Genomic DNA, 47,480 nt, shown 5'->3' with positions numbered 1-47,480 from the left:
CGCGAGCTGCGCTCGCTCCTACGTTTGTTTCCGGCCAGTAACGCCTGTGGCAGATGCGCGCGACCGTCTTGTTTGTACGACGCTATATCGCGCTATGCGCCAAAGCGTTCGCGCGCCAATCCCCCAGTACTCACTGGCCCGAAACAAACGTAGGAGCGAGCGCAGCTCGCGAAGCGCCGCGCGGGCGGCGCTCGATCTTTCAGGCGCTGAACATCTCAAGGCATGCTTGAAAACAGAAAACTCCTACAACGTTTTCAGATTATCTGGTAATGCGAAATTTATTTGGATGATGTAGACGTAATCCTTTCGTGAGGAAGGACTAACAATGGAGAAGTTGGCTCGCTGGACAAATATCAGAAAGGAAGAATTGTGCAAGGTTGAAAATCCATTTTTTTCGGTTTCGATAGTCAGGAATAATTTGAAAAGTAGGCGCTATGTGCAAGAGTTATGTGGCGTCACCGACCTCTTGAGGGAGTGTGGTCTGTATAGCTCGGTTGCTCTGACTGGCGATCAGATAGAAAGGGCGCTCAGGCCAGTTGCATCGGGTGAATGGATGCTGATTAAAGATCAGCCATTCAAACCGATTGATCTCGATAAGTGGTGGTATGCGAAAATTTGCAATAGCAGGGGCGACGGTGAGTATTTGATAAACACGCTCTCAACGGTGCTTGGACCTGGCAAGTGGAAAATAGATGACGTGCGTGTTAATAAAGTTGCATCGAGTGCTGCTTTTTTTGCAAATTTTCTGACATCTAGAGGTGATGAGGGTCGGGTGTTCCTGTCCTCAGGAAAGGATTTTGCGAATACAACGAGAACGGTAACTCAGAAATGGGTGCCACTTGACAGTGAAGAGCTTGATTTTGCGCCGTCCTCGGCAATTCATCGGTATGGTATGGAGCGTGAGGTTACTCAAATTTATGTCGAAGCTGATGATGATTGGGATGTATCAGGCACCTCGTGGCATTGGCGTCCAGTCATAGCAAACGAAGAATATGAGTTCAACGACAAATGATAGGAAGATCGGGCTTAATCACGTCAAAGCGTTTGGTCGGTTTTTTCTGGGGGGTAATGGACGCTTTCTATATTTGCTTCGTGGTGTTCAGTGCTCTCGGAAGAGGCGTTACACCCTTTTTAAGTGACTTCAAATCTGCCCTCGCAAACATGGAGCAGTGGGGGGGAGGTCTTGAATTTATGGTGTGGATGGGCCTCGTTACCCAGGCCTCTCTTGTGGCCAGTAGCCTAATGCTTTGTCTGGGTAGGGTTTCGGGGATCTACTTGGCGTTCATTCAAATTCCTTTTCGTGTCTTTTTTGTGATCCCATCTTTTATGTTGATTTTGCTCTTGCCTGATACCAGCACGTGGATTTGGTTGAGCCTTGTTGCTGCTTCTGAAGGGGCTAAAGCTTGGAGTCTCTGGTGGCTCTGGAGGCGCCGTAACTGAAAACAGCAAGGGTAGGAGATAGAGGTGTCTGTTTAATCGAGCGCCGCGCGGGCGGCGCTCGATCTTTCAGGCGCTGAACCTCTCAAGGCATGTCATCAGCCAATGGTCATCAAGCTGGCATTACCGCCCGCCGCCGCAGTGTTCACGCTCACCGCCCGCTCGATCACCAGCCGCTCCAGCGCAATCTGGTGATCGCCGCTGGACAACCCGTGCACGCCAACAATCGCCCCGGCGCGCTTGGCCACCTGCTGGCACACGCCGCGCAACTGGTCCGAGTCGCCATGGTGGATCACCGCGTCGAACGCCACCTCATCCTTGTTCCAGTCTGCCACCAGCTTGACCTTGGCCTGCAGCTCCTTCGGCAGGCGGCCACGCAGGGCCTTGCCGGGCTCGCTGTCGGCCCACACCGCCGAACTACCCACCGCCAGTACGGCAGCGAACTGCGCCAGCAGGTCGGCCTCGTTGTCGGCCAGGCACAGCACGTGCTCGCGCGGCAGGATGGTGTAGGTGTTGCGCTCGCCGGTCGGGCCGGGCAACAGGCGGGCGATGCCGCTTTGCGACTGGCCGGCGAACTGGTTGCACAGGGCAGCCAGGTCTGCGTGCTGGTTGCTCTCGGCCCAGGCCTTGAGGGCGTGCAGCGGCTTCACCAACTGCTCGTGCAGGGCACGGTCTGGTTGGGTTGCGCCATCCTGCTGGTGGAAGTGCCGGCCAATCGCATCGGCCGGGCGGGTCGACAGCAGGCGGTACAGGTACAGCGGGCCACCGGCTTTCGGGCCGGTGCCGGACAGGCCTTCACCGCCGAACGGCTGCACACCCACCACGGCGCCCACGATGTTGCGGTTGACGTACATGTTGCCGGCATTGGCGGATTCCACCACCTTGGCAATGGTTTCATCGATGCGGGTGTGCACGCCCAGGGTCAGGCCGTAGCCGGAAGCGTTGATCTGTGCGATCAGCTGGTCCAGGTTACGGCGGTTGTAGCGCACCACGTGCAGTACCGGGCCGAAGATCTCGCGCTTGAGCTCATCGAAGCTTTCCAGCTCGATCAAGGTCGGCATCACGAAGGTGCCACGCTTGACCTCGGCGGCATCGGCGATGGCCACTTGATAGACCGGGCGGCCTTTCTCGCGCATGCCCTGGATATGTTTCTCGATGCCGGCCTTGGCTTCGGCGTCGATCACCGGGCCGATGTCCACGGCCAGGCGGTCTGGGCAGCCCAGGCGGCTTTCGGCCATGGCGCCCTTGAGCATTTCGATCACGCGGTCGGCCGAATCTTCCTGCAGGCACAGCACGCGCAGGGCCGAGCAGCGCTGGCCGGCACTGTCGAACGCCGAGGACACCACATCGATCACCACCTGCTCGGTCAGTGCCGAGGAGTCGACGATCATCGCGTTCTGGCCACCGGTTTCGGCAATCAGCGGAATCGGCCGGCCCTGGTTGTCCAGGCGCCCAGCCACATTGCGCTGCAGCAGGCGGGCGACTTCGGTGGAGCCGGTGAACATCACGCCCTTGACCCGCTCGTCACCGACCAGCCCGGCACCGACGGTTTCGCCGCGCCCTGGCAGCAGCTGCAGCACGCCCTCAGGGATGCCGGCTTCCAGCAGCAGGCGCACGGCCTGGGCCGCAATCAGCGGGGTTTGCTCGGCCGGCTTGGCCAGCACCGGGTTGCCGGCGGCGAGGGCCGCGGCCACCTGGCCGGTGAAGATCGCCAGTGGGAAGTTCCATGGGCTGATGCACACCACCGGGCCCAGCGGGCGATGGGCGTCGTTGCTGAAGTCGTTGCGTGCCTGCACCGCGTAGTAGCGCAGGAAGTCCACGGCCTCGCGCACTTCGGCGATGGCGTTGGCGAAGGTCTTGCCGGCTTCGCGGATCAGCAGGCCCATCAGCGGCTGGATCTCGGCCTCCATCAGGTCGGCGGTGCGCTCAAGGATCGCCGCACGCTCGGCCGGCGGCGTGGCCTGCCAGATGGGCGCTGCGTTCAGCGCGCACTGGATGGCGTTGTCGACGTCGGCAACGGTGGCTTCTTGCACGTGGCCCACCACGTCGCGGTGGTCGGCCGGGTTCAGCACCGGCGCTGCGGCAGCTTCGCTGGCGGCGCAGGCCAGCAGCGGGGCGGCTTGCCAGGCATGGTTGGCCGTGGCCAGCATGGCGCAGGACAGCGACGCCAGGCGGTGTTCGTTGGCCATGTCGATGCCGGCCGAGTTGGCCCGCTCGCTGCCATACAGTTCACGCGGCAGGGCGATGCGCGGGTGGGGCAGGCCAATGCTGCCTTCCTGGGCACCCATGCGCTCGATGCTGGCGACCGGGTCGGCCACCAGTTCCTGAATGGAGATGGAGTGGTCGGCAATGCGGTTGACGAACGAGGTATTGGCGCCGTTTTCCAGCAGCCGGCGCACCAGGTAGGCCAACAGGGTTTCGTGGGTGCCGACCGGGGCGTATACCCGGCACGGGCGGTTCAGCTTGCCATCGGCAACCTTGCCCACGACCTGTTCGTACAGGGGTTCGCCCATGCCGTGCAGGCACTGGAATTCGTACTGGCCCGGGTAATAGTTCTGGCCCGCGATATGGTAGATGGCCGACAGGGTGTGGGCGTTGTGGGTGGCGAACTGCGGGTAGATGGACTCCGGCACCGCCAGCAGCTTGCGTGCGCAAGCCACGTAGGACACGTCGGTATACACCTTGCGGGTATACACCGGGTAGCCTTCCAGGCCCTCGACCTGGGCGCGCTTGATCTCGCTGTCCCAGTAGGCGCCTTTCACCAGGCGGATCATCAGGCGATGGCGGCTGCGCTTGGCCAGGTCGATGACGTAGTCGATTACGTACGGGCAGCGTTTCTGGTAGGCCTGGATAACGAAGCCGATGCCGTTCCAGCCGGCCAGCGTCGGTTCGAAGCACAGGCGCTCAAGCAGGTCGAGGGACAGCTCCAGGCGGTCGGCTTCCTCGGCGTCGATGTTCAGGCCGATGTCATATTGCTTGGCCAGCTGGGTCAGCGACAGCAGGCGCGGGTACAGCTCTTCCATCACGCGCTCGTACTGGGCGCGGCTGTAGCGCGGGTGCAGCGCCGACAGCTTGATCGAGATGCCTGGCCCTTCATAGATGCCGCGGCCGTGGGAGGCCTTGCCGATCGAGTGGATGGCCTGCTCATAGGACGCCAGGTACTTCTGCGCGTCGTGCTCGGTCAGGGCCGCTTCGCCGAGCATGTCGTAGGAATAGCGGAAGCCCTTGGCTTCGAAGCGGCTGGCGTTGGCCAGGGCTTCGGCGATGGTTTCGCCAGTGACGAACTGCTCGCCCATCAGGCGCATGGCCATGTCGACGCCCTTGCGGATCATCGGTTCGCCGCTCTTGCCGATGATGCGGGTGAGCGAGGAGGTGAGGCCGGCTTCGTTGTGGGTGGACACCAGCTTGCCGGTCAGCAGCAGGCCCCAGGTGGCGGCGTTGACGAACAGCGACGGGCTGTTGCCCAGGTGTGGCTGCCAGTTGCCGTTGCTGATCTTGTCGCGAATCAAGGCGTCGCGGGTGCCTTTGTCGGGAATGCGCAGCAGGGCCTCGGCCAGGCACATCAAGGCCACGCCTTCCTGGGACGACAGGGAGAATTCCTGCAGCAGGCCCTGAACGATGCCAGCACGGCCACCGGCGCTTTTCTGGTTGCGCAGTTTTTCGGCGATACCGGCGGCCAGTTTGTTGGTGGCCTCGGCCAGCGGCGCGCTCAGGCGCGCCTGTTCCAGCAGCATCGGCACCACTTCCGGCTCGGGGCGGCGGTAGGCAGCCGTAATGGCCGAGCGCAGCACCGATTGCGGCAGGATGCTTTCAGCGAATTCGAGGAAGCATTGGTGACTGTGGTCGGCCTGGACCTCACCGGCGTCATCGGCAAGGCCACTGGCGTGGCCATTGAGTTCGGTCAGGGTAGCGCCACCCTCGAGCTTCTCCAGGTAATTGAAGATCGCTTGCTTGATCAACCAGTGCGGCGTGCGGTCGATGGACTGCGCAGCGGCCTTGAGTCGCTCACGGGTAGGGTCGTCAAGTTTGACCCCAAGGGTGGTCGTCGCCATTTCTTATCCTCATTATTGCCACGGTCGTGGCTTTAGCTGGGGCCAAGATTAGCTGTAGGATTTTTCAGGTGCAACCAGGTGCAACCCGTTTTTTTCATGAAAAAGGTGCAACTCGTCTGGCGCGCAGGCTGGCGCGGCGAAAAGGGGCATTTGTGGTGCGTTTTATTCTGAAAAACGGCGGTTATGCTCCCAAAAGGAGCAAAAAAGCCGGTTTAACGGGAAATGCACGGCCAGGTGCAACTTGCAAATGAAAAATGGTTGCACCCACTTTGCGTTGTTGCATAGGATTCGCCGCCTGGGTGCAACCGTCCTCTCGCCGGTTGCGCATGAAATAAAAACAAACGCCAGGGCACACGCATGGGCAATCCACTAACGATCACCTTCGTGATCTACATCGCGGCAATGGTGCTGATCGGCTTCGCCGCCTATCGCTCCACCAAGAACCTTTCCGATTACATCCTCGGCGGTCGTAGCCTGGGTAGCGTGGTGACCGCGCTGTCTGCCGGCGCTTCCGACATGAGCGGCTGGCTGCTGATGGGCCTGCCGGGCGCCATCTACTTCTCGGGCCTTTCCGAGGCCTGGATCGCCATCGGCCTGACCGTGGGCGCGTATCTCAACTGGCTGTTCGTCGCCGGCCGCCTGCGCGTGCAGACCGAGCACAACGGCGATGCGCTGACCCTGCCGGACTACTTCTCCAGCCGCTTCGAAGACAACAGCGGCCTGCTGCGGATCATTTCGGCCATCGTCATCCTGGTGTTCTTCACCATCTATTGCGCCTCCGGCATCGTCGCCGGTGCCCGCCTGTTCGAAAGCACCTTCGACATGCCGTATGAAACGGCCCTGTGGGCCGGCGCTGCGGCCACCATCGCCTACACCTTCGTCGGCGGTTTCCTGGCGGTGAGCTGGACCGATACCGTACAAGCCTCGCTGATGATCTTCGCGCTGATCCTGACGCCGGTGATCGTGCTGATCTCCACCGGCGGCTTCGACACCACCTTCCTGGCCATCGAAGCGCAGAACCCTGCCAACTTCGACATGCTCAAGGGCGCGACCTTCGTCGGCATCATTTCCCTGATGGGCTGGGGCCTGGGCTATTTCGGCCAGCCGCATATCCTGGCACGCTTCATGGCCGCCGACTCGGTGAAATCGATCGCCAACGCCCGTCGCATCTCCATGACCTGGATGATCCTGTGCCTGGCCGGCACTTGCGCGGTGGGCTTCTTCGGTATCGCCTACTTCTCGGCGCACCCTGAGCAGGCAGGCCCGGTCACCGAGAACCACGAGCGGGTGTTCATCGAACTGGCGAAGATCCTGTTCAACCCGTGGATCGCCGGTGTACTGCTGTCGGCCATCCTGGCGGCGGTGATGAGTACCCTGAGCTGCCAGCTGCTGGTGTGCTCCAGTGCCTTGACCGAAGACTTCTACAAGGCCTTCCTGCGCAAGAACGCTTCGCAGGTCGAGCTGGTGTGGGTCGGCCGCCTGATGGTGCTGGCCGTGGCCCTGATCGCCATTGCCATGGCGGCCAACCCGGAAAACCGCGTGCTGGGCCTGGTGGCCTACGCCTGGGCCGGTTTCGGTGCGGCCTTCGGCCCGGTGGTGCTGATTTCGGTGCTGTGGAAGGGCATGACCCGTAACGGCGCCTTGGCAGGTATCGTGGTCGGTGCGCTGACCGTGATCCTGTGGAAGCAGATCGATACCTGGGGCCTGTATGAAATTATCCCGGGCTTCCTGCTGGCGAGCATCGCCATCGTTCTGGTGAGCAAGCTGGGCAGCCCGTCGCAGGCGATGGTGCAGCGCTTTGAAACGGCTGATGCGGCGTATCACGCTGACAAGTAACAACTGTTGAATCGGTGGTGGCTTCTTCGCGGGGCAAGCCCGCTCCTACAGGGATTGCATAGGTTTCGATGACCTTGTAGGCGCGGGCTTGGCCCGCGAAGAAGGTGCCGCCGATCGACAGCCAGGCCTGACGCCGCCTGCAAGGCAAGGTAAACTTGCCGCCTTCGCAGGAGTTGCCATGAACTATCGTCACGCCTTCCACGCCGGCAACCACGCCGACGTCCTCAAACACATCGTGCTGACCCGCCTCATCGCCCTGATGTCGCGTAAGGAGCAGCCGTTCGCCTACATCGACACCCACGCAGGCCTTGGCCTTTATGACCTGCAGGGCGACCAGGCAACCCGCACCGGCGAGTACCTGGAGGGCGTTGCGCGCCTGTGGAACCGCGACGACCTGCCGGCCATGGCCGCCGACTACCTGCGCATCATCAAGCGCCTGAACGCCGACGGCGAGCTGCGCTACTACCCAGGCTCCCCCGAGCTGGCCCGGCGCCTGATGCGCGAGCAGGACCGTGCGCTGCTCAACGAGAAGCACCCGGAAGACGGCCCGCTGCTCAAGGAAAACATGAAGAAGGACCCGCGCGTGGTCGTGCATCTGGGTGAGGGCTGGCATGTGCCACGTGCCTTGCTGCCGGTGCAGGAAAAGCGCGCGATCATGTTGATCGACCCACCCTTCGAGAAGGCCGACGAGCTCAAGCGCTGCACCACCTCCATGAAGGAGGCGATTGGCCGCATGCGCCAGACCGTCGCGGCCATCTGGTACCCGATCAAGGACCAGCGCTCGCTGACCCGCTTCTACCAGGACCTGACCAGCACCGGCGCGCCGAAACTGCTGCGCGTGGAGCTGTACGTGCACCACCAGGACAGCCCCCAGGGCCTCAACGGCTCGGGCCTGGCCATCGCCAACCCGCCATGGGGCCTGGAAGAAGAACTGCGCGAGCTGCTGCCCTGGCTGGCCAAGGAACTGGCACAAACCGCCGGCAGCTTCCGCATGGACTGGCTGATCGCCGAGTAACTGGCATCGCGGTCCCCTGTAGGAGCGAGCGCAGCTCGCGATGGGCTGCAAGGCAGCCCCGGCACTGCCTGCTACGAAGCTGAGCACCCGGGGTCGCTGCGCGCGCCCTCGCGAGCTGCGCTCGCTCCTACCAGGCCGATGCAGTGGCTGCCGTTTGCGTTATAATCCCGCCCTTTAGCCGCCACCCGCCCACGAGGCCGCTGGCGCATCTCTACCGAATGAAGAGGCTAATCCCTTGGCATTGACGATTCTTGGCCTGTCCGGCGCCCTTAGCCATGACCCTTCCGCGGCCCTGTACATCGACGGCAAACTGATTGCCGCCGCCGAAGAAGAGCGCTTCGTGCGTGACAAGCATGCGAAGAACCGCATGCCCTACGAGTCGGCGAAGTTCTGCCTGGAGCAAGCTGGCATCAAGCCATCTGATGTCGACGTGGTGGCCATTCCGTTCGCCCCGATCAGCCTGTTCGGCAAGGCCCGCTGGCACTATGCCAAACGCTACTGGTACGCCCCGGACCGCGCCCTCGACGCGATCCTGATGGGCAACCGCCGCTACAAGCGCTACCGCAAGAAGATCGTCTGGTGCCTGGAGCAACTGGGCTTCGACCCGAAAAAGGTCAAGATCGAGCCGGTCGAGCACCACCTGGCCCACGCCTCCAGTGCCTACCACTGCTCGGGCTTCAAGGAAAAAACCGCGATCCTCGGCATCGACGGCAAGGGTGAGTACGCCACCACCTTCTTCGGCTACGGCGAAAACGGCAAGATCCACAAGCTCAAGGAATTCTACGACCCGGATTCCCTGGGTGGCCTGTACGGCGCGATCACCGAGTTCCTTGGCTTCGAAATGCTCGACGGCGAGTTCAAGGTCATGGGCATGGCGCCGTATGGCGACGCCAGCAAATACGACTTCTCGCGCCTGGCCAGTTTCGAAAATGGCGAGCTGGTGATCAACACCGAGTACGCCAACGTCATCGGCCTGCGCCGCCATAAAGAGAAGGGCAAGGGTTTCTACTTCTCGCCCAAGCTGATCGAATGGCTGGGCCCCAAGCGCGAAGGCGATATCGCCGACGAGCCGTACATTCACTATGCCGCCAGCATGCAGGCGCTGTTCGAAAAGCTCGCCCTGCAGATGATCGACCACTACCTGGGCGACACCCTGCGTGAAACCGGCAAGCTGGCCTTCGCTGGCGGCTGCGCGCTGAACGTCAAGCTCAACCAGAAGATCATCGCCCGCCCAGACGTGAAGGAGCTGTTCGTCCAGCCGGCGTCCGGCGATGCCGGTACCGCGGTGGGTGCCGCCGCCTACGTGTCCCACGCCCGTGGCGTGCCGGTGGAGAAGATGGAGCACGTCTACCTCGGCCCGTCGTACTCCAACGAGGACGTGATTGCCGCCTGTGCCCGTCACCCCAATGCACCGAAATGGCGCAAGCTCGACGACATGCCACAGCGCATCGCCAAGATCATGGTCGAAGGCAATCCGGTGGCCTGGTTCCAGGGCCGCATGGAATTCGGCCCACGTGCCCTTGGTGGCCGTTCGATCATCGGCTGCCCGAGCGTGCCGGGCGTGGCCAACCGCATCAACGAACAGATCAAGTTCCGCGAGCGCTGGAGACCCTTCTGCCCGTCGATGCTCGACACCGTTGCCCCGCAGATGATCAAGGTCGATCACCCGGCGCCGTTCATGACCTTCACCTTCGAAGTGGCTGAAGAGTGGAAGACCCGCGTGCCGGAAGTGGTGCACGAGGACGGCACCTCGCGTGCCCAGGTGCTCAAGCGCGAATACAACCCGCGCTACTACGACATGATGAAGGCGCTGGAAGACCTGACCGGCAACGGCGTGTCGCTGAACACCTCGCTGAACCGCCGTGGTGAGCCGATGATCTGCTCGCCGACCGACGCCCTGAACATGTTCTTCGGCTCGGACCTGCAGTACCTGATCATGGAAGACATCCTGGTCGTTAAGGACGGCGCCGCCGCCTATGACCAGCCGCTCTGAACCGCGCATCCTGCAGTTCTGCCATGGCTATGACGGGCCGTTCCTCGACTGCGCCCGTCAATACGCCAGCCTGTTCCAGGGCAGCGGCTACAAGGTCACCACCGTGTTCCTCACTGGCGCCGCCGACCCGCAGGTGGCGGCTGGCTGCGCGTCGGACGAGGTGCTGTTTCTCGAATTCAGCTCCAAGGCCGTTCGCGGCCTGAAGCTCGGCGCGATCCGCGCCTTGCGGCGGATCGCTGCCGAACGCCATTTCAGCTTCTGCATCGCCCACCGCTTCAAGCCCATCTACGTGGCGTTGCTGGGCACTGGCCTGCCAGTGATCGGCGTGCACCATGCCTTTGGCGACTACCAGCGCAAAGGGCGGCGGCTGTTCGCCAACTTGTTCGCCAAGCGCCTGAGCCTGCTCGGCGTGTCGGATGCGGTGCGCGACGACATGCGCCGTTGCCTGCCAACGTGGCCGGCCGAGCGCATCCAGACCCTGTACAACCGTATCGACATCGGCGCCCTGCAGGCGGCCCTGGCGCCGCGTGCCGAGGCCCGTGAAGTGCTGGGCCTGGATGCGCAGGCGTGGGTGGTCGGCAATGTTGGCCGGTTGCACCCGGACAAGGACCAGGCCACCTTGCTGCGCGGGTTTGCCCAGGCGCTGCCGGGCCTGCCGGCTGGCGCGCGCCTGGCGATCCTTGGCGAGGGGCGCCTTGAGGCCAAGCTCAAGGCGCTGGCCGCCGAGCTGGGTATCGCCGGGCAGGTGGACTTCCTTGGCCAGGTGCCGGATGCCCGCCGCTATTTCCAGGCGTTCGACGTGTTTGCCCTGAGCTCCGACCACGAGCCGTTCGGCATGGTGCTGCTCGAAGCCATGGTCGCCGGCGTGCCGGTACTGGCCACGGCCTGTGGCGGTGCCCGTGAAGTGGTGGAGGGTGTGGGCGTGCTGTTCCCGCTCGCCGACGCCGGCCAGTTGGCCCAGGGGCTCAAGCACATGGCCCTGCTGGATGCACAGCAACGTGAGGCGTGCGCCGAGCACATGCTGCAGCGCCTGCATGAGCGTTTTTCCGATTCGGCGGTGCGCGAGGCCTTCTGGCAGCTGCCGCAGGTGCGCGCACTGGTGGGGCAGGCCTGATGTTCAATCGTATTCGGGCCTTGCGCGAGCGCGGTTGGCAAACCATCGACGCCACGGCATACGCCCAGGCATGGGCACGCTTTGGCGGCAGTGTGGCCACGCACCCGCTGGTGGTCGAGCAACTGGCGGACCTGGCGCAGATTCCCGTGCGCTACCTGGGTTGGTACCAGGGCGGTGAACTTAAAGCAGCGATCCCGACCTGGGGCCGCCACCTGGCGCTGGCCAAGGACGTGCTCAAGCAGGCCGGCAAGAAAGCCCTGTTCGACCTGGGCAATGCCGAAATCATCCTGCCCGCGGCCGCCGATGCCGGCGCGCCGCTGCGTCACGCGGCGCGCTACCTGTCCGAACTGAACCAGGGGCGCTTCAGCGGCCTCAAGGTACAGAAAGAGCAGCTGGCCATGGCCCGTGCCCATGAAGACCTGTCAAAGAAATTCCGCTACAACCAGCGCCGCGAACTGCGCCTGCTGGAAGAGGCCGGTGGCCAGGTGCGCCCCATCAGCGACTTCAGCGCTGCTGAAATTGCCACCATGTACTGCGACCTGTTCCAGCGCCGCTGGGGCTTCCCGGCCACTGGCGCCGAGCGCATGGGCGAGGTGCTGGAGCGCTTGCGCGAGCTGCTGATCGGCTCGGTGCTGCTGCTCGACGGCAAGCCGATCGCCATCCAGCTGGTTTACCGGGTTGAAGCGCCGGAGTGGATCAGCGTCGAGTACATCAACGGTGGCGTCGACCCGCAACTCAAGGCCTTCAGCCCAGGCAGCGTGCTGAGCTTCCTCAATACCCAGGCCGCCTGGGACGATGCCCGCGCGCGCGGCAAACCCCTGCGCTTCTCGTTCGGCCGCGCCGACCGCGAGTACAAGGACCGTTGGTGCAACCCCGTGCCGGTGTTCCAGGCGTGAGTCGCAAGCAGCAGTTACTCAAGCGCCACCGGCGCAACAAGCGCCTGGGCGTGCTGGCCAGCCTGGTGCTGCTGGTGGCCCTGGGCCTGTTCGCCTGGTGGTGGCTGCCGCTGGTGCTGCTGCCGGTGCTGTGGGCGGCGCATGAAGCCTGGTTTGCCGACCACTTGTTCTACACCCCGGGCGAGGACTACGCCTACCGTTTTGGCGAGCACACCCATGAAGCGCCGGTGACCCTGCGCGAAGGTGTGCTCAAGGCCGACGTGCCCTTGCAGGGTGATGAAACCCTGGTGCTCGAAGTACGGGTGAAAAGCAACTGGCTGGGGCGCTTGCTCGACCCACGGGTAGAGCTACAAGGCGCAGGCCTTGCCGACCGGCAAACCTTCGAGCGCGGTGTTGCCGGTGTGCGCTATCTGAATCTCACCGGGCTGGCCGCGCCGTTGCAGGCCGGTTCCCTGCGCGTGCGCGGGCGCCATTGCCGGCTGCAGGGCGAGCCGCGCCTGTGGGTAACCCCAAGCGTCGAGCTGCAGCGCCGCCGCGTCATGGTCATTGCACCGCACGCTGACGATGCCGAGCTTGCCGCCTATGGCCTGTACAGCCAGGCCGAGGAAACCTGGGTGGTGACCCTGACCGCCGGTGAAATCGAAGCCGAGCATTATCAGCAGATGGGCCTGGGCAAAGCCGAGGCCGCCCGGCTCAAAGGCCGCCTGCGCGCCTGGGACAGCATCGCCGTACCGCGCTGGGCCGGGGTGCCGGAAGCGCGCTGCGTGCAACTGGGCTATTTCTGCCTGCAGCTGCCTGCCATGCAGGCGGCGCCTGGCCAACCAGCGGCCTCGCGTGAAGCCGACATGGCCGATATCCGCCCGTTCCGCCAGTTCAACCCGTTCCCGCTGCCGGGCGACCAGGATGGCGCCCCCACCTGGCAGAACCTGCTGGCCGACCTGCGTGCCTTGCTGGAACTGGCCAGGCCCGAAGTGCTGGTGATGCCGCACCCGCAGCTCGACCCGCACCCCGATCACATCTGCGCCCAGGCTGCTGTGCTGGAAGCCTTGCAAGGCCTGGCCTGGCAGCCGCAAACGTTGCTGTGTTACGCCAACCACCTGCACGACAACGACCGCTGGCCCATGGGCGACAGTGGCGATGGCGTGGCCTTGCCGCCGCAGCTGCAAGCCGACCAGGCATGGGCCCCGTGCAGCCTGGTGCTGAGCCTGGCCACCCAGCGTGACAAGGCCATGGCCCTGGGGATGATGCACGACCTGCAGCCGTCGGCGCCGTTCAAGCGTCGCCTGCGCCGCTTGCTGCAGCGCTGGCTGGCGGGCCGGCGCCCCTCGCCTTACGGGGAGAATGAATTCTTCCGCAAGGCCGTGCGCCGGCATGAGCTGTTCTGGCGGCGTGAGCTGTAACCCCGACCGCGATGGCGCAAAGCGCCCAAGGAAAGCAATGAAAGTCCTATTTCTGGTACAGAAGGAACAGCGCGCGATCCTCGATCGCCTGTACGACGGCGTCGCGGCCAACTGTGAATGCGACCTGCGCTGGCTGAGCAGCGACGACCAGCGCAACCTGCGCCGTTACTTCAAGCGCGAAGTGCAGGTGGAGCGCTACGACCGCATCGTGTTCTTCCTGCGCTTCAAGCAGGAGATCCGCCAGGTGGCGTTCATTCGCACGGTGCCCAACCTGGTTATCCTCGAACACGATGCCTACCAGAACTACATCCCCTGCAAGTACACCGGCAAGTTCAGCGCGCATTACCGCCAGCTGCCCTGGGTGCGCGTCATCAGTTCGGGCTACAGGGTCAGCGAGCGCCTGCGCGAGGAAGGCTTCGACGCCGTGTTCGTGCCCAAGGGCTACGATGAGCAGCTGCTTGCCGACCAGGGCCGCGAGCGCGACATCGAGCTGGCGTTCGTCGGCAGTACCAACAGTGTCGCCTACAGCGGGCGCAAGGCGCTGCTCGACGAGCTGGGGCGGGTGGAGAACCTGGTGGTGACCCGTACCAATTCGGGTGAAGACTACTGCAACACGCTCAACCGCATCCGCTTTTTCGTCAGTGCCGACGTGGGCATGGGCGAATACATGATCAAGAACTTCGAGGCCATGGCCTGCGGCTGCGTGCTGCTGGCCTTCGACCAGGGCGAGGCGGAAAACCGCGCCCTGGGCTTGCAAGACATGCACAACGTGGTGCTGTATGACACCATTCCGACCTTGCAGGCCAAGCTGCGTACCTTGCGCGCCGACCCGGAACTGGCGCGGAAAATTGGCGAAAACGGGCGCCAGCTGGCAGTTTCCCGCTTTAGTTTCGCTGAGGTAGGCCGTAGCATCGTCGAACACATGCGCCCGGCACTCAGGCCGCAACCGCCCTTGTCTGCATGGCAGCGGCTGCGGTTGAAGCTGGGCATCTAACGAAAAGAACTTTTGGCGCCTGGGGCTGGCGAACAAACGTCGAGCGATGTAACACGGAGGGGGTGCGGTGCGCTTTTCCCATGAGAGTGATGTCACGCTGGTCGTGACCAGTTGTGGCCGCTTTGACCTGCTCAAGGCTACCCTTGAGAGTTTCGACCGCTATAACACGGCCGCCATCCGCGAAGTCTTCATCACCGAAGACTCGGGGGACGATGCCGTGCACGACGCAGTGCCGGCGCATTGGAGGCCGCATTGCCGGGTGTTCGTCAACCGGCCAAAGCTTGGCCAGTTGGCGTCCATCGACCTGGCCTACAGCCAGGTGAAGACGGCGTACGTTTTCCACTGCGAGGACGACTGGCAGTTCTACCGCGAACATTTCGTCGAAGACTCCCAGGCCATTCTCGAACAGCGCCCGGACCTGCTGCAGGTGTGGCTGCGCAGCCATGCCCATGACCTAGCCATCCACAGCCCGTACATCCACCTGGGCGAGCGCCAGGTGATTGCAGGCGTGCCGTGTTACCCGCTGTTGTCCGACAAGCCCGAGTGGCAGGCCTTTTCGCTGAACCCTGGCCTTCGCCGGCTGAGCGATTACCAGCGCTGTGCGCCATTTGCCGGCTATTCCGGGGAGAAGGCGCTGTCCCGGCGCTATGCCGAGCTGGGCCTGAACGCCGTGACCCTAGAAGGCGATGCGGTGTTGCACACAGGCTTCGGCAACCACGTGACCTTGCCCGAGGAAGTGCGGCGCAAGGCCAAGCGGCGCAGCCGCGACCGGGTGAAGCTGGCCGCGACGCTGGTGATGGGGGCCTTCATCGGCCTGGGTATTTCCTTTCTGGTGCACTGATTCGAGCACGTGTGCCGTGCTCGGGAAGTGCGGCTTGCGTTCAGTGGGCCAGCAGGGCGGCCTTGAAGTCGGCGAGGGGGAAGCGTTCGCCCAGGTTTTCCCGCTCGATGTAGCTCACCATGTGCTGCACGTTGCGGCGAATCATGCGGGCTGACAGGGGCGGGCGCAGGAAGCGCATGTCGGCTACGTCGATCAGGCCCAGGCGCTGATCGGGCGTTACCACCACATTGCCCAGGTGCAGCGAGCGGAAGTAGATGCCGCTACGGTGCAGTTGGCGAATCAGCTCGATCAACCGCGGCAGGTAGGTGCCCCAGCTGAAATCCTCGTCACGCGACATCTGCAGCAGTGTGCGCCCCGGCAGCGGGCGGTACAGCACGGCAGTGCGCCCTGGCAGGTCCAGCTTGTGCTGGCTGATCACTTCCAGCGTGGGGATGCCCAGCTGCGCAAGGCGCGTGGCATTGTCGACGAAGCGCTGCGAGTAGGGGCGCAGCAGCGCCGATGAGATCAGGCGCTTGCGGCGAAACACCTTGAGGAAGTTGCCATCCTTGAGCAGGTAGACCTTGGCCCCATGGCTGTCCGCCTCCAGTATCTGGGCGCCAAGAGTCAGCTGGTCGAAGTCGACTTGGGTGAGCCGGGAGCATTGCATGGGTAGGGCCTTGTCGTCTGGCAAGCAAAATGACCGGTAATAATGCCGAAAATAATGCGCCAACACCATGACAGCGTCTTGCAATGGCGCTGTGGCGACCCGCCATGCCGCTGTCGTCGCCTGGGGGCGTGCCGAAAACGACGCCTGTGGTAAAATTCGCGGTTCAACCTGAACAGCGAGCTCGATGATGGCCGAAACACCGCGACCGGCGGAGCACACCTCCAGCCTGAAGATCTACTTCCGGCTGCTGAGCTATGTGAAACCCTATGTCGGCATTTTCCTGCTGAGCATTGTCGGTTTTGTGATCTTTGCCTCCACCCAGCCCATGCTGGCCGGGATCCTCAAGTATTTCGTCGATGGGCTGAGCAACCCCGAAGCGGTGTTGTTCCCCAACGTTCCCTACCTGCGCGACCTGCAGCTGCTGCAGGCCGTGCCATTGCTGATCATCCTGATCGCCGCCTGGCAGGGCCTGGGCTCGTTCCTGGGCAACTACTTCCTGGCCAAGGTGTCCCTGTGCCTGGTGCATGACCTGCGCGTGGAACTGTTCAACAAGCTGCTGGTGCTGCCTAACCGCTACTTCGACAACCACAACTCCGGGCACCTGATCTCGCGTATCACCTTCAACGTGACCATGGTCACCGGCGCCGCCACCGACGCCATCAAGGTCGTGATCCGCGAAGGCCTGACGGTGGTGTTCCTGTTTGCCTACCTGCTGTGGATGAACTGGCACCTGACCTTGGTGATGGTCGCCATCCTGCCGGTGATCGCCGTGATGGTCAGCGTGGCCAGCAAGAAATTCCGCAAACAGAGCAAGAAAATCCAGGTGGCCATGGGCGATGTCACCCATGTTGCCTCCGAGACCATCCAGGGTTACCGCGTGGTGCGCAGCTTCGGCGGCGAGGCCTACGAGCAGCAGCGCTTCGGCAAGGCCAGCCAGAGCAACACCGACAAGCAGCTGCGCATGACCAAGACCGGCTCGCTGTACACGCCGATGCTGCAGCTGGTGATCTACAGCGCCATGGCCGCATTGATGTTCCTGGTGCTGTTCCTGCGCGGCGAATCCACTGCAGGCGACCTGGTGGCCTATATCACCGCCGCGGGCCTGCTGCCCAAGCCGATTCGCCAGTTGTCGGAAGTCAGCTCCACCATCCAGAAGGGCCTGGCGGGCGCCGAGAGCATCTTCGAGCAGTTGGACGAGGAGCCTGAGGTGGATGCCGGCACCGTCGAGAAGGACCGTGTGGAAGGCCGCCTCGAAGTGCGCAACCTGAGCTTCACCTACCCAGGCACCGAGCGTGAGGTGCTGAGCGACATCAGCTTCGTCGCCGAGCCTGGGCAGATGATCGCCCTGGTCGGCCGCTCGGGCAGCGGCAAGTCGACCCTGGCGGCGCTGATTCCGCGCTTCTACCACCACGACCAGGGGCAGATCCTGCTCGACGGCGTGGAAATCGAGCAGTACCGCCTGCGCAACCTGCGCCGGCACGTGTCGCAGGTGACCCAGCACGTCACCCTGTTCAACGACACCGTGGCCAACAACATTGCCTACGGCGACCTGGCCGGCGCCCCGCGCGCAGACATCGAAGCCGCCGCTGCCGATGCCTATGCCAAGGAGTTCGTCGACCGCCTGCCCAAGGGCTTCGACACTGAAGTGGGCGAGAACGGCGTGCTGCTGTCCGGTGGCCAGCGCCAGCGCCTGGCGATTGCCCGTGCGCTGCTGAAGAATGCGCCATTGCTGATTCTCGACGAGGCCACCTCGGCGCTGGACACCGAGTCGGAGCGGCACATCCAGGCCGCCCTCGACCACGTGATGCAGGGCCGTACCACGCTGGTGATCGCGCACCGCCTGTCGACCATCGAGAAGGCCGACCAGATCCTGGTGATGGACCAGGGCCGCCTGGTGGAGCGTGGCACCCACGCCGAGCTGCTTGCGGCTAATGGCCATTATGCCCGCTTGCATGCCATGGGCCTGGATGAGCCGGCCAAGGCCGATATCACCTGAACCCTCGCTGATCGGGGCCGCCATGGCCCCGATTGTCACGGGAATTTTCCAGGGCTGATCTGGCCGTAAAGCCGTCGCCTACCCTGTGCTAATATCCTGCCCCTGTTCACTATTGTCATATGGGTTACCCATGAAGTTGTCCATGCCGCGTTTCGATCAAGCCCCGGTATTGGTGGTCGGCGATGTCATGCTCGACCGCTACTGGCATGGCGGTACTTCGCGTATTTCGCCGGAAGCGCCGGTGCCGGTGGTCAAGGTCGACCAGATCGAGGATCGCCCCGGCGGCGCGGCCAACGTTGCCTTGAACATCGCCGCCCTCGGCGCGCCGGCGTCGCTGATTGGCGTCACCGGCCAGGACGAGGCCGCCGACAGCCTGGCCAACAGCCTGCAGGCTGCTGGCGTGCGCTCGGTGTTCCAGCGCATCGCGCACCAGCCGACCATCGTCAAGCTGCGGGTCATGAGCCGTCACCAGCAGCTGCTGCGTATCGATTTCGAAGAACCCTTCGCCACCGACCCGCTGTCGCTGGGCGCTGAAGTCGACAACCTGCTCGAAGGCGTCAAGGTGCTGGTGTTGTCCGACTACGGCAAGGGCGCGCTGAAGAACCACCAGAGCCTGATCCAGGCTGCCCGGGCCAAGGGCATTCCGGTTCTGGCCGACCCCAAGGGCAAGGATTTTTCCATCTACCGTGGCGCCAGCCTGATCACCCCGAACCTCAGCGAGTTCGAAACCATCGTTGGCCGCTGTGCCGACGAGGCCGAGCTGGTCGCCAAGGGCTTGCAGCTGCTGCAGGACCTGGACCTGGGGGCCTTGCTGGTCACCCGTGGCGAGCATGGCATGACCCTGCTGCGCAGCGGCCAGCCGGCGCTGCACCTGCCAGCGCGTGCCCGTGAAGTGTTCGATGTGACCGGTGCTGGCGACACGGTGATTTCCACCCTGGCAGCGGCCATTGCTGCCGGCGAGGACTTGCCCCACGCGGTGGCCCTGGCCAACCTGGCTGCCGGTATCGTGGTTGGCAAGCTGGGTACTGCCGCCATCAGTGCACCGGAACTGCGTCGGGCGATCCAGCGCGAGGAAGGTTCCGAGCGCGGTGTGCTGGGCCTGGAGCAACTGCTGCTGGCCATCGATGATGCGCGGGCGCACAACGAGAAGATCGTGTTCACCAACGGCTGCTTCGACATCCTGCATGCTGGCCACGTGACCTACCTTGAGCAGGCTCGGGCCCAGGGTGACCGCCTGATCGTCGCGGTCAACGACGATGCCTCAGTCAGCCGCCTGAAAGGGCCGGGCCGGCCGATCAACAGCGTTGACCGGCGCATGGCCGTGCTGGCGGGCCTGGGGGCTGTGGACTGGGTCATCAGCTTCCCTGAGGGCACCCCGGAAAACCTGCTGAGCCAGGTTCGCCCGGATGTGCTGGTCAAGGGCGGTGACTACGGTATCGACCAGGTGGTGGGTGCCGACATCGTCAAGGGTTACGGCGGTACGGTGAAAGTGCTGGGCCTGGTGGAGAACAGCTCGACCACGGCGATCGTCGAGAAAATCCGCAAGAACTGAGGTGGGGTTTGGGGCCGCCTTGCGGCCCATCGCGAGCTTTGCTCGCTCCTACCGGGCCGTGCGCGATGCCCGGAATACGCGATCCCTGGTAGGAGCGAGCAGAGCTCGCGATGGGCTGCAAAGCAGCCCCAGTACCCGCTATTTCTGCAATGACGTCCGGGCCCGCTCCAACAACGCCCGCGCCTTGTCGCCAAAGCGTTGCAGGTGCGTCGCCGGCGTTGCCTTGCGCTCCACCAACCCCTGCTGCTTCACCCAGTCCTTCCAGCGAATCCGCTCATCGGCTACCACCCAGCCTTCCTGAAGGGCAAAACTCTCGGCCAAATGCACCCCTCGGGTACTCGCCGGCACCAACTCATCCTTCTTCAAGGTGTACAGCTCGGCCTGGGGCTGGCCATCCTGCACCGGCATCAGATACAGGTCGGGCCGCTTGCGGTTCAGCCTTGCTACCAGCTGGTCACCCTCCAGGCGCTCATCGACATGGAACAGGCTGAGCTTCTTGGCTTCCTTGGGCACCTGCAGGCGCATGTCGTAGATCAATTGCAGCGATGCGGTGGGCAAGTGCACGTAGGCCCGTGGCCGCTCCAGCAGCATCAGGTTGGCGCAGTGTACCGGGCGGGCGGCGCCAGACTGTGGCGCGAGCACGAAGGCCAGGTCTTCGCGGTAATGCAGCGCGGACGCATACGGCGCGGGCAGCCAGGTTTCATGGAAGCGGCCGCTCAACCAACCTTCCGGTGTTTCCAGCAGGCACTCCTCGGCCACCTCCTGCACGGCAGTGTGCAGCGGCAGGTTGAGCTCCTGGGCGGGCACGTAGCCGGAAATCAGCTTCAGCACCACATCGCCCCGGTCCTGGCGGCGCTGGCGCACCAACACCCAGTAGTCACGGTGCTGCCAATGCAGGGTCAGGCGAACCGAAACCCCCAGGTTGGCCAGTTCGACCACGAAGCGCTGCTTGTCGGGCAGCTGGATGGCGCGGCGGCGCTGCTGGGTTTGGGCGAAATTCAGCGGCATGCCGATGCTCTGGTAGACCAGGCCTTCGGCCGTCGCTTCCACATGCAGGGGCAGTGTCTTGAAGTTGCTCGGGTTCTTGCGGATCAGCGTACGCGGCACGAGGCTCCTCCTTGCGTCGGGGCAGTCACCAGGCCCTCGGCGGAGGGCGGCGGCTCAATGCTGGCCCAGTATGCGGGCGACGGTGGCCACGTTATGGGCCAGGTGCAACGGGTTGATGGTGCCGACGATAGCACTGCTGACGCCTGGGTGGGCGAACAGCAGCTCGAAGCTGGCCTGCACCGGGTCGACACCGGGGGCAAGGCAGATATGCCCGCTGGCCAGCGCCTTCTTCACCAGGATGGCCTTGCCGTGTTCGGCAGCGTAGTCCAGTACCGGGCGTTCCGCCTGCTCGTTGAGGTTGTAGGTGACCATGGCGCAGTCGCCCTGCTCCAGGGCCTTGAGGCCGCCGGCCGCCGTCTTGCCGGACAGGCCATAGCCAAGAATCTTGCCTTCCTGCTTGAGCTCGGCCAGGGTCTGGTAGACCTCCTGTTGCTCCAGGATGGCCAGGTCGTTGCCATCGGAATGCACCAGCACCAGCTCGATGCGGTCGGTTTCCAGGCGGCGCAGGCTGCGCTCCACCGAGCGCCGGGTGTGGGCGGCGCTGAAGTCGAAGCTCGACTGGCCGTTGGCGAATTCTTCACCCACCTTGCTGACGATCACCCACTGGTCGCGCTGGCCACGCAGCAACGGGCCCAGGCGCTCTTCGCTGCGGCCATAGGCCGGCGCGGTGTCGATCAGGTTGATGCCCAGCTCGCGGGCCTGGGCCAGCAGCAGGCGGGCTTCGTCGTCATTGGGAATGGTGAAGCCGTTGGGGTACTTCACGCCCTGGTCGCGGCCGAGCTTGACCGTGCCCAGGCCCAGGGGCGATACGCGCAGGCCGGTGCTGCCCAGGGGGCGGTGAAAATCGTGCAGGGTCGGCAGGCTCATGGCAGCAGTTGCTCCCAGGCCGGCACGCCCACGGCTGGGCGTGGCAGGCCGGTGAGGTCTGCCTGGGCGGCCGGGCGAATGCCGTCGCGCTCAAGGTTGGCCAGTACCCGGTCGCTGAAGTCTGGCGCCAGCGCCAGCTTGGTCGGCCAGCCCACCAGCAAGCGTTGCTGCTCGGCGAGGAAGGCGTTGTCTGGGCGCACCAGGCCCGATTGGGCAGGTTCGGCGCGGTCGACACGCAGGGTGGCCCAGCGTACCTGGGCCTGGTCGACCCAGGGCAGCAGGCTGGCGATTTCCTTCTGCGCCACGGCAATCTGCGCCGCAGGCTCACGGGCCACGCCATCGGCTTCGGCGATATCGCCGCCCAGGTACCAGACCCACTGGCCGTCGGCGGCCGGGTGGGTGGTGACGGTAACCCGTGGCTTCGGCCCGCCACCCAGGCAATGGGCGTACAGCGGCTTGAGGTTCGGGCCCTTGGCCATGACCATGTGCAGCGGGCGGGTTTGCATCGCCGGCTGCTGCAGGCCCAGGGCGTGCAGCAGGCCTTCGGTGCCGGCACCGGCGCTGAGGACGATGCGCTGGGCGCGAATGTCGCGATCGTCCACGCGCAGGCCGACCAGTTCGTCGCCTTCGCGCAGGGGTTCGATGCGTTCACCGGCCAGCAGGCTGTCGCCGGCCAGTTCGGCCAGGTTGTTCAACAGGCTGGGCACGTCGATGACCAGTTCGGCCAGGCGGTACACCTTGCCCTTGAAGGCGCGGTCCTGCAGGGCAGGCGGCAGTTGCTCGCCCTTGACCTGGTCGACCCGGCCACGCACGGCCTTGCTGGCGAAGAAGCTGGTGAGGTTGCCGGCCAGGGTGCCGGGCGACCACAGGTAATGGGCGTCGGACAGCAGGCGGGTGTGGGTCAGGTCCAGTTCGCCGCTGCCGGCCAGGGCCTCGCGCCAGCGGCGGGGCATGTCGGCGATGGCTTCCGAGGCGCCGGTCAGGGCACCGTGCAGGGCGTACTTGGTACCGCCGTGGATGATGCCTTGGGACTTGATGGTCTGTTCGCCACCGAGGCTGGCGCGTTCCACCAGCACCGTCGAGTAGCCCTGGCGGCGCAGCCGGGCATTGAGCCAAAGGCCAGCGACCCCGGCGCCGACGATCAGCACGTCAGTGGAAATGGCGGATGGCATGGCGGTACCTCGAAGACTGGGACAGCTGCCGAGTATACAGGGTCAGGGTTGCTGTTGGCCCGGAGCGCCAGCACCCGCACCGTAATACCCTGTAGGAGCGGCGGTGCGGCGACCCGACTTGCCCTGCGAACACCGGCGCAGCCGGTGCCATGCACTGCGTCGCTTGCTTCGCGGGGCAAGCCCGCTCCTACAGGATTCTCAGTTAAATAAATCGCTCAATGCCCGGCCGTTTTGGAAAACAGCTGGATCACCACCACGCCACCGACAATCATCGCCATGCCCAGCATCGCCGGCACATCCAGCTTCTGCCCGTACACCACCAAGGCTGCCACGCTGATCAGGACGATCCCCAGCCCCGACCAGATCGCATAGGCGATCCCTACCGGAATACTGCGCACCACCAAGGTCAGCATCCAGAAGGCAATGCCGTAGCCGACCACCATCAACAGCAACGGCAACGGCGTGCTCAAGCCCTTTACGGCCTTCATGGAAGCCGTGGCGATGACTTCGGCGCAGATGGCGATGGCGAGGTAGGTGTAGGCATTCATGGCAGGATTCTCCGGTAACTGGGTGGGCATTCTAGGCCTAACCTGGATGCGGTAAAGTCATTACCTATCAACTACGGAGATAGCTTAATGGCCGAGCAGTGGAACCTGGAGCAATTGCGCACCTTTCTGCGCGTCGCCGAGCTGCGCTCGTTCTCGGCCGTGGCCCGCGAACAGCGCAAGGCGCAGTCGGCCATCAGCAACGCCATTGCCCTGCTGGAAACGGACCTGGGTGTCACCCTGTTCGAGCGCAGCAGCGGCCGGCAGCCGAAGCTGACCGAAAACGGCAGTGCGTTGCTCGAAGATGCCCGCGAGCTGTTGCGCCAGTGCGAGCGCCTGGATGGCCGCGCTGCAGCGCTGATGCGCGGGCAGGAAGCCTTGCTGCGGGTGGCGCAGGACGAGGCCATGCCCTACCAGCCGGTGATCGACAGCCTCGACGAGCTGGCCAGCCGCTACCCGTACCTGGAAGTGCAACTGGCCAGCGGCGCCCAGGGCGATGTGGCGCGCAAGCTGGTGGAACGGCGTGCCGACCTTGGGCTGTTCTTCCACCACGAAAGCATCCCCGATTCCCTGGAACGCCGCGTCCTGGGCAGTGTGGAAATGGTCACCGTGTGCGCCATCGGCCATCCGTTGGCCCGGGAGCTGCGCGTCACCTGCCAGCAGCTGGCCCGCCACCGGCAACTGCTGATTACCCCCCAGCAAAGCGGCTACCCCGGCAGCGAGGCCGCAAGCCCACACGTGTGGCGCGCCGACAGTTTCTACGCCATGGCCGAACTGCTGATGCGCGGCCTGGGCTGGGCCTGGCTGCCGCGCCATGTGGTGCAATACCCGACGTACCAGGCGCACATGGTCGAGCTCGACAGCGAATGGTGCCCGCCGGCACTGGTGGCCGAGCTTGCCTGGCGCCGCGACGAGCCCCTGGGCCCCGCCGCGCAGTGGCTGGCCGAGCGCTTTGCGGTGCACCTGCGCGCGATCGGGTAAACTCCGCCGCCATGAACAGAATCCTTTATACCTTGCTGTTTCACCTGGGCCTGCCGCTGGTTGCGCTGCGCCTGTACCTGCGTGCGCGCAAGGCGCCGGCCTACGGCCAGCGCATCGGCGAGCGCTTTGCCCGTAACCTGCCGGCTATGCGCCAGGGTGGAATCTGGGTGCATGCGGTGTCGGTCGGTGAGAGCATTGCCGCCGCGCCCATGGTGCGCGCCTTGCTCAAGGCCTACCCGGACCTGCCAATCACCCTGACCTGCATGACCCCAACCGGTTCCGAGCGCATTCGCGCGATGTTCGCAGACGAACCGCGCATCCAGCACTGCTACCTGCCCTATGACCTGCCGTGGGCCGCGGGGCGCTTCCTCGACCATGTGCGCCCGCGCCTGGGCATCATCATGGAAACCGAGCTGTGGCCCAACCACATCCACCAGTGTGCCCGGCGCGGCATTCCGGTGGCGCTGGCCAATGCGCGGTTGTCTGCCCGCTCGGCACGGGGCTATGCGCGCTTTGCCAAGCTGACCCGGCCAATGCTGGCCGAGATGAGCCTGATTGCCGTGCAAACCGAAACCGAGGCCCAGCGTTTCCGCGACCTCGGCGCCCTGCCTGGGTGCGTGCAGGTCACCGGCTCGATCAAGTTCGACCTCAAGGTCGACGAGCAACTGCTGCCGCTTGCCCGAGCGTTGCGTGGGCAATGGGACGCGGACAAGCGCCCGGTGTGGATCGCCGCCAGTACCCACGAGGGCGAGGATGCGCTGGTGCTCAAGGCGCATCAGCAACTGTTGCAGGTGCACGCGGATGCGCTGCTGATCCTGGTGCCGCGCCACCCCGAGCGTTTCGATGCCGTGCATGCCCTGTGCAGCCAGCAGTTCGCCACGGTGCGCCGTTCTGCCGGCACGCCGGTGGATGGGCAGACGCGGGTGTTGCTGGGCGACACCATGGGCGAGTTGCTGTTTCTCTATGCCCTGGCCGATATCGCCTTCGTTGGCGGCAGCCTGGTGGCCACCGGCGGGCACAACCCGCTGGAACCGGCGGCGCTGGCATTGCCGGTGATCATGGGGCCGCATGTGTTCAACTTCCTTGAAATCAGCGCGATGTTGCGCGAGGCGGGGGCGTTGCAGCAGGTGGATGATGCCGACGGGCTGGCCGAAGCGGTGCGACGGTTGGTCGAGCTGCCGCAAGATGCCCGGCACATGGGCGAGGCGGGCAGGGCGGTGATGCAGGCCAACCAGGGAGCGTTGCAGCGGTTGCTGGATGGGCTGGGTAAGCTGCTCGGCTGAGTGTTTTGATTGTGCTGATGGGCGCCGCTGGCGCGACGCATCGCGAGCTGGCGCTCGCTCCTACCGGGGTTGGGTAAACCTGTAGGAGCGAGCGCAGCTCGCGAAGTGCTTTTCAGTCAAGGACGGCGCTCGAAGTTCTTGGCCGCCGCCGCCGCCAGGTCCGGTGGCAGGAAATCGCGGTCGGGGTTGTAGTCCGGCTTCAGGTACCGCGCCAGGTCCTGCAGGTCTTGCGGGCTCAAGGTCCCGGCGGCCTGCTTGAGGCTCAGGTTGTCGAGGATGTAGTCATAGCGGCTGTTGTTGTAGTCGCGCACCGAGGTGTACAGCTGGCGCTGGGCATCGAGCACGTCGACGATGTTGCGGGTCCCGACCTGATAACCGATTTCGGTAGCCTCCAGCGCGCTCTGGTTGGAAATGATCGACTGCTTGCGTGCCTTGACCTGTTCCACATCGGTGTTCACCGCACGGTGCAGGTTACGGGTGTTTTCCGTCACCTGGCGGCGCAGGCTCTCACGCTGTTGTTCGCTCTGGCTCAGGCGCTGGTAGGCTTCGCGCACTTGCGAGCTGGTCAGGCCGCCGCTGTAGATCGGGATGTTCAACTGCAGGCCGATGCTGGTCTGCTCCACGTCACCGCTGTAGCGCACATTCTGCTGCGGCGCGGGGTTGGTGAAGCCCAGGCTGTCGTTGTCGCCCTTCTGGTACTTGGCCACCGCATCGAGCGTCGGCGCGTGGCCGGCCTTGCGCTGGCGCAGGGTTTCCTCGGCGGCGGACACGGCGTAGTTGGTGGCCAGCAGGTTGAGGTTCTGGCGCCCGGCGGTTTCCACCCAGGCCTTGGCATCATTGGGCGTCGGCACCTGTACCGGCAAGGTATGCACCACGCCCTGCAGCGAGTTGTACTCGCGGTTGGTGAGGGTGACCAAGGCCTCGAAGGCGTCCTGCACCTGGCGCTCGGCAATCAGCCGGTTGGCGCGCGCGGTGTCGTAGCTGGCCTGGGACTGCAGCACGTCGGTCTTGTCGGAAAGGCCCACATCGAAGCGTTCGTTGGACTGGTCGAGCTGGCGCTTGAAGGCCGCTTCCTCGGCCTTGGTGGCCGCCAGGCTGTCCTGGGCACGCAGCACCGAGAAATAGCTTTGCGCCGTTTGCAGGATCAGGTTCTGTTCGGTGGCCGACAGTTCCAGGGCGGCCTGTTCGTTCACCGCTTCTGCGGCCTGCAACTGGAACCAGCGGTCGGCGCGGAAGATCGGTTGCGCCAGGGTGGCGCTCCAGGCATTGCCGCTGCGGTTGGAGGTGATCGAAGGCTCGTCCAGCTTGGTGCGCGTGTTCATCATCTCGGCACCGGCCGACAGGTTCGGCAGCAAGCCGGCGCGGGCCTGGGGCACCACTTCGCGGCGGGCGCCATAATCGGCGCGTGCGGCTGCAAGATCGGCGTTGTTGTCCACCGCTTCGCGGTAGACGCTGACCAGGTCGGTCTTCACCGTCGAGGGCACATCCGCCGCCCAGGCCGTTGCGTGGTACGCACAAGACACGGCTATCGCCAGTGAGAGTTTGCGCAGCATAGGGGGCAATCCTTGTACGAAAAATAATTACTGAACTGTTGAGTATCGTCCGACGTGCCAGTGTAGTGCCATGGGCCCCCCGGCAACAATCGCCGCGTGCGCCTTTCATCCTGCTGCAAATTACCCGCTTGGCTTTGTCGGCCACTCCAGTCTAGACTGCGCCTGTTCTTGTCGGGGTGCCTTGAAGCAAAGGCTGAGATCGCATAGGTGCGGATCCCGTTGAACCTGATCAGGTTAGCGCCTGCGTAGGGAACAAGATTGCTCGCCTTCCCGGGGAGCCTCTTGTGCCAGGTCCGGGAATGTCTCAGCTGCTTGCAGCTCGTGGCACCTCGTCTTCGGCACTGCACTCGTCCATGGGTGCGTCCACGCCTTTCAGGTTCTCCCCCGACATTCCGCCCGCTAGGAAGCCGTCTGGAGAGCCTGTGATGACCAAACAAGAAAAAGCGATCAACCTCAGCGAATCGGCGCAAGTCGACCAGCAGTCCGTGCAACCGTTCCCGCGTTCGCGAAAAGTCTATGTCGAAGGTTCGCGCCCGGATATCCGCGTGCCCATGCGTGAAATCAGCCTGGACGACACCCCCACCGATTTCGGCGGCGAGTCCAATGCGCCGGTGCTGGTGTACGACACCTCCGGCCCCTACACCGACCCCAACGTGATCATCGATGTGCGCAAGGGCCTTGCCGATGTGCGTTCGGCATGGATCGAGGCGCGTGGCGACACCGAGCGCCTGGGCGGGCTGAGCTCCGACTTCGGCCAGCAGCGCCTGAACGACGCCGACCTTGCCAAGCTGCGCTTCGCCCACGTGCGCAACCCGCGCCGTGCCAAGGCGGGCGCCAACGTCTCGCAGATGCACTATGCCCGCCAGGGCATCATCACCGCCGAGATGGAATACGTGGCCATCCGCGAGAACATGAAACTGCAGGAATCCCGCGCCGCTGGTTTGCTTGACGAGCAGCACGCCGGCCACAGCTTCGGTGCCAACATTCCGAAGGAAATCACCGCCGAATTCGTGCGCCAGGAAATCGCCCGTGGCCGCGCGATCATTCCGGCCAACATCAACCACCCGGAAGTGGAGCCGATGATCATCGGCCGCAACTTCCTGGTGAAGATCAACGGCAACATCGGCAACAGCGCCCTGGGCTCCTCGATCGAGGAAGAAGTGGCCAAGCTGACCTGGGGCATCCGCTGGGGCTCGGACACGGTCATGGACCTGTCCACCGGCAAGCACATCCATGAAACCCGCGAGTGGATCATCCGCAACTCGCCGGTGCCGATCGGCACCGTGCCGATCTACCAGGCCCTGGAAAAGGTGGGCGGCGTTGCCGAAGATCTCACCTGGGAGCTGTTCCGCGACACCCTGATCGAGCAGGCCGAGCAGGGCGTGGACTACTTCACCATCCACGCCGGCGTGCTGCTGCGCTATGTGCCGCTGACCGCCAAGCGGGTCACCGGCATCGTCAGCCGTGGCGGCTCGATCATGGCCAAGTGGTGCCTGGCGCACCATAAAGAGAACTTCCTGTACACGCACTTCGACGAGATCTGCGAAATCATGAAGGCCTACGACGTCAGCTTCTCGCTGGGCGACGGCCTGCGCCCAGGCTCGATCGCCGATGCCAACGATGCCGCCCAGTTCGGTGAGCTGGAAACCCTTGGCGAGCTGACCAAGATCGCCTGGAAGCACGATGTGCAGTGCATGATCGAAGGCCCCGGCCACGTGCCGATGCAACTGATCAAGGAGAACATGGACAAGCAGCTGGAATGCTGCGACGAAGCGCCGTTCTACACCCTCGGCCCGCTGACCACCGACATCGCCCCCGGTTACGACCACATCACCTCGGGCATCGGTGCGGCGATGATCGGCTGGTTCGGTTGCGCCATGCTTTGCTACGTCACGCCCAAGGAGCACCTGGGCCTGCCGAACAAGGACGATGTGAAGACCGGCATCATCACCTACAAGATCGCCGCCCATGCCGCGGACCTTGCCAAGGGCCACCCGGGCGCGCAAATCCGCGACAACGCGCTGTCCAAGGCGCGCTTCGAGTTCCGTTGGGAAGACCAGTTCAACCTGGGCCTGGACCCGGACACCGCGCGGGCCTTCCATGACGAAACCTTGCCGAAGGAATCGGCCAAGGTCGCGCACTTCTGCTCGATGTGCGGGCCGAAATTCTGCTCGATGAAGATCACCCAGGAAGTGCGCGAGTATGCCGCCAAGATCGAAACCGTGGACGTGACGGTCGAGGCGGGCATGCGTGAGCAGGCCGAACGGTTCCGCCAGGAAGGCAGCCAGCTGTATCACAAGGTTTAACCACGTACTCACTCTGTTGTAGGAGCGGGCTTGCCCCGCGAAAGCGTCAGCGGCGCCAACGCGCTTGGCAGGCTTGACGCCTTCGCGGGGCAAGCCCGCTCCTGCACAGGGGGTGGCAGCAATCAATCATTCTTCCGGCGAACACAACAATGACATCACCCAGCCAATTCTCCCCCGACCACCCGGTCCCCACCCACCAGCGCATCTTCGGCGCCCGTGACCTGTTCTCGCTGTGGTTCTCCCTCGGCATCGGCCTCATGGTGCTGCAGGTCGGCGCCATGCTCGCCCCTGGCCTGGGCCTGGCGAACGCGGTACTGGCCATCGCCCTGGGCACTGGCGTCGGCGTGCTGCTGCTCGGCGCCGCCGGGGTCATCGGCAGCGACACCGGCCTGTCGGCCATGAGCACCCTGAAGCTCAGCCTAGGCCGCCATGGCGCCCGCCTGCCGGCACTGCTCAACCTGCTGCAACTGGTGGGCTGGGGCGCTTTCGAGATCATCGTCATGCGCGATGCCGCCAGCCTGCTGGGCGCGCGGGCGTTCGGCGAGGACAGTGCCTGGAACAGCCCGATGCTCTGGACCCTGTGCTTCGGCGCGCTGGCCACCGTGCTGGCGGTGAGCGGGCCGCTGGCATTCGTGCGCAAGGTCCTGCGCGCCTGGGGTATCTGGCTGCTGCTGGGCGCCTGCCTGTGGCTGACCTGGAACCTGTTCGCCAAGGCCGACCTGGCCGAGCTGTGGCAGCGCGCCGGGGATGGCTCGATGTCGCTGGCCGTGGGCTTTGACATCGTCATCGCCATGCCGCTGTCGTGGTTGCCGCTGATCGCCGACTATTCGCGCTTCGCCCGCAATGGCGGGCAGGTGTTCGGCGGCACGGTGCTGGGTTACTTCATTGGCAACACCTGGCTGATGAGCCTGGGCGTCGCCTACACCCTGGCCTTCGCTGCCAGTGGCGAAGTCAACGCGCTGCTGTTGGCCCTGGCCGGCGCCGGCATGGGCCTGCCGCTGTTGCTGATCTTGCTGGACGAGTCGGAAAAGGCCTTTGCCGATATCCACTCGGCCGCTGTTTCCACCGGTGTGCTGTTGCCGCTGAAGGTCGAGCACCTGGCCTTGGCCATCGGCGTGCTGTGCACCCTGATTGCCTTGCTGGCGCCGCTGGCCCAGTACGAGAACTTCCTGCTGTTGATCGGCTCGGTGTTCGCGCCGCTGTTCGGCGTTGTGCTGATGGACCACTACGTGGTTCGCCGCCGCCGCCTGCCAGCCCAGGTCGATGGCTTGCACTGGCAGGCGCTGCTGGCCTGGGCCGTGGGCGTGGCGGCGTACCACATCATCGCCGCCAAGGCCCCGGAGCTGGGCGCGACCCTGCCGGCACTGCTGCTGGCAGGTGGGCTACACGGGCTGCTGAGCCTCAGCCGCGGCCGGGAAACAGTTCGGGCTTGAGGACGCCGTTCAGGCGTGGGTAGGGTATCTTCAATTCCACGTGGCCCATGGAGTAGGGCGCGATGGCATAGACCTCGTACTTCACCACCACCGCGCCGTACGTCAGGGCGACGTGCGGCGAGCGCTTGAAGGGCCAGGTTTTGACGAACTCGGCGTCCTTGTCCATGCCCACGCTGATCTGCCAGGCGCGGTGCGATTCCTCGACGGTCTTCCAGAACGTCTCTTCCTGGCCCGGCAGCAGCATGTCCTGCAGGGTCAGCACCTTGTCCAGCTTGCGCGAATAGTTGATGAAGCCGCGCCCCGGCATGCCGTGGGCGCCACCGCTGTCGAGGTAGCTGGACAACTCGACGATCACCAGGCCGTCATGCTGCTCGCGTACCTTGGCTTGCAGGTAGCTGCTGTTGCGTTTGTCGGCACTGGCCAGGAACTGCTGCTCATAGGCCTGCAGGGTGGCCGGCGCGGTGCCATGCTGATTGTCTTCGGTCAGCTGCAGCAGGCGCTGCTCGACAATCGCATCGAGCTTGGGCAGGGCCGGAAAATGGACCATGTCGATGTTCACCAACGGGCAGTCCTGTGCGTTGCAGCCGGGTTTGACATGCTCCCAGGCGTCGCGCTTGACCTCCAGCGGGGCCCGGTAGTTGGGCGCGAACAGGCTCTGGCAGGCGCCAAGGGCGAGTGCCAGCACGGCCACGGAGGTCAGTTTGACAAGTGTCATGATGATCCTTGCAGAACAGGGAAAAGTCGGCCTTTGACCGTCTGCGCGGCCTTCGGTTCGCCACTAAGCTAACAGAGAGAAGACGCGCTGTCCCCAGTGGGCGAACGGTTGCCGGAAAGGGGTGAAACGGGCAACCGTGCGGAGTAGGATGGCGCGAAGCGGTAATCAAGCTGTTGCTGTAGCCATGAGGATTTCCATGTCAGACACGTTGAATTCGGTGCCCAAGGCGGTTGAGATCGCCGAGCGGGCCAACTGCTTCAAGGGCTTCTACAAGCTCGACAAGGTGCGCCTGCGCCACGAATTGTTCGCCGGCGGAATGGGCCGCGAGATCAGCCGTGAGCTGTTCGTGCGCCACGATGCCGTCTGCGTGCTGCCTTACGACCCTCTGCGCGATGAAGTGGTGTTGATCGAGCAGTTTCGCGTCGGTGCCCTGGGCAAGATCGACAACCCTTGGCTGATCGAGATGGTCGCCGGGCTGATCGACAAGGCCGAGGAGCCCGAGGAAGTTGCCCACCGCGAGGCCGAGGAAGAAGCCGGGCTGAGCATCAGCGCCCTGTGGCCGATCACCCGCTACTTCCCTTCGCCCGGCGGCAGCGACGAATACGTGCACCTGTTCCTGGGCCGCTGCAGCAGTGCAGGCGCCGGCGGCCTGCATGGCCTGGAAGAAGAGGGCGAGGACATCCGCGTGCGCGTGTGGTCGTTCGACGACGCACTGCAGGCGGTGCGCGACGGCCGGATCTGCAATGCGGCAACCATCATCAGCCTGCAATGGCTGGCACTGAACAAAGACGAAGTTCGAGGTATGTGGAAGTGAACCTGCTGCGTGAGCGTTATCGGGTCGACCTGGCCGGGCTGCAAGCCGCCTGCGAGGCCAACTACGCCCGGCTCATGCGCCTGCTGCCCGACATGCGTACCACCCAGAGCTCGCGGCGCATCGGCATGACCCAGGGCGACCAGATGCTCGGTGTGCTGGCGCTCGATGTGCTGCTGGCCTGCCCGTACACCACCACCTTGCGCGTGCGCCAGGAGCACAGCCTGCCCTGGCTGCCGGTGCCGCACCTGGAAGTGCAGGTGTACCACGATGCGCGCATGGCCGAAGTGATCAGCGCCGAACACACCCGGCGTCTGCGCAGCATCTACCCGTACCCCAACGAAGCCATGCACCAGCCGGACGAAAAAGCCCAGCTGAACCTGTTCCTCGGGGAATGGCTCAGCCATTGCCTGGCGTGTGGCCATGAATTGGCCAGTGTGCGCTGAAATGTGAACGGGGTCGGCTTCGGGTGTTTGCTCGAAACCGATCCACCGCCATAATCGGGGCATAAACCGTTCGAGGAGACGGCCGTTGCCGCACCCAGACCCCTTCCCGGCACCCGTGCATGTGGTGCAACTGACCGATGCCCACTTGTTCGCCGACCCGGCAGGCACGCTGCTGGGCCTCAATACCCGTGACAGCCTGCGCCATGTGGTGGCCCAGGTGCGCCGCGAGCAACCACGCATCGACCTGCTGCTGTGCACGGGCGATTTGTCCCAGGATGGCAGCGTGGCGTCCTATGAGGCGTTTCGCGGGCTGACTGCTGAGCTGGCGGTGCCGACTCGCTGGTTGCCGGGCAACCACGATGAAGCCAGGGTGATGGCCCAGCTGGCGCCCGATTTGGTCGAGGCGGTTACTGATGTCGGGGCCTGGCGCGTGGTCATGCTCAATACGGCGGTGCCGGGTGCCACCCATGGGTTTCTCGAGGCGGACCAACTGGCGGCGCTGGACCAGGCGCTGGCCTCGGCAGGCGAGCGGCATTGCCTGGTGTGCTGCCATCATCAGCCGGTGGATATCGGCTGCGCCTGGATTGCGCCGATCGGTTTGCGCAATGCCGATGAACTGCTGCAGCGCCTGCGCAGTTATCCACAGGTCAAGGGTTTGCTCTGGGGGCATATTCACCAGCCGTGGGATGAACAGCAAGGCGGCCTGCGCCTCTTGGCCACGCCGTCGACCTGCATCCAGTTCGCGGCGGGCAGTGAGGACTTCAAGGTCAGCGAGGAGCACCCAGGCTACCGCTGGATGCGCCTGCATGGCGACGGGCGGCTGGAAACCGGGGTGGAGCGGGCCATCGATTTCGAAGTGAAGCTGGACTTCGACAGCCCCGGGTACTGAACTACCCAAAGCGCACACTTTCCCCCTGTAGGAGCGAGCACAGCTCGCGATGGGCTGCGAAGCAGCCCCGGCGTTCTAGACTGCGAAGCCGAAGAACCCCCGGGGCCGCTGGCGCGCCCCATCGCGAGCTACGCTCGCTCCTACAGGGGCGTGTGTGCAAGCGGGGGTTTGAAGAAATTGTTGCGAGATTGGCCAAACGGCGCCAACACCCGGCGAACACGCTACACTGCGCGTCCCTGCGCCTGCTCCATCGGGCGCGAAGCCACAGATTCCGGGGGCAGCATGTCGGGTTCCATCCTCTATATCCATGGCTTCAACAGCTCGCCGCTGTCCACCAAGGCGCGCCAGCTCGACGCGGTAATGCAGCAACTGGGGCTTTCGGCCCAGCTGCGTGTGCCCGCCTTGCACCACCACCCGCGCCAGGCCATGGCCCAGCTCGAAGCCGCCATTGCCGAACTGGGCGCGCCGCTGCTGGTCGGCAGTTCGCTCGGCGGCTACTATGCCACCTGCCTGGCTGAGCGCCACGGCCTCAAGGCTCTGCTGATCAACCCGGCGGTCGCCCCGCACCAACGCTTCGACGGTTACCTGGGCAGCCAGCGCAACCACTACAGCGGTGAAACCTGGGAGCTGACCCTGGACCACGTGCAGGCCCTGGCCGAACTGCAAGTGCCGGCGCCGGCCGACCCGGGCCGCTATCAAGTGTGGCTGCAAACCGCCGATGAAACCCTGGACTACCGCGACGCCCAGCGCTATTACCAGGCCTGCGCCCTGCGCATCCAGGCCGGTGGCGACCACAGTTACCAGGGCTTCGCCGAACAGCTGCCAGGCCTGCTGGCATTTGCCGGCATTGCGCGGCAGCAGTATGCGGCGCTCGATTTTTCTGTATTTTGACCTTTTTGCATTCACCAGACTGACGACGAGAACCCATGGCCAATCCCAGCGCTAGCGCCTATAACGCAGACGCCATCGAAGTCCTCTCCGGCCTTGACCCGGTGCGCAAGCGCCCGGGCATGTACACCGATACCAGCCGGCCGAACCACCTGGCCCAGGAAGTCATCGACAACAGCGTCGACGAAGCCCTGGCTGGTCATGCCCGCTCGGTGCAGGTCATCCTGCATGCCGACCACTCGCTGGAAGTGAGCGACGATGGTCGCGGCATGCCGGTGGATATCCACCCGGAAGAGGGCGTGTCGGGCGTCGAGTTGATCCTCACCAAGCTGCACGCCGGTGGCAAGTTCTCCAACAAGAACTACCAGTTCTCCGGCGGCCTGCACGGCGTGGGCATTTCGGTGGTCAACGCCCTGTCGACCCAGGTGCGCGTGCGCGTCAAGCGCGACGGCAACGAATACCAGATGACCTTCGCCGACGGCTTCAAGGCCAGCGAGCTGGAAGTGGTCGGCACGGTCGGCAAGCGCAACACCGGCACCAGCGTGTACTTCAGCCCCGACCCGAAATACTTCGACTCGGCAAAATTCTCCATCAGCCGCCTCAAGCACGTGCTCAAGGCCAAGGCTGTGCTGTGCCCGGGCCTGTTGGTCAGCTTCGAGGACAAGGCCAGCGGCGAGAAGGTCGAGTGGCATTACGAAGACGGCCTGCGCTCCTACCTGGTCGACTCGGTCAGCGAGTTCCAGCGCCTGCCCGACGAGCCGTTCTGCGGCAGCCTGGCCGGCAACAAGGAGGCCGTGGACTGGGCCCTGCTGTGGCTGCCCGAAGGCGGTGACAGCGTTCAGGAAAGCTACGTCAACCTGATCCCCACCGCCCAGGGCGGTACCCACGTCAATGGCCTGCGCCAGGGCCTGCTCGATGCCATGCGCGAGTTCTGCGAGTTCCGCAACCTGCTGCCGCGTGGGGTCAAGCTGGCGCCCGAAGACGTCTGGGAACGCATTACCTTCGTGCTGTCGATGAAAATGCAGGAGCCGCAGTTCTCCGGGCAGACCAAAGAGCGCCTGTCGTCCCGCGAGGCCGCAGCGTTCGTTTCCGGGGTGGTCAAGGACGCCTTCAGCCTGTGGCTCAACGCCCACCCCGAGCTGGGCATGCAACTGGCGGAACTGGCCATCAGCAACGCCGGCCGCCGCCTGAAGGCGAGCAAGAAGGTCGAGCGCAAGCGCATCACCCAAGGCCCGGCCTTGCCCGGCAAGCTGGCCGACTGCGCCGGGCAAGACCCCATGCGTGCCGAGCTGTTCCTGGTCGAGGGTGACTCCGCCGGCGGGTCGGCCAAGCAGGCCCGCGACAAGGAGTTCCAGGCGATCCTGCCGCTGCGCGGCAAGATCCTCAACACCTGGGAGGTCGACGGCGGCGAGGTACTGGCCAGCCAGGAGGTGCACAATATCGCCGTGGCCATCGGTGTCGACCCGGGCGCTGCCGACCTGTCGCAGCTGCGCTACGGCAAAATCTGCATCCTCGCCGACGCCGACTCCGACGGCCTGCACATCGCCACCTTGCTCTGCGCCCTGTTCGTGCAGCATTTCCGCCCGTTGGTCGAGGCTGGCCACGTGTATGTCGCCATGCCGCCGCTGTACCGTATCGACCTGGGCAAGGAAATCTACTACGCCCTCGACGAGGCCGAGCGTGACGGCATCCTCGACCGCCTGGTGGCCGAGAAGAAGCGCGGCAAGCCGCAGGTCACTCGATTCAAGGGCCTGGGCGAGATGAACCCGCCGCAGTTGCGCGAAACCACCATGGACCCGAACACCCGGCGCCTGGTTCAGCTGACCCTGGACGACCTGGCAGGCACCACCGAGATCATGGACATGCTGCTGGCCAAGAAGCGCGCTGGCGACCGCAAGAACTGGCTGGAAACCAAAGGTAACCTCGCCGAGGTCCTGGTTTGATTCGTCTGCTGGTCGCAGCCTGCCTGGCGCTGGTTGCCCTGCCGAGCCTGGCGGGCAACTGGCCGGAGCTCAAGCTTCAGTCCGAGCATGTGATCGATGGCATGCGCGGTGGCAACCTGTCTGGGCTGGCTGCGTGCCGCGGCGGGTTGTGGGGCGTTTCCGACCGGGATGACGACCGTATCTACCGCTTCGACCAGCAAAACGACCTGTGGCGCGCCCAACCCCTGACCTTCACCCCGCCGGCACCACCGGAAAGCGGTTTGCCCTGGGGGCTGAAGTCGCGCAACTGGGCTGTGTCCTACGTGCGCGGCGGGGAGCTGGATTACGAAGGCATCACCTGCGACCAGGCTGGCAACCTCTACCTGGTCAGCGAGGCCCACGCCGGCGTGCTGCAGGTGCCTGTCGAAGGCGAGCCGCAGTGGTTGAAGATCGACCCGGTGATGGTGCGCCAGGCCCGTGCCAGCGGCATGCTGCTGAACTTCAACGCGCTGTTCGAGGGCGTGGCGATCAACCCGGCGGGCGACCGCCTGTGGCTGGCCGCCGAGCGCGAACGCCGTGGCCTGGTGGCCATCGAGCGGCAACAGTCGGTGTGGACCTGCGGGCGCAGTTGCGTGTTGCTGAGCGAAGCCGGGGTTGAGATGCAACCGGCGCAGATGCCCGAAGCCCGCGCCGTGTCACGGGACTTTGCCGACCTGGCCTGGTTCGAAGGCAAGCTGTTCACCCTGGAGCGCAACGCCTATCGCATCTGCCGGCGTGACAGCAACAGCGGCAAGGTCGAGCGCTGCTGGTCGTTCGCTGCCGATGCGCTGCAGCCCCAGCGCCGCTACAAGCAGCCCTTCGGCCTGGCCGAAGCGCTGGTGATCGACACCAAGGGTGCCTGGATTGGCCTGGACAACAACAACGGCGCCCGCGCCGATGGTGAAACCCGGCCGGTGGTGTACCGCTTCGAGGCGCCCCAGGGCGGCTGGAGCGCCAACCCATGAGCCAGCCACCGGGCAAGCGCGCGGGCAAGGTGCTGATGATCGTCGCCTGGGCGGCGGCGTTGTTCCTTGCCACGCGCTTCTTCGGCCAGTGGGAGGAGCGCGAGCGCAACCCCAACACGGTGGTGCAGTCTTCCCGCGGCGATGGCTATATCGAGGTGCGCCTGCTGGGTAACGGCCAGGGGCATTTCGTGGCTGACGGTGCGATCAACGGCCAGGTGGTGCATTTCATGCTCGACACCGGTGCCACCGACGTGGCGATTCCCGAGGCGATGGCCGCCGACCTGAACCTGGCGCGGGGCAGCCCGGTGGTGCTGAGTACCGCCAATGGCCGCACCGAAGGCTACCGCACCCGGCTCGACACCTTGCAACTGGGCGATATCCGCCTGCAGAACGTGCGCGCCCTGGTGGTGCCGGGCCTGGATGGCCAGACCGTGCTGCTCGGCATGAGCGCCCTGAAACAACTTGAATTTACCCAGCGCGGCGGCACCATGCTGCTGCGCCAGAACCTGAAATGACGAGGCCCGCATGAGCGACTCACTGGAACTCAGCCTCGACGGCGTCGAACGCCGCTCGCTGGCTGACTTCACCGAACAGGCCTACCTCAACTATTCCATGTACGTAATCATGGACCGTGCCCTGCCGCACATCGGCGACGGCCTGAAGCCGGTGCAGCGACGCATCGTCTACGCCATGAGCGAGTTGGGGCTCGATGCCGATGCCAAGCACAAGAAGTCCGCGCGTACCGTGGGCGACGTGCTCGGCAAGTTCCACCCCCACGGCGATTCGGCCTGCTACGAAGCCATGGTGCTGATGGCGCAGCCGTTCAGCTACCGCTACACCCTGGTCGATGGCCAGGGCAACTGGGGTGCGCCGGACGATCCGAAGTCGTTCGCTGCCATGCGTTACACCGAGGCGCGCCTGTCGCGCTACTCGGAAGTGCTGCTCAGCGAAGTGGGCCAGGGCACCGTCGACTGGGTGCCGAACTTCGACGGCACCCTGCAGGAGCCGGCCGTGCTGCCAGCGCGCCTGCCGAACATCCTGCTCAACGGCACCACCGGCATCGCCGTGGGCATGGCCACCGACGTGCCGCCGCATAACCTGCGGGAAGTCGCCAGCGCCTGCGTGCGCCTGCTCGATGAGCCCAAGGCCACCATCGAGCAGCTGTGTGAGCACATCCAGGGCCCGGACTACCCGACCGAGGCCGAGATCGTCACCCCGCGTGCCGAAATCCAGAAAATCTACGAAACCGGCCGCGGCTCGATCCGCATGCGCGCCGTGTACCGCGTCGAGGATGGCGATGTCGTCGTCACCGCGCTGCCGCACCAGGTTTCCGGGGCCAAGGTGCTGGAGCAGATCGCCGCGCAGATGCAGGCCAAGAAGCTGCCGATGGTGGCCGACCTGCGTGATGAGTCCGACCACGAGAACCCCTGCCGCATCGTCATCATCCCGCGCTCCAACCGGGTGGATGCCGATGAGCTGATGCAACACCTGTTCGCCACCACCGACCTTGAAAGCAGCTACCGGGTCAACGTCAACATCATTGGCCTGGATGGCCGGCCGCAGCTGAAAAACCTGCGGGCCTTGTTGCTGGAATGGCTGGAGTTTCGTACCAATACCGTTCGTCGTCGCCTGCAGCACCGCCTCGACAAGGTCGAACGGCGCCTGCACCTGTTGGAAGGTTTGCTCACCGCGTTCCTCAACCTCGATGAAGTGATCCACATCATTCGCACCGAGGAGCACCCCAAGCAGGCGTTGATCGAGCGCTTCGAACTGACCGAAATCCAGGCCGACTACATCCTCGAAACCCGCCTGCGCCAGTTGGCGCGCCTGGAAGAGATGAAAATCCGCGGCGAGCAGGATGAACTGCTCAAGGAGCAGGCCAAGCTGCAAGCGCTGCTGGGCAGCGACGCCAAGCTGCGCAAGCTGGTGCGCAGCGAACTGATCAAGGACGCCGAAACCTATGGCGACGACCGCCGCTCGCCGATCGTCGAGCGCGCCGAAGCCAAGGCCCTGTCGGAAAACGAACTGATGCCGACCGAGCCGGTGACCGTGGTGCTGTCGGAAAAGGGCTGGGTGCGCTGCGCCAAGGGCCACGACATCGACGCCACGGGCCTGTCGTACAAGGCTGGCGACGGCTTCAAGGCTGCAGCCGCCGGGCGTTCCAACCAGTTTGCGGTACTGATCGACTCCACCGGCCGCAGTTATTCGGTGGCCGCCCATAGCCTGCCGTCGGCCCGTGGCCAGGGCGAGCCGTTGACTGGCCGCCTGACCCCACCGCCAGGCGCCACCTTCGAGTGCGTGCTGCTGCCCGATGATGACGCGCTGTACGTGGTGGCCTCGGACGCGGGCTATGGCTTCGTGGTCAAGGGCGAGGACCTGCAGGCCAAGAACAAGGCCGGCAAAGGCCTGCTCAGCCTGCCCAACGGCGCCAAGGTCATGACCCCGCGCCCGGTGGCCAACCGCGAGCAGGACTGGCTGGCCGCCGTGACCACCGAGGGGCGCTTGCTGGTATTCAAGGTTTCCGACCTGCCACAGCTGGGCAAAGGCAAGGGCAACAAGATCATCGGTGTGCCCGGTGATCGGGTGGCCAGCCGTGAAGAATTTGTCACGGATCTTGCGGTGATCGGTGAGGGCGGGACCCTTGTATTGCAGGCCGGCAAGCGTACCCTGTCCCTTAAAGGCGATGACCTTGAGCATTACAAGGGTGAACGTGGCCGACGCGGCAGCAAGCTGCCACGGGGCTTCCAGCGCGTCGACGGGCTGCAGGTAGAGATGCCGGGATAAACCGACGAAATGTCTGGAACGGCAATTTCAGCGCCGTTCCGGGCAGAAATGCTGGAGTCGGGCCGATATTTCGCGGATGATAGTGCCCCTGTGGTGCCGGCGTGGCCGTGTGCCCGATTGAATTGTTATCAGTATCACTGCGGTTTGCCTGGTAGCGACCGCCTGGATGGGTTGAATGAAATTCCTGCGCCTTCCATTTGCGCTGTTGATGACGGGTTTGCTGGGGCTGGGCGGGTGCAGCATGCATCAGCCAGTGGCCCTGTACCAACTCGACAGCGGTGATCCTGGCCAGCCTTCGCAGAGTGCGGGCATGGCCGTGGTGCTTGGCCCTGTGTCGGTGGCCGATTACCTGCAGCGCGAAACCTTCCTGCAGCGTCAGGCCGATGGCAGCCTGAGTTCGGCGACCGACGGTCGTTGGGCCGGCAGCCTCTCGGCAGACATCGATCAGTTGCTGGTGCGTCAGTTGGCCTGGCGCCTGGACAGCCAGCGCGTGGTCCTGGCACCGGCGAGCACGGGCTTTACACCTGACGTTCAGGTGTTGCTGTCGATCACCCGCCTGGACTCTGGCAAGAACCAGCCGGCGATCCTCGACGCCCAATGGCGCTTGCTCGACCGCCGTGGCCATGTGCGAGACAACCGCATCGTTCACCTGGAACAGGCGCACGAAGGCAGCGAGTCGGCGCAGGTTCAGGCCCAAGGGCAGTTGCTGCAAAAGCTGGCAGAACAGCTGAGCACGGCGGTCAAGCCGCTGGCCAACCAGCCGGTGATTGCCGAAGAGCCACCGAAGAAGCCGGCAGCGCCTGTTCAGGTGAAGAAGGAACCGGAGAAGTCGAAGATTCCAATGGCTTCGCCGATTCGCACCGATATGGAAGTCTATCGGTTCTGATCGAGCCTCCAGATACAAAAAAGCCCGCGAACATGCGGGCTTTTTTGTGGGCGCCGCGAGCGGCGCCATCGCGAGCTGCGCTCGCTCCTACCGGATTAGCGCAGGATCTGGAACTTTGTTCAGAGCCTGGTAGGAGCGAGCGTAGCTCGCGATAGCGATATCAGCCCCAGCACAAATCCCGAACACGCAAGTGGCGATATCAGACCCGGCGCTCGTGCATCCGCGCCAATTGGCGCTCCAACATCGACGGATAGGGCTCCATCAACCGCTCCACGCAGCACGCGCCCTCGGGGCTGGCAATCGGGCGAATACGGGCACGCTTGCGGATCAGGTCGTCGTCGCTGATCTGCCGCTCCACCAGCAGCAGGTTGCGGCTGTGCTGCGACAACGCCAGGGCATCCTGGGCCTTTTCGGCCATCAGCAAATCAACCTGCTCCAGCCCCTGCAGGTCGTCGCCCAGGGCCAGGCCCAGCTGCAGTTGCAGGGTAATGCCACTGTCGGCCACCTCGATCTGCAGGGCATGGCCCAGGGCGCGCAGCAGCTCGCCGCAGCAGATGGCGTTGGTCAGGTAGTCCTCGCCACATTCACGGCTGTGGAACAGCACCAGGGTGCTGCCGTCGTTGAGGGTATGGATTTCGCCTTCGTACAGCGACGCGGCCTGCTCCAGGCAGCCGCGGTAGCGCTCCAGCAGCTCGGTCAGGCGCGTACGCGGCAGGCGCCGCAGTTGCTCCTGGGAGCCCAGCTGTACCGCCAGCACGGCGGTGTTCTGTGGCTCGTCGGACTCGACCACGGCGGGCTTGGCCGCAGGCTGCTCGTCGTCGTCCAGCAGCCCGGCGAAGGCCTCGTCGTCGGCCTCGTCCGCCTGCACCACGGCCTTGGCGCGCTGGGCAAGGCGGGCAGGGGCTTCGTCATGGGCCTCTTCGAAGTCGTCCTCGTACTCCTCTTCCTCCTCCGGCTCAGGCTCTGGCGGAGGCGGCGGGGCCAGGCGCGCATGCAACTGGCGGGCGATATCGCCGATCTCGTCCTGGCGGTCGGTGGCCGGGGTGTAGGGGTGTGGATCACGCAGCCAGACCCGCAGTTGCAGCAGCGGCAAGGTGATGTGACGGCCCTGGCGCAGGCTCAGGCTCAAGGCCAGTGCCAGCAGGATGGCGGCCAGGATGCCCATGCTTTGCAGGCTGATCAGCATCGGTTGCTGGAACTGGCTCATGTCCAGGCTGATACGCAGCTGACCGGCGGTCACGTCCTGGAAGGTGATCTTGGTCTGGTACAGGCCCTCGGCCTCGCCCAGCAGGCCATTGCGCGGGCGCTGGCCGGCCTCGGCGAGGATGCGGTTGTCCACGCTGTAGATCGCCGCATGGGCCACCAGCGGGTTCTTCACCAGGTTACCCAGCAACACGTTGAGGCTGAGGATGTCGTTGGACACCAGCAGCTCGGTCGCCGAGGTTGCCGTCTGGATGGTCAGGCTCTGGCCAAGGGCGTCGGCCTGCTCGTGCATGGCCTGCTTGAACTGCAGGCCCATCACGCAGGCATAGATCACCAGCGCCAGCGCCACCAGGAAAATGTTGGTGCTGGCGATGCGCAGTGCCAGGGGAACGCGACGTTGGCGCAGGGCACGGAAGATCATCACGAAGAAATTGTCGGTCTTTACGGGCGTGGGCCGGTTCACAGAGCGCGGCTCTTAATGGCATAAAAGTGTTGCGCAGTATAGCGAGCCGTGTTTTGTCGGCAAAGTATCGTTGGCGCCCGATGGTCATGGAAAATCGGTAGAATGCGCATTTTTCATCGAAGTCGGAGCCAGGTTGTGCGCGAAATCGTTCTGATCAACATCACCGGTGAGGACCGTCCGGGTCTGACCGCCGCCATTACCGGCGTCCTGCTCCAGGGCGGTGTGAACATCCTCGACATCGGTTTGGCCGTGATGCACGGCACCCTGTCGTTCGGCATCCTGGTCGACATTCCGGACAACGAAGTGGCCACCAGCCTGCTGCAGAGCGTGCAGTCCAAGGCCCACGAGCTGAACCTGCAGGCCCGCTACACGCCGATCTCCGAGGCCGATTACCAGCATTGGGCCGATGGCCAGGGCGAGCCACGCCACATCGTTACCCTGCTCAGCCGCAAGATCACCCCCGAGCAGCTGCAGCGGGTGAGTGCGATCATCAGCCAGTATGGCCTGACCATCGAGCGTATCGAGCGCCTGTCGGCCCGCGTGGCCCTGGGTGCACCGAGCGAGAAGGGCAAGGCGGCGCTGGAAATTTCCGTGCGCGGCGTGCCTAGCGATGCCCAAGCGCTGCGTGCCGAGTTCTTTGCGCTGGCCGAGGCACTGAACATCGACATCGCCTTCCAGAAGGACGACCTGTTCCGCCGCAACCGCCGCCTGGCGGTGTTCGACATGGACTCGACGTTGATCGAGGCCGAGGTCATCGATGAACTGGCCAAGGCAGCCGGCGTGGGCGAGCAGGTGGCGGCCATCACCGAGCGGGCCATGCGCGGTGAGCTGGACTTTCGCGCCAGCTTCAAGGAGCGCATGGCGCTGCTCAAGGGCCTGGATGTCAGCGTGCTGGACGAGATCGGCGCTTCCCTGCGCCTGACCGAAGGCGCCGAGAACCTGTTCGCCGAGCTCAAGCGCCTGGGTTACAAGACCGCCATCCTGTCCGGTGGCTTCACCTACTTTGCCCGCCAGGTGCAGGCACGCCTGGGCATCGACTACGTGTTCGCCAACGAACTGGAAGTGGTGGATGGCAAGGTCACTGGCGTGGCCGTGGAGCCCATCGTCGACGCCCAGCGCAAGGCCGACCTGCTGCAGCAACTGGCCAACGAAGAAGGCCTGCAACTGGACCAGACGATTGCCGTGGGCGATGGTGCCAACGACCTGCCGATGCTGTCGTTGGCGGGCCTGGGCGTGGCGTTCCGTGCCAAGCCGCTGGTGCGCCAGTCGGCCAAGCAGGCCATTTCGACCCTGGGGCTCGATGGCGTGCTGTACCTGCTGGGGCTTCGCGATCGCGATACCCGTCACTGATTGGTGGCTGCTTTGGCGGCCCTATCGCGACCTGCGGTCGCTCCTACGGGGATGGTGTATTCCTGTAGGAGCGACCGCAGGTCGCGATAGGGCCCTGAAATCACGGCTACTAGGCCAATTGCGAACTGTTCTAAGTTAGCTGCAAACACCGATCTACGCTTGGACCCGTACGGCTCACCCATCGACCGTACTGGCCCGGGGGGAGTCCCCGTGGCCATCAACTTCAAGGAGAAGAAGTTCATGTCCAAGTACGCAGTGGAAAATCAATGGGGCGGTAACTCGGCACCTTGGCATCCCGGTGGAATCTGGGTGCTGGGCGGCCGGGACAACCAGAAGGTGGTGTCGGTCGACGTCAAATCCAATGACGGCGGCCAGACCCTGCAAGGGGTCATGACGTATGCCGGCGAAGGACCGATCGGCTTCCAGGGCAAGCGCATCGCGCAGAACCGTTACCAGGTGCAGAACCAGTGGGGTGGCAACAGCGCCCCTTGGCACCCGGGTGGCGAATGGGTGATCGGCGGGCGCGACAACCAGAATGTCGTTGCCCTGACCGTGAAATCCGACGATGGCGGCCTCACGCTCAACGGGACCAACACCTACATCGATGAGGGCCCGATCGGTTTCCGCAGCCTTCTAGGCTGACGGCCCGCTGAACAGGCACCTCCCGGCCACAAGCCGGGAGGTGCTGAAGGGTCAGGCCTGTTGCGCCCCGGCAAGGAACTCGCCCATGCGCACCGCCGAGCCTGCACCCAGCGACTCGGCCCATTTCACCTGCTCTGGCCCGAACAGCACGATCGCCGTGGAACCCAGCTTGAAGCGCCCCAGTTCGGCGCCTTTTTCCAGGTGAATCGGCGCGCGGCTTTGTTCGTCGTAGCGGAAGGTCTTGAGCTCACGCTTGGGCGGGGTCACAAGGCCGGCCCACACGGTTTCGACAGAGGCGACGATCATCGCCCCCACCAGCACCACGGCCATTGGCCCACGCTCGGTATCGAACAGGCACACCACGCGCTCGTTGCGGGCGAACAGCTCCGGCACGTTTTCGGCGGTGGTCTGGTTGACCGAGAACAGCCGGCCCGGCACATAGACCATCTCGCGCAGGGTGCCGGCCAGCGGCATGTGTACGCGGTGGTAATCCTTGGGCGACAGGTAGATGGTGGCGAATTCGCCGCCCATGAACGGCGCAGCCAGCGCCGGGTCACCGCCCAGCAGCTCCAGCGCGCTGAAACTGTGGCCCTTGGCCTGGAAAATACGGCCGTGCTCGATCGGGCCCAGCTGGCTGACGGCGCCGTCGGCCGGGCAGAGGATCGCCCCAGGGGTTTCGTCCAGCGGGCGCGCGCCTGGCTTGAGGGCGCGAGTGAAGAAGGCGTTGAAGTGCTCGTAGGCGGTGAGGTCTTCGACCAGCGCCTCGCTCATGTTCACCTGGTAGCGCTTGGCGAACCAGGCGGTGAAGGCGTTCTTGAACCAGCGCGCGCGGCACTCGGCGATGCAGCCGGCCAGCCGCGACAGCAGGTGATGCGGCAGCAGGTACTGGCTGATGATGAACAGACGGGATTTCATGCAGGTTCCTTAGACTTCTACAGGCGTGTCCGGGTGGTTGCCCCATTCGCTCCACGAACCGGCGTAGGCCTTGATGCGTGGGTAGCCGAGGGCCTTGGCCACCAGGTAGGTGAAACCGGAGCGGCGGTGGGTTTGGCAGTGGGTGATCACTTCCTTGTCAGGGGTGATACCCAGTTGCTGCAGTACCTCGGCGATGTCTGCGCGGATGCGCAGGTGGTCGTTGAGGTCCATGCCGGCGGTCCATTCGAAATTGACGGCGCCGGGAATGTGCCCGGCCTTGGCCGCCAGCACTTTCTCGCCGTTGAATTCCTGTGGGCCACGGGCGTCCCAGATAACCAGGTCATCGGCGCCCAGGCGGCTCTGCAGGTACTCCCGGGTGGCGGTGGGTTCGCCATGCACGTGCAGGTGCACCGGGGCATTGCCCGGCGTGGGCACGTCGGTGGAGAGCTGGTCCGATGGCCAGGCCTGGATGCCGCCGTTGAGGTAGTGGTAGCGGGTGTGGCCGATGACGTCGAGCAGCCAGATGAAACGGCCGGCCCAGCCGCCGCCTTCATCGTCGTACACCACGTACACCGCATCGTCACGGTGGCCGAGTTCGCTGAACAGCTTTTCCAGCTCCGCCTGGGCCGGCAGCAGGCCGGGTGCCGGAGGCTGGCCAAGCTGGGTGCGCTTGCCTTCGACGAAGCGGGCGCCGCTGATATGGCCGCTGACATAGCGGTTGGCACTGCTCAGGTCGACCAGAATCAGCTGGGGCGAAGCCAGGCGCGGCAGCAAGTCCGCGGCTTCGATCACCAAGGGCAGGCCGGAAAAGTCAGACATCCACGTTCTCCAGTGTGGAAAGAGAGCCGATTGTAGCGCAAGCCTCAGGCACTGCGGTTGGCAAACACGGCCAAGGCGCGCTCAAGGCATTGCGAGGTTTTTCCAAAGGCCTGCACGCTGACCTCGGCCAGCGGCTTGCCGCCCTGGTCGGCCACCGCCAGCATCAGCACCTGGTCACCGACTGCCAGCGAACGCAGCAGCAGGTGCTCGCTGCGAAACAGCGCACGCAGGGGCGCCGGCAGCAGGGCCGAGAACTGGGCGTGGTTGTCTGGCGTCAGGCGCAGCTGGCCGGCCTTGCTCATCAGCTTCTGCAGCAACCGGTTCTGCTCGATGGCCAGGGCGATGCCCCCGGCCTCCTTGGGCAGCCCGGCGATCTGCTGCACGCGCAGGTAATCGCAGGCCTTGTCCAGGCTCAGCAGCATGATGCGCTGCATGCCGCAGGCTTCCAGGGCTTCGCGCGCGTGGGTGGCCAGGTGTACGGCGTTGGTGAACGGGCTGGGCTGGGCCAGCAGCTCCTGGCACAGGGCGCGCCAGCGGCCCAGCGCCTCACTGGAGGGGGGCGGTGGGGTGAGCATGTCTGGGTGCGGGCGGCGCTGGTCCCAGGGCCAGATCAATGCCTCGGCGGGGTGGAACAGGGCATGGCGGGCATGGCGGCGGGCACTGGCGGCGGCCTGCTGGTGAACCTGCTGCTGCACGTCTTCCAGCGACGTTTGCAGGTACAGCG

General features: G+C 64.6%; 39 protein-coding genes and 1 riboswitch (1 of these 40 running past the window's edge). Of the genes, 27 read left to right on the top strand and 12 right to left on the bottom strand.

Annotated features, from left to right (window positions below; translation table 11 throughout):
- The first annotated feature begins 325 nt into the window (after positions 1-325).
- A complete protein-coding gene (locus F3J45_RS20780; RefSeq protein WP_167067148.1) occupies positions 326-1,012 on the top strand; it encodes a hypothetical protein in 687 nt (228 codons plus the stop codon).
- 523 nt (positions 1,013-1,535) lie between these two features.
- Here F3J45_RS20780 and putA read toward each other — a convergent pair.
- Positions 1,536-5,489, bottom strand: coding sequence for a trifunctional transcriptional regulator/proline dehydrogenase/L-glutamate gamma-semialdehyde dehydrogenase (gene putA, locus F3J45_RS20775; RefSeq protein ID WP_167067145.1), 3,954 nt, complete (start codon positions 5,487-5,489; stop codon positions 1,536-1,538).
- A 68-nt stretch (positions 5,490-5,557) separates the two neighbouring features.
- Between putA and F3J45_RS20770 the strand changes: the two genes are divergently transcribed.
- The 9 genes from F3J45_RS20770 to F3J45_RS20730 all read left to right on the top strand — a co-directional run bounded on the left by F3J45_RS20770 (position 5,558) and on the right by F3J45_RS20730 (position 15,578).
- Complete coding sequence (locus F3J45_RS20770) at positions 5,558-5,740, top strand: hypothetical protein (protein ID WP_167067141.1); 183 nt, start codon at positions 5,558-5,560, stop codon at positions 5,738-5,740.
- A gap of 106 nt (positions 5,741-5,846) precedes the next feature.
- Positions 5,847-7,325 carry a sodium/proline symporter PutP gene (gene putP, locus F3J45_RS20765; RefSeq protein WP_167067138.1) on the top strand — a complete coding sequence of 493 codons (1,479 nt, stop codon included), beginning with the start codon at positions 5,847-5,849 and terminating at the stop codon, positions 7,323-7,325.
- A gap of 178 nt (positions 7,326-7,503) precedes the next feature.
- Complete coding sequence (locus F3J45_RS20760; RefSeq protein ID WP_167067136.1) at positions 7,504-8,340, top strand: 23S rRNA (adenine(2030)-N(6))-methyltransferase RlmJ; 837 nt, start codon at positions 7,504-7,506, stop codon at positions 8,338-8,340.
- A gap of 235 nt (positions 8,341-8,575) precedes the next feature.
- The gene (locus F3J45_RS20755) at positions 8,576-10,333 is read left to right on the top strand and encodes a carbamoyltransferase (RefSeq protein ID WP_167067132.1); all 1,758 of its coding nucleotides are present in this window, start codon (positions 8,576-8,578) and stop codon (positions 10,331-10,333) included.
- Complete coding sequence (locus F3J45_RS20750; protein ID WP_167067129.1) at positions 10,317-11,447, top strand: glycosyltransferase; 1,131 nt, start codon at positions 10,317-10,319, stop codon at positions 11,445-11,447. Before F3J45_RS20755 ends, F3J45_RS20750 begins: the two co-directional genes overlap by 17 nt.
- Positions 11,447-12,343, top strand: coding sequence for an antimicrobial resistance protein Mig-14 (locus tag F3J45_RS20745; protein ID WP_167067126.1), 897 nt, complete (start codon positions 11,447-11,449; stop codon positions 12,341-12,343). Before F3J45_RS20750 ends, F3J45_RS20745 begins: the two co-directional genes overlap by 1 nt.
- Entirely contained in the window at positions 12,340-13,743 is a 1,404-nt protein-coding gene (locus F3J45_RS30560) for a PIG-L family deacetylase (RefSeq protein WP_167067123.1), read from the top strand. The genes F3J45_RS20745 and F3J45_RS30560 overlap by 4 nt, the downstream gene beginning before the upstream one ends.
- Before the next feature lie 37 nt (positions 13,744-13,780).
- Entirely contained in the window at positions 13,781-14,737 is a 957-nt protein-coding gene (locus F3J45_RS20735) for a glycosyltransferase (protein ID WP_167067120.1), read from the top strand.
- Between the two features lie 67 nt (positions 14,738-14,804).
- Positions 14,805-15,578: a glycosyltransferase family 2 protein gene (locus F3J45_RS20730; protein ID WP_167067117.1), complete on the top strand. Its 774-nt coding sequence runs from the start codon at positions 14,805-14,807 to the stop codon at positions 15,576-15,578.
- Between the two features lie 40 nt (positions 15,579-15,618).
- Here the strand turns inward: F3J45_RS20730 and F3J45_RS20725 are convergent, their stop codons facing one another.
- Complete coding sequence (locus F3J45_RS20725) at positions 15,619-16,224, bottom strand: toluene tolerance protein (RefSeq protein WP_167067114.1); 606 nt, start codon at positions 16,222-16,224, stop codon at positions 15,619-15,621.
- Between the two features lie 187 nt (positions 16,225-16,411).
- Between F3J45_RS20725 and msbA the strand changes: the two genes are divergently transcribed.
- Together msbA and hldE are read left to right on the top strand one after the other, a co-directional pair.
- Entirely contained in the window at positions 16,412-18,220 is a 1,809-nt protein-coding gene (msbA, locus tag F3J45_RS20720) for a lipid A export permease/ATP-binding protein MsbA (RefSeq protein WP_167067111.1), read from the top strand.
- Positions 18,221-18,350: 130 nt separating this feature from the next.
- The gene (hldE, locus tag F3J45_RS20715; protein ID WP_167067108.1) at positions 18,351-19,772 is read left to right on the top strand and encodes a bifunctional D-glycero-beta-D-manno-heptose-7-phosphate kinase/D-glycero-beta-D-manno-heptose 1-phosphate adenylyltransferase HldE; all 1,422 of its coding nucleotides are present in this window, start codon (positions 18,351-18,353) and stop codon (positions 19,770-19,772) included.
- A gap of 138 nt (positions 19,773-19,910) precedes the next feature.
- On the opposite strand, the gene F3J45_RS20710 is transcribed toward hldE, so the two are convergent.
- From F3J45_RS20710 to F3J45_RS20695, 4 genes are all read right to left on the bottom strand, one after another.
- Positions 19,911-20,879, bottom strand: coding sequence for a metal ABC transporter ATPase (locus F3J45_RS20710; RefSeq protein WP_167067105.1), 969 nt, complete (start codon positions 20,877-20,879; stop codon positions 19,911-19,913).
- Positions 20,880-20,933: 54 nt separating this feature from the next.
- Positions 20,934-21,746: an aldo/keto reductase gene (locus tag F3J45_RS20705; protein ID WP_167067102.1), complete on the bottom strand. Its 813-nt coding sequence runs from the start codon at positions 21,744-21,746 to the stop codon at positions 20,934-20,936.
- Positions 21,743-22,918: an FAD-binding oxidoreductase gene (locus tag F3J45_RS20700; RefSeq protein WP_167067099.1), complete on the bottom strand. Its 1,176-nt coding sequence runs from the start codon at positions 22,916-22,918 to the stop codon at positions 21,743-21,745. The genes F3J45_RS20705 and F3J45_RS20700 overlap by 4 nt, the downstream gene beginning before the upstream one ends.
- Positions 22,919-23,133: 215 nt before the next feature.
- Positions 23,134-23,466 carry a multidrug efflux SMR transporter gene (locus F3J45_RS20695; RefSeq protein WP_054887895.1) on the bottom strand — a complete coding sequence of 111 codons (333 nt, stop codon included), beginning with the start codon at positions 23,464-23,466 and terminating at the stop codon, positions 23,134-23,136.
- Positions 23,467-23,553: 87 nt separating this feature from the next.
- On the opposite strand from F3J45_RS20695, the gene F3J45_RS20690 reads away from it, so the two are divergent.
- Positions 23,554-24,444: a LysR family transcriptional regulator gene (locus tag F3J45_RS20690; protein ID WP_167067096.1), complete on the top strand. Its 891-nt coding sequence runs from the start codon at positions 23,554-23,556 to the stop codon at positions 24,442-24,444.
- Between the two features lie 11 nt (positions 24,445-24,455).
- A complete protein-coding gene (gene waaA, locus F3J45_RS20685) occupies positions 24,456-25,727 on the top strand; it encodes a lipid IV(A) 3-deoxy-D-manno-octulosonic acid transferase (protein ID WP_167067093.1) in 1,272 nt (423 codons plus the stop codon).
- 116 nt (positions 25,728-25,843) lie between these two features.
- Here waaA and F3J45_RS20680 read toward each other — a convergent pair whose 3' ends face one another.
- Positions 25,844-27,280: a TolC family outer membrane protein gene (locus tag F3J45_RS20680; protein WP_167067090.1), complete on the bottom strand. Its 1,437-nt coding sequence runs from the start codon at positions 27,278-27,280 to the stop codon at positions 25,844-25,846.
- A gap of 162 nt (positions 27,281-27,442) precedes the next feature.
- A riboswitch (TPP riboswitch) is annotated at positions 27,443-27,549 on the top strand.
- A 156-nt stretch (positions 27,550-27,705) separates the two neighbouring features.
- Here F3J45_RS20680 and thiC point away from each other — a divergent pair.
- Together thiC and cytX are read left to right on the top strand one after the other, a co-directional pair.
- Positions 27,706-29,586: a phosphomethylpyrimidine synthase ThiC gene (gene thiC, locus F3J45_RS20675; protein ID WP_167067087.1), complete on the top strand. Its 1,881-nt coding sequence runs from the start codon at positions 27,706-27,708 to the stop codon at positions 29,584-29,586.
- 149 nt (positions 29,587-29,735) lie between these two features.
- Complete coding sequence (cytX, locus tag F3J45_RS20670) at positions 29,736-31,019, top strand: putative hydroxymethylpyrimidine transporter CytX (RefSeq protein WP_167067084.1); 1,284 nt, start codon at positions 29,736-29,738, stop codon at positions 31,017-31,019.
- Here cytX and F3J45_RS20665 read toward each other — a convergent pair.
- Positions 30,988-31,734, bottom strand: coding sequence for an RsiV family protein (locus F3J45_RS20665; protein ID WP_167067081.1), 747 nt, complete (start codon positions 31,732-31,734; stop codon positions 30,988-30,990). The genes cytX and F3J45_RS20665 overlap by 32 nt on opposite strands.
- A gap of 196 nt (positions 31,735-31,930) precedes the next feature.
- On the opposite strand from F3J45_RS20665, the gene F3J45_RS20660 reads away from it, so the two are divergent.
- The 9 genes from F3J45_RS20660 (at position 31,931) to F3J45_RS20620 (ending at position 41,364) form a co-directional block, all read left to right on the top strand.
- Positions 31,931-32,548 (top strand): NUDIX domain-containing protein, encoded by a 618-nt coding sequence (locus F3J45_RS20660; RefSeq protein WP_167067078.1) that lies wholly within the window; start codon positions 31,931-31,933, stop codon positions 32,546-32,548.
- Positions 32,545-32,991, top strand: a complete 447-nt coding sequence (locus tag F3J45_RS20655) for a DUF1249 domain-containing protein (protein ID WP_370526437.1) — start codon at positions 32,545-32,547, stop codon at positions 32,989-32,991. Before F3J45_RS20660 ends, F3J45_RS20655 begins: the two co-directional genes overlap by 4 nt.
- Positions 32,992-33,076: 85 nt before the next feature.
- A complete protein-coding gene (gene cpdA, locus F3J45_RS20650) occupies positions 33,077-33,880 on the top strand; it encodes a 3',5'-cyclic-AMP phosphodiesterase (RefSeq protein ID WP_167067072.1) in 804 nt (267 codons plus the stop codon).
- A 282-nt stretch (positions 33,881-34,162) separates the two neighbouring features.
- Positions 34,163-34,771 carry a YqiA/YcfP family alpha/beta fold hydrolase gene (locus tag F3J45_RS20645; RefSeq protein WP_167067070.1) on the top strand — a complete coding sequence of 203 codons (609 nt, stop codon included), beginning with the start codon at positions 34,163-34,165 and terminating at the stop codon, positions 34,769-34,771.
- Between the two features lie 35 nt (positions 34,772-34,806).
- The gene (gene parE / locus F3J45_RS20640; RefSeq protein ID WP_167067067.1) at positions 34,807-36,711 is read left to right on the top strand and encodes a DNA topoisomerase IV subunit B; all 1,905 of its coding nucleotides are present in this window, start codon (positions 34,807-34,809) and stop codon (positions 36,709-36,711) included.
- The gene (locus tag F3J45_RS20635) at positions 36,708-37,694 is read left to right on the top strand and encodes an esterase-like activity of phytase family protein (protein WP_167067064.1); all 987 of its coding nucleotides are present in this window, start codon (positions 36,708-36,710) and stop codon (positions 37,692-37,694) included. Before parE ends, F3J45_RS20635 begins: the two co-directional genes overlap by 4 nt.
- Positions 37,691-38,209 carry a TIGR02281 family clan AA aspartic protease gene (locus F3J45_RS20630; protein ID WP_167067061.1) on the top strand — a complete coding sequence of 173 codons (519 nt, stop codon included), beginning with the start codon at positions 37,691-37,693 and terminating at the stop codon, positions 38,207-38,209. Before F3J45_RS20635 ends, F3J45_RS20630 begins: the two co-directional genes overlap by 4 nt.
- A 10-nt stretch (positions 38,210-38,219) precedes the next feature.
- A complete protein-coding gene (parC, locus tag F3J45_RS20625; RefSeq protein WP_167067058.1) occupies positions 38,220-40,478 on the top strand; it encodes a DNA topoisomerase IV subunit A in 2,259 nt (752 codons plus the stop codon).
- Positions 40,479-40,653: 175 nt separating this feature from the next.
- Positions 40,654-41,364: a membrane integrity-associated transporter subunit PqiC gene (locus F3J45_RS20620; RefSeq protein WP_167067055.1), complete on the top strand. Its 711-nt coding sequence runs from the start codon at positions 40,654-40,656 to the stop codon at positions 41,362-41,364.
- 199 nt (positions 41,365-41,563) lie between these two features.
- Here F3J45_RS20620 and F3J45_RS20615 read toward each other — a convergent pair whose 3' ends face one another.
- Positions 41,564-43,030, bottom strand: coding sequence for a histidine kinase (locus tag F3J45_RS20615; protein ID WP_167067052.1), 1,467 nt, complete (start codon positions 43,028-43,030; stop codon positions 41,564-41,566).
- Positions 43,031-43,165: 135 nt separating this feature from the next.
- Here F3J45_RS20615 and serB point away from each other — a divergent pair, with 135 nt between their 5' ends.
- Together serB and F3J45_RS20605 are read left to right on the top strand one after the other, a co-directional pair.
- Positions 43,166-44,380 (top strand): phosphoserine phosphatase SerB, encoded by a 1,215-nt coding sequence (gene serB / locus F3J45_RS20610; RefSeq protein WP_167067049.1) that lies wholly within the window; start codon positions 43,166-43,168, stop codon positions 44,378-44,380.
- Between the two features lie 210 nt (positions 44,381-44,590).
- Positions 44,591-45,022 (top strand): hypothetical protein, encoded by a 432-nt coding sequence (locus F3J45_RS20605; RefSeq protein ID WP_205299653.1) that lies wholly within the window; start codon positions 44,591-44,593, stop codon positions 45,020-45,022.
- 51 nt (positions 45,023-45,073) lie between these two features.
- Here F3J45_RS20605 and asd read toward each other — a convergent pair whose 3' ends face one another.
- The 3 genes in view from asd to F3J45_RS20590 are tightly spaced (at most 44 nt apart) and all read right to left on the bottom strand, a layout consistent with a single transcriptional unit that may run on beyond the window.
- Positions 45,074-45,937, bottom strand: coding sequence for an archaetidylserine decarboxylase (asd, locus tag F3J45_RS20600; RefSeq protein WP_167067046.1), 864 nt, complete (start codon positions 45,935-45,937; stop codon positions 45,074-45,076).
- A 9-nt stretch (positions 45,938-45,946) separates the two neighbouring features.
- The gene (locus F3J45_RS20595) at positions 45,947-46,756 is read right to left on the bottom strand and encodes a rhodanese-like domain-containing protein (RefSeq protein WP_167067043.1); all 810 of its coding nucleotides are present in this window, start codon (positions 46,754-46,756) and stop codon (positions 45,947-45,949) included.
- A 44-nt stretch (positions 46,757-46,800) separates the two neighbouring features.
- Positions 46,801-47,480: the 3' portion of an HDOD domain-containing protein gene (locus tag F3J45_RS20590; RefSeq protein WP_205300619.1), read on the bottom strand. The gene runs 838 nt beyond the window's last position; 680 of the gene's 1,518 nt are visible here — the last part of the coding sequence; its start codon lies off the right edge, out of view — the gene reads right to left on this strand; it ends in the stop codon at positions 46,801-46,803.

Source organism: Pantoea sp. Ap-967 (assembly GCF_011752565.1).
Classification (GTDB): Bacteria; Pseudomonadota; Gammaproteobacteria; order Pseudomonadales; family Pseudomonadaceae; genus Aquipseudomonas.
This window is presented reverse-complemented; position numbering and strand designations above follow the sequence as displayed.

What these genes read in the sequence shown, in the direction of transcription:
- F3J45_RS20690 (WP_167067096.1), top strand. Translation starts at nt 23,554, where the DNA reads ATGGCCGAGCAGTGGAACCTGGAGCAATTGCGCACCTTTCTGCGCGTC.
- F3J45_RS20780 (WP_167067148.1), top strand. Translation starts at nt 326, where the DNA reads ATGGAGAAGTTGGCTCGCTGGACAAATATCAGAAAGGAAGAATTGTGC.
- F3J45_RS20680 (WP_167067090.1), bottom strand. Translation starts at nt 27,280, where the DNA reads ATGCTGCGCAAACTCTCACTGGCGATAGCCGTGTCTTGTGCGTACCAC.
- hldE (WP_167067108.1), top strand. Translation starts at nt 18,351, where the DNA reads ATGAAGTTGTCCATGCCGCGTTTCGATCAAGCCCCGGTATTGGTGGTC.
- asd (WP_167067046.1), bottom strand. Translation starts at nt 45,937, where the DNA reads ATGAAATCCCGTCTGTTCATCATCAGCCAGTACCTGCTGCCGCATCAC.
- F3J45_RS20760 (WP_167067136.1), top strand. Translation starts at nt 7,504, where the DNA reads ATGAACTATCGTCACGCCTTCCACGCCGGCAACCACGCCGACGTCCTC.
- F3J45_RS20735 (WP_167067120.1), top strand. Translation starts at nt 13,781, where the DNA reads ATGAAAGTCCTATTTCTGGTACAGAAGGAACAGCGCGCGATCCTCGAT.
- F3J45_RS20660 (WP_167067078.1), top strand. Translation starts at nt 31,931, where the DNA reads ATGTCAGACACGTTGAATTCGGTGCCCAAGGCGGTTGAGATCGCCGAG.
- cytX (WP_167067084.1), top strand. Translation starts at nt 29,736, where the DNA reads ATGACATCACCCAGCCAATTCTCCCCCGACCACCCGGTCCCCACCCAC.
- F3J45_RS20630 (WP_167067061.1), top strand. Translation starts at nt 37,691, where the DNA reads ATGAGCCAGCCACCGGGCAAGCGCGCGGGCAAGGTGCTGATGATCGTC.
- F3J45_RS20705 (WP_167067102.1), bottom strand. Translation starts at nt 21,746, where the DNA reads ATGAGCCTGCCGACCCTGCACGATTTTCACCGCCCCCTGGGCAGCACC.
- F3J45_RS20695 (WP_054887895.1), bottom strand. Translation starts at nt 23,466, where the DNA reads ATGAATGCCTACACCTACCTCGCCATCGCCATCTGCGCCGAAGTCATC.
- F3J45_RS20745 (WP_167067126.1), top strand. Translation starts at nt 11,447, where the DNA reads ATGTTCAATCGTATTCGGGCCTTGCGCGAGCGCGGTTGGCAAACCATC.
- thiC (WP_167067087.1), top strand. Translation starts at nt 27,706, where the DNA reads ATGACCAAACAAGAAAAAGCGATCAACCTCAGCGAATCGGCGCAAGTC.
- F3J45_RS20700 (WP_167067099.1), bottom strand. Translation starts at nt 22,918, where the DNA reads ATGCCATCCGCCATTTCCACTGACGTGCTGATCGTCGGCGCCGGGGTC.
- msbA (WP_167067111.1), top strand. Translation starts at nt 16,412, where the DNA reads ATGGCCGAAACACCGCGACCGGCGGAGCACACCTCCAGCCTGAAGATC.
- F3J45_RS20665 (WP_167067081.1), bottom strand. Translation starts at nt 31,734, where the DNA reads ATGACACTTGTCAAACTGACCTCCGTGGCCGTGCTGGCACTCGCCCTT.
- F3J45_RS20620 (WP_167067055.1), top strand. Translation starts at nt 40,654, where the DNA reads ATGAAATTCCTGCGCCTTCCATTTGCGCTGTTGATGACGGGTTTGCTG.
- putP (WP_167067138.1), top strand. Translation starts at nt 5,847, where the DNA reads ATGGGCAATCCACTAACGATCACCTTCGTGATCTACATCGCGGCAATG.
- F3J45_RS20645 (WP_167067070.1), top strand. Translation starts at nt 34,163, where the DNA reads ATGTCGGGTTCCATCCTCTATATCCATGGCTTCAACAGCTCGCCGCTG.
- parE (WP_167067067.1), top strand. Translation starts at nt 34,807, where the DNA reads ATGGCCAATCCCAGCGCTAGCGCCTATAACGCAGACGCCATCGAAGTC.
- F3J45_RS20595 (WP_167067043.1), bottom strand. Translation starts at nt 46,756, where the DNA reads ATGTCTGACTTTTCCGGCCTGCCCTTGGTGATCGAAGCCGCGGACTTG.
- F3J45_RS20725 (WP_167067114.1), bottom strand. Translation starts at nt 16,224, where the DNA reads ATGCAATGCTCCCGGCTCACCCAAGTCGACTTCGACCAGCTGACTCTT.
- putA (WP_167067145.1), bottom strand. Translation starts at nt 5,489, where the DNA reads ATGGCGACGACCACCCTTGGGGTCAAACTTGACGACCCTACCCGTGAG.
- waaA (WP_167067093.1), top strand. Translation starts at nt 24,456, where the DNA reads ATGAACAGAATCCTTTATACCTTGCTGTTTCACCTGGGCCTGCCGCTG.
- F3J45_RS20750 (WP_167067129.1), top strand. Translation starts at nt 10,317, where the DNA reads ATGACCAGCCGCTCTGAACCGCGCATCCTGCAGTTCTGCCATGGCTAT.
- parC (WP_167067058.1), top strand. Translation starts at nt 38,220, where the DNA reads ATGAGCGACTCACTGGAACTCAGCCTCGACGGCGTCGAACGCCGCTCG.